The sequence below is a fragment of the Cryobacterium sp. TMN-39-2 genome, assembly GCF_004402745.1.
Taxonomy (GTDB): Bacteria; Actinomycetota; Actinomycetes; order Actinomycetales; family Microbacteriaceae; genus Cryobacterium; species Cryobacterium zongtaii.
This window is the reverse complement of record NZ_SOFX01000036.1, coordinates 1-57207: the sequence shown is the minus strand read 5'-3', so window position 1 is coordinate 57207 and position 57207 is coordinate 1. Positions and strand designations below refer to the sequence as shown.

At 66.9% G+C, this 57207-nt stretch carries 50 protein-coding genes (1 of these 50 only partly in view); 13 read left to right on the top strand and 37 right to left on the bottom strand.

The window, feature by feature from the left end:
- The 8 genes from E3O57_RS13650 to chvE (E3O57_RS13615) all read right to left on the bottom strand — a co-directional run.
- Positions 1 to 985: the 5' portion of a beta-galactosidase gene (locus E3O57_RS13650; RefSeq protein ID WP_241990418.1), read on the bottom strand. It extends 1046 nt beyond the left edge of the window; the window shows 985 of its 2031 coding nt (coding positions 1-985); the start codon lies at positions 983 to 985; its stop codon lies off the left edge, out of view.
- Positions 986 to 1085: 100 nt separating this feature from the next.
- Positions 1086 to 2543 carry a GH1 family beta-glucosidase gene (locus tag E3O57_RS13645; RefSeq protein WP_103479839.1) on the bottom strand — a complete coding sequence of 486 codons (1458 nt, stop codon included), beginning with the start codon at positions 2541 to 2543 and terminating at the stop codon, positions 1086 to 1088.
- Positions 2540 to 4879 carry an alpha-xylosidase gene (gene yicI / locus E3O57_RS13640; RefSeq protein ID WP_103479840.1) on the bottom strand — a complete coding sequence of 780 codons (2340 nt, stop codon included), beginning with the start codon at positions 4877 to 4879 and terminating at the stop codon, positions 2540 to 2542. The genes E3O57_RS13645 and yicI overlap by 4 nt, the downstream gene beginning before the upstream one ends.
- Before the next feature lie 131 nt (positions 4880 to 5010).
- Positions 5011 to 6024 (bottom strand): LacI family DNA-binding transcriptional regulator, encoded by a 1014-nt coding sequence (locus E3O57_RS13635; protein ID WP_103459691.1) that lies wholly within the window; start codon positions 6022 to 6024, stop codon positions 5011 to 5013.
- A 167-nt stretch (positions 6025 to 6191) separates the two neighbouring features.
- Complete coding sequence (locus E3O57_RS13630; RefSeq protein ID WP_241990417.1) at positions 6192 to 7409, bottom strand: ROK family protein; 1218 nt, start codon at positions 7407 to 7409, stop codon at positions 6192 to 6194.
- A gap of 60 nt (positions 7410 to 7469) precedes the next feature.
- Positions 7470 to 8687 carry a multiple monosaccharide ABC transporter permease gene (gene mmsB, locus E3O57_RS13625; RefSeq protein ID WP_088455105.1) on the bottom strand — a complete coding sequence of 406 codons (1218 nt, stop codon included), beginning with the start codon at positions 8685 to 8687 and terminating at the stop codon, positions 7470 to 7472.
- 5 nt (positions 8688 to 8692) lie between these two features.
- A complete protein-coding gene (mmsA, locus tag E3O57_RS13620) occupies positions 8693 to 10201 on the bottom strand; it encodes a multiple monosaccharide ABC transporter ATP-binding protein (protein WP_088457834.1) in 1509 nt (502 codons plus the stop codon).
- A 125-nt stretch (positions 10202 to 10326) separates the two neighbouring features.
- Complete coding sequence (gene chvE / locus E3O57_RS13615; protein ID WP_103459690.1) at positions 10327 to 11451, bottom strand: multiple monosaccharide ABC transporter substrate-binding protein; 1125 nt, start codon at positions 11449 to 11451, stop codon at positions 10327 to 10329.
- Between the two features lie 478 nt (positions 11452 to 11929).
- Between chvE (E3O57_RS13615) and xylA the strand changes: the two genes are divergently transcribed.
- Positions 11930 to 13120, top strand: a complete 1191-nt coding sequence (xylA, locus tag E3O57_RS13610; protein ID WP_088455103.1) for a xylose isomerase — start codon at positions 11930 to 11932, stop codon at positions 13118 to 13120.
- 131 nt (positions 13121 to 13251) lie between these two features.
- Here the strand turns inward: xylA and E3O57_RS13605 are convergent, their stop codons facing one another.
- Positions 13252 to 14166, bottom strand: coding sequence for an aldo/keto reductase (locus E3O57_RS13605; RefSeq protein WP_103479841.1), 915 nt, complete (start codon positions 14164 to 14166; stop codon positions 13252 to 13254).
- Between the two features lie 158 nt (positions 14167 to 14324).
- Between E3O57_RS13605 and E3O57_RS13600 the strand changes: the two genes are divergently transcribed.
- Both E3O57_RS13600 and xylB read left to right on the top strand, forming a co-directional pair.
- The gene (locus tag E3O57_RS13600) at positions 14325 to 15455 is read left to right on the top strand and encodes a glycerate kinase (RefSeq protein ID WP_103479842.1); all 1131 of its coding nucleotides are present in this window, start codon (positions 14325 to 14327) and stop codon (positions 15453 to 15455) included.
- Between the two features lie 184 nt (positions 15456 to 15639).
- The gene (gene xylB / locus E3O57_RS13595; RefSeq protein ID WP_103479843.1) at positions 15640 to 17055 is read left to right on the top strand and encodes a xylulokinase; all 1416 of its coding nucleotides are present in this window, start codon (positions 15640 to 15642) and stop codon (positions 17053 to 17055) included.
- Between the two features lie 340 nt (positions 17056 to 17395).
- Here xylB and E3O57_RS13590 read toward each other — a convergent pair whose 3' ends face one another.
- The 5 genes from E3O57_RS13590 to E3O57_RS13570 all read right to left on the bottom strand — a co-directional run bounded on the left by E3O57_RS13590 (position 17396) and on the right by E3O57_RS13570 (position 23775).
- Positions 17396 to 18901 (bottom strand): alpha-N-arabinofuranosidase, encoded by a 1506-nt coding sequence (locus E3O57_RS13590; protein WP_103479844.1) that lies wholly within the window; start codon positions 18899 to 18901, stop codon positions 17396 to 17398.
- A gap of 42 nt (positions 18902 to 18943) precedes the next feature.
- Entirely contained in the window at positions 18944 to 19900 is a 957-nt protein-coding gene (locus E3O57_RS13585; protein ID WP_103479845.1) for a carbohydrate ABC transporter permease, read from the bottom strand.
- Positions 19900 to 20850 (bottom strand): carbohydrate ABC transporter permease, encoded by a 951-nt coding sequence (locus E3O57_RS13580; protein WP_103479846.1) that lies wholly within the window; start codon positions 20848 to 20850, stop codon positions 19900 to 19902. Before E3O57_RS13580 ends, E3O57_RS13585 begins: the two co-directional genes overlap by 1 nt.
- A 151-nt stretch (positions 20851 to 21001) precedes the next feature.
- Entirely contained in the window at positions 21002 to 22348 is a 1347-nt protein-coding gene (locus E3O57_RS13575; protein ID WP_103479847.1) for an ABC transporter substrate-binding protein, read from the bottom strand.
- 392 nt (positions 22349 to 22740) lie between these two features.
- Complete coding sequence (locus tag E3O57_RS13570; RefSeq protein WP_103479848.1) at positions 22741 to 23775, bottom strand: LacI family DNA-binding transcriptional regulator; 1035 nt, start codon at positions 23773 to 23775, stop codon at positions 22741 to 22743.
- Positions 23776 to 24206: 431 nt separating this feature from the next.
- Between E3O57_RS13570 and E3O57_RS13565 the strand changes: the two genes are divergently transcribed.
- The 3 genes from E3O57_RS13565 (at position 24207) to E3O57_RS13555 (ending at position 27144) form a co-directional block, all read left to right on the top strand.
- Positions 24207 to 25529 (top strand): GNAT family N-acetyltransferase, encoded by a 1323-nt coding sequence (locus E3O57_RS13565; protein ID WP_103479849.1) that lies wholly within the window; start codon positions 24207 to 24209, stop codon positions 25527 to 25529.
- 161 nt (positions 25530 to 25690) lie between these two features.
- Positions 25691 to 26608 (top strand): thioredoxin domain-containing protein, encoded by a 918-nt coding sequence (locus tag E3O57_RS13560; RefSeq protein ID WP_103479850.1) that lies wholly within the window; start codon positions 25691 to 25693, stop codon positions 26606 to 26608.
- Positions 26609 to 26778: 170 nt separating this feature from the next.
- Positions 26779 to 27144 carry a CHY zinc finger protein gene (locus E3O57_RS13555; RefSeq protein ID WP_103459680.1) on the top strand — a complete coding sequence of 122 codons (366 nt, stop codon included), beginning with the start codon at positions 26779 to 26781 and terminating at the stop codon, positions 27142 to 27144.
- 44 nt (positions 27145 to 27188) lie between these two features.
- Here the strand turns inward: E3O57_RS13555 and E3O57_RS13550 are convergent, their stop codons facing one another.
- From E3O57_RS13550 to E3O57_RS13540, 3 genes are all read right to left on the bottom strand, one after another.
- Positions 27189 to 27974, bottom strand: coding sequence for a M23 family metallopeptidase (locus E3O57_RS13550; protein ID WP_103479851.1), 786 nt, complete (start codon positions 27972 to 27974; stop codon positions 27189 to 27191).
- A 316-nt stretch (positions 27975 to 28290) separates the two neighbouring features.
- On the bottom strand, positions 28291 to 28476 hold the full coding sequence (locus E3O57_RS13545; RefSeq protein ID WP_103459678.1) for a hypothetical protein: 186 nt from the start codon (positions 28474 to 28476) through the stop codon (positions 28291 to 28293).
- Between the two features lie 49 nt (positions 28477 to 28525).
- A complete protein-coding gene (locus E3O57_RS13540; protein WP_103459677.1) occupies positions 28526 to 28876 on the bottom strand; it encodes a metalloregulator ArsR/SmtB family transcription factor in 351 nt (116 codons plus the stop codon).
- A 96-nt stretch (positions 28877 to 28972) separates the two neighbouring features.
- Between E3O57_RS13540 and arsB the strand changes: the two genes are divergently transcribed.
- Positions 28973 to 30103, top strand: coding sequence for an ACR3 family arsenite efflux transporter (gene arsB / locus E3O57_RS13535; RefSeq protein WP_103479852.1), 1131 nt, complete (start codon positions 28973 to 28975; stop codon positions 30101 to 30103).
- 24 nt (positions 30104 to 30127) lie between these two features.
- Here arsB and E3O57_RS13530 read toward each other — a convergent pair whose 3' ends face one another.
- The 3 genes from E3O57_RS13530 to E3O57_RS13520 form a co-directional block, all read right to left on the bottom strand.
- Positions 30128 to 30541, bottom strand: a complete 414-nt coding sequence (locus E3O57_RS13530) for an Hsp20/alpha crystallin family protein (RefSeq protein ID WP_088455084.1) — start codon at positions 30539 to 30541, stop codon at positions 30128 to 30130.
- Between the two features lie 82 nt (positions 30542 to 30623).
- Positions 30624 to 30992, bottom strand: a complete 369-nt coding sequence (locus E3O57_RS13525) for a GNAT family N-acetyltransferase (protein WP_088455083.1) — start codon at positions 30990 to 30992, stop codon at positions 30624 to 30626.
- A 58-nt stretch (positions 30993 to 31050) separates the two neighbouring features.
- Positions 31051 to 31605: a MarR family winged helix-turn-helix transcriptional regulator gene (locus E3O57_RS13520; RefSeq protein WP_088455082.1), complete on the bottom strand. Its 555-nt coding sequence runs from the start codon at positions 31603 to 31605 to the stop codon at positions 31051 to 31053.
- Between the two features lie 128 nt (positions 31606 to 31733).
- On the opposite strand from E3O57_RS13520, the gene E3O57_RS13515 reads away from it, so the two are divergent.
- Positions 31734 to 32165, top strand: coding sequence for an organic hydroperoxide resistance protein (locus E3O57_RS13515; protein ID WP_174776277.1), 432 nt, complete (start codon positions 31734 to 31736; stop codon positions 32163 to 32165).
- A 95-nt stretch (positions 32166 to 32260) separates the two neighbouring features.
- Here the strand turns inward: E3O57_RS13515 and E3O57_RS13510 are convergent, their stop codons facing one another.
- A complete protein-coding gene (locus tag E3O57_RS13510) occupies positions 32261 to 32902 on the bottom strand; it encodes a ScbR family autoregulator-binding transcription factor (RefSeq protein ID WP_103479853.1) in 642 nt (213 codons plus the stop codon).
- 215 nt (positions 32903 to 33117) lie between these two features.
- On the opposite strand from E3O57_RS13510, the gene E3O57_RS13505 reads away from it, so the two are divergent.
- Positions 33118 to 33411 carry a PLDc N-terminal domain-containing protein gene (locus E3O57_RS13505; RefSeq protein ID WP_103459675.1) on the top strand — a complete coding sequence of 98 codons (294 nt, stop codon included), beginning with the start codon at positions 33118 to 33120 and terminating at the stop codon, positions 33409 to 33411.
- Positions 33412 to 33485: 74 nt separating this feature from the next.
- Here E3O57_RS13505 and E3O57_RS13495 read toward each other — a convergent pair whose 3' ends face one another.
- On the bottom strand, positions 33486 to 34025 hold the full coding sequence (locus tag E3O57_RS13495; RefSeq protein WP_198416838.1) for a universal stress protein: 540 nt from the start codon (positions 34023 to 34025) through the stop codon (positions 33486 to 33488).
- A 199-nt stretch (positions 34026 to 34224) separates the two neighbouring features.
- Between E3O57_RS13495 and E3O57_RS13490 the strand changes: the two genes are divergently transcribed.
- Together E3O57_RS13490 and budA are read left to right on the top strand one after the other, a co-directional pair.
- Positions 34225 to 35145, top strand: coding sequence for a hypothetical protein (locus E3O57_RS13490; protein WP_103459673.1), 921 nt, complete (start codon positions 34225 to 34227; stop codon positions 35143 to 35145).
- A gap of 28 nt (positions 35146 to 35173) precedes the next feature.
- Entirely contained in the window at positions 35174 to 35902 is a 729-nt protein-coding gene (gene budA, locus E3O57_RS13485; RefSeq protein WP_241980252.1) for an acetolactate decarboxylase, read from the top strand.
- Between the two features lie 19 nt (positions 35903 to 35921).
- Here budA and E3O57_RS13480 read toward each other — a convergent pair whose 3' ends face one another.
- From E3O57_RS13480 to E3O57_RS13430, 11 genes are all read right to left on the bottom strand, one after another.
- Positions 35922 to 36203, bottom strand: coding sequence for a hypothetical protein (locus E3O57_RS13480; protein WP_103459672.1), 282 nt, complete (start codon positions 36201 to 36203; stop codon positions 35922 to 35924).
- Positions 36204 to 36253: 50 nt separating this feature from the next.
- Positions 36254 to 37600 (bottom strand): class I SAM-dependent methyltransferase, encoded by a 1347-nt coding sequence (locus E3O57_RS13475; protein WP_103479855.1) that lies wholly within the window; start codon positions 37598 to 37600, stop codon positions 36254 to 36256.
- On the bottom strand, positions 37597 to 38973 hold the full coding sequence (locus E3O57_RS13470; RefSeq protein ID WP_198416837.1) for an FAD-binding oxidoreductase: 1377 nt from the start codon (positions 38971 to 38973) through the stop codon (positions 37597 to 37599). The genes E3O57_RS13475 and E3O57_RS13470 overlap by 4 nt, the downstream gene beginning before the upstream one ends.
- 104 nt (positions 38974 to 39077) lie before the next feature.
- A complete protein-coding gene (gene nrdF, locus E3O57_RS13465; RefSeq protein ID WP_088455068.1) occupies positions 39078 to 40052 on the bottom strand; it encodes a class 1b ribonucleoside-diphosphate reductase subunit beta in 975 nt (324 codons plus the stop codon).
- 98 nt (positions 40053 to 40150) lie between these two features.
- Positions 40151 to 42256 (bottom strand): class 1b ribonucleoside-diphosphate reductase subunit alpha, encoded by a 2106-nt coding sequence (nrdE, locus tag E3O57_RS13460; RefSeq protein ID WP_103479866.1) that lies wholly within the window; start codon positions 42254 to 42256, stop codon positions 40151 to 40153.
- 35 nt (positions 42257 to 42291) lie between these two features.
- The gene (gene nrdI / locus E3O57_RS13455; protein ID WP_088455067.1) at positions 42292 to 42777 is read right to left on the bottom strand and encodes a class Ib ribonucleoside-diphosphate reductase assembly flavoprotein NrdI; all 486 of its coding nucleotides are present in this window, start codon (positions 42775 to 42777) and stop codon (positions 42292 to 42294) included.
- A 55-nt stretch (positions 42778 to 42832) separates the two neighbouring features.
- Positions 42833 to 43066 carry a glutaredoxin-like protein NrdH gene (gene nrdH, locus E3O57_RS13450; RefSeq protein WP_066592430.1) on the bottom strand — a complete coding sequence of 78 codons (234 nt, stop codon included), beginning with the start codon at positions 43064 to 43066 and terminating at the stop codon, positions 42833 to 42835.
- Between the two features lie 384 nt (positions 43067 to 43450).
- On the bottom strand, positions 43451 to 44476 hold the full coding sequence (locus E3O57_RS13445) for a sugar ABC transporter permease (RefSeq protein ID WP_103459669.1): 1026 nt from the start codon (positions 44474 to 44476) through the stop codon (positions 43451 to 43453).
- Positions 44473 to 45549, bottom strand: coding sequence for an ABC transporter permease (locus E3O57_RS13440; RefSeq protein WP_088455065.1), 1077 nt, complete (start codon positions 45547 to 45549; stop codon positions 44473 to 44475). Before E3O57_RS13440 ends, E3O57_RS13445 begins: the two co-directional genes overlap by 4 nt.
- Positions 45546 to 47087, bottom strand: coding sequence for a sugar ABC transporter ATP-binding protein (locus E3O57_RS13435; protein WP_103459668.1), 1542 nt, complete (start codon positions 47085 to 47087; stop codon positions 45546 to 45548). Before E3O57_RS13435 ends, E3O57_RS13440 begins: the two co-directional genes overlap by 4 nt.
- A gap of 130 nt (positions 47088 to 47217) precedes the next feature.
- Positions 47218 to 48216, bottom strand: coding sequence for an ABC transporter substrate-binding protein (locus tag E3O57_RS13430; protein ID WP_088455063.1), 999 nt, complete (start codon positions 48214 to 48216; stop codon positions 47218 to 47220).
- A 338-nt stretch (positions 48217 to 48554) separates the two neighbouring features.
- Here E3O57_RS13430 and E3O57_RS13425 point away from each other — a divergent pair, with 338 nt between their 5' ends.
- Positions 48555 to 50090, top strand: coding sequence for a sugar ABC transporter ATP-binding protein (locus tag E3O57_RS13425; RefSeq protein ID WP_103459725.1), 1536 nt, complete (start codon positions 48555 to 48557; stop codon positions 50088 to 50090).
- 151 nt (positions 50091 to 50241) lie between these two features.
- Positions 50242 to 51255 carry a LacI family DNA-binding transcriptional regulator gene (locus tag E3O57_RS13420; protein WP_198416836.1) on the top strand — a complete coding sequence of 338 codons (1014 nt, stop codon included), beginning with the start codon at positions 50242 to 50244 and terminating at the stop codon, positions 51253 to 51255.
- A gap of 165 nt (positions 51256 to 51420) precedes the next feature.
- Here the strand turns inward: E3O57_RS13420 and E3O57_RS13415 are convergent, their stop codons facing one another.
- The 4 genes from E3O57_RS13415 to chvE (E3O57_RS13400) all read right to left on the bottom strand — a co-directional run bounded on the left by E3O57_RS13415 (position 51421) and on the right by chvE (E3O57_RS13400) (position 57039).
- Positions 51421 to 52029: a hypothetical protein gene (locus E3O57_RS13415; RefSeq protein ID WP_133159829.1), complete on the bottom strand. Its 609-nt coding sequence runs from the start codon at positions 52027 to 52029 to the stop codon at positions 51421 to 51423.
- A 1006-nt stretch (positions 52030 to 53035) separates the two neighbouring features.
- Complete coding sequence (gene mmsB / locus E3O57_RS13410) at positions 53036 to 54277, bottom strand: multiple monosaccharide ABC transporter permease (RefSeq protein WP_088455060.1); 1242 nt, start codon at positions 54275 to 54277, stop codon at positions 53036 to 53038.
- A gap of 33 nt (positions 54278 to 54310) precedes the next feature.
- Entirely contained in the window at positions 54311 to 55840 is a 1530-nt protein-coding gene (gene mmsA, locus E3O57_RS13405; protein ID WP_088455059.1) for a multiple monosaccharide ABC transporter ATP-binding protein, read from the bottom strand.
- 86 nt (positions 55841 to 55926) lie between these two features.
- Positions 55927 to 57039 (bottom strand): multiple monosaccharide ABC transporter substrate-binding protein, encoded by a 1113-nt coding sequence (chvE, locus tag E3O57_RS13400; protein WP_279327055.1) that lies wholly within the window; start codon positions 57037 to 57039, stop codon positions 55927 to 55929.
- Positions 57040 to 57207 lie beyond the last annotated feature (168 nt).

Sequence of the window (57207 nt, the reverse complement as noted above, 5' to 3'; positions counted from 1 at the left end):
TGCGCTCGAGCCGGCCGGGGTCCTTGGCGAACAGGCGCGCGGCGGCGTAGTCGTAGATCAGGCTGGTGGCCTGCTCCATCAGTACCCAGGGTCGGCCCTGGTTGAACGAGCGGGCCACGTCGGCGCCGAACGCCACGTGGGTCTCCCCCTCGATGTCGCGGGCGCTGGGATAGTGGTCGATCGACACCTCGTCGATCTCGGCGGCGAAATCCCACTGGTCGTAGTGGTTCCAGCTGGGCAGCATGAAGTTGGTCGTCACCGGCACGCCGGGGCTCAGCTCGCGGATGACCGCGACCTGCTCGCGCAGCGCGTCGCGGAGAGTGTCGGCGGAGAACCGTTTGAAGTCGAGCAGGTGCGCCGGGTTCGGCAGGTACTGGGTGGCCTGCGGCGCCAGGATGTGCTCGAAGGTGGCGTAGCTCTGCGACCAGAACGCACTGTTCCAGGTGCTGTTCAGCGCGGCCACGGTGCCGTAGCGCTCGGCCAGCCACAGCCTGAACGCCCGGTCCGTCTCGGGGCCGTACGAGACCGTGCCGTACTCGTTGTGCACGTGCCACATTCGCAGCGCCGGATGCCGGCCGTACCGTTCGGCGAGCGCGCCGGCGATCCGTCGCGCGGCATCCCGGTACGCCGGGGCGGCCGGGTTGTAGGTGTCCCGGCTGCCGTGCACCAGGCGCACGCCGTCCGCGGTGACCGGCAGGGCCTCCGGGTGGGCGAAGGTGAACCACGGCGGAGGCGACGCGGTGGGGGTGGCGAGCACTACCCCGATCCCGTTGGTGTGCATCAGGTCCATCACCCTGTCGAGCCAGCCGAAGTCGTACCGGCCTTCTTCGGGCTCGAGCGACGACCAGGAGAACACCCCGACGGTGACCCGGTTGACGTTCGCCTCACGCATCAGGCGCACGTCCTCCGCCCACACCGATTCGGGCCACTGCTCGGGGTTGTAGTCGCCGCCGTAGACAAAGCTGTGCTGGTGCTGCTGCTGCAAGGTGTTCCTGTTCCTCTTGCGAAATGACCGTAAGTTGCCCAGGTCCGGACGAGCTGCCCCGGGGCAACTCGTCCGCGCGAGGGCAACTCGGGAGAGAGCCTTAGACGGCCGGGAGGGTGCGGGTGGCGACCAGGGCCGCGTACCAGCGGGCGCTGTCCTTGGGGGTGCGCACCAGCGTGTCGTAGTCCACGTGCACGATGCCGAACCGCTTGGAGTAGCCGTAGCCCCATTCGAAGTTGTCCATCAGTGACCACACCTGGTAGCCGCGCAGGTCGACGCCGCGGGCCAGTGCCCGGTGCGCGGCGGTGAAGTGCCGGCGCAGGTAGTCGGTGCGGTCCACGTCGTGCACGCGGGCTCCGTCCTCCGTCTGCACGACCGTGTCGGCGAACGCCGCACCGTTCTCGGTGACCATCAGCGGCTGCGCCGGGAACTCCTCGTGCAGCGCCACGAGCAACTCCTCGAGGCCGGCCGGTTCGATGTTCCAGCCCATCTCGGTGTACGGGCCGGGCTGGGCGAGGAACTCGACCCTGTCGGCGCCGGGCCACGGCGAGGCACCGACATCCTTGTGCCCGTCGGCGTTCTGGCGCGGTGCCGCCCCGTCCCACAGCCGAACCAGGGTGGTGGAGTAGTAGTTGACGCCGAGCACGTCCAGCGGCTGGTGGATGATCTCGGTATCGCCGGGCAGGATGAACGCCCAGTCGGTGACGTCCTTGGTGTCTTCGAAGACATCCGCCGGGTAGGCGCCGGTCAGCAGCGGGCCCAGGAACACCCGGTTGGCGAGGGCGTCGATCTGCCGCACGGCCTCCGGCCCGGTCTCGCCCTCGCCGCGCAGCACGTGCAGGTTGAGGGTGATCGAGAAGTCGGGGTCGTTGGTCACCAGCGGCTTGAGCGCCAGGATCGCCAGGCCGTGCGCCAGGTTGAGGTGGTGCACGGCGGTGAGCGCCTCGGCGCCGTCGGTGCGGCCGGGCGCGTGCGAGCCGGAACCGTAGCCCAGGTAAGCGGAGCACCACGGTTCGTTCAGGGTGGTCCAGGTGTCCACCCGGTCGCCGAATGCCGCGCCCAGGATCGCCGCGTAGTCGGCGAACGCGTACGCGGTGGCCCGGTTGGTCCAGCCGCCCTCGTCCTCGAGGGCCTGCGGCAGGTCCCAGTGGTAAAGGGTGACGATCGGGCTGATCCCCCGGGCTATCAGCCCGTCGATGAGCCGGCCGTAGAAGTCCAGGCCCGCCTGGTTGGCCGGGCCCCGGCCGGTGGGCTGGATGCGTGACCAGGCGATGGAGAACCGATACGCCTGCAGGCCCAGCGTCACCATCATGTCGAGGTCCTCCTCGAGCCGGTGGTAGTGGCCGGAGGCGACGTCGCCGGTGTCGCCGTTCCAGATCTTGCCGGGGGTGTGGCTGAAGGTGTCCCAGATCGAGGGGCCCCGGCCGTCCTCGTCGAAGGCGCCCTCGATCTGGTAGCTGGCCGTGGCGGAGCCGAAGATGAACGAGTCCGGGAACGTGAGGCCGGCGTCGCGGTAGTCGGGTGAGGCCTGCGTGGTGCTCTGCTCGATGATGCTCATCGGAGGGTGGCCTTTCGGTCGGTGGAGGAGAGGATGTCGCCGCCGGCGAGGCGGGCCCGGAAGGGGGCATCCGAATCGCTGGTCACGACGGTGTCGTCGCGGGAAACTGTGATGGTGAAGGTGACAAAGCTGCCGTCGAGCGGGTTGGCGACTTCGACGGTGCGGATGCCGGCCGACTCGCCCGGGTAGACCGTGAGCAGGGTCTGGTCGGTGTAGTCGTAGTCGGGCCTGTCGTCGCGGGAACCGGTGGCCAGCACCGCTCCCCCACGCACCCACAGCGGGATGCTGTCGAACGCGTGCGTCTCCCGGCGCCAAACGGGACCGGTGACGACCTCGTCGGTCAGGTAGTTCGTCCAGGTGCCGGCCGGCAGGTAGTACTGCACGTCGCCGGCTTCGCTGAAGACCGGGGCCACGAGCAGGTCGGCGCCGAGCAGGTACTGCCGGTCGAGGTAGTCCACGGCGGGGTCGCCGGGAAACTCGAGTTGCATCGGCCGCATGAACGGGGCACCGAGACGGTGTGCCTCCAGGCCCACCTGGTAGAGGTAGGGCATCAGCGTCAGCTTCAGCTTGGTGAACACCCGGGTGACGTCGACGGCGCTCTGGCCGGGCTCCTCCCGGCCCTCGTCGAAGAGCCACGGCACCCGGTAGCTGGTGGACCCGTGCAGCCTGGAGTGGCTGGACAGCAGGCCGAACGCCAGCCAGCGCTTGAACACGGCCGGGTCGGGCATGCCCTCGAAGCCGCCGATGTCGTGGCTCCAGTAGCCGAAGCCGCTGAAGGCCAGCGAGAGCCCGCCGCGTAGGGTCTCGGCCATGGACTCGTAGCTGGAGGAGTTGTCTCCGCCCCAGTGCACGGGCTGCATCTGGCCGCCGACGGTTGCGGAGCGGGCGAACAGCACCGCATCGCCCTCGCCGCGGTGCTCCTGGAGCACCTCGAAGACGGCCTTGTTGTAGAGCTGGGTGTACAGGTTGTGCATCACCTCGGGCGACGAGCCGTCGTGCCAGACCACATCCGTGGGGATGCGTTCGCCGAAGTCGGTCTTGATGGCGTCGACGCCCTGTGCGAAGAGGCCGCGCAGCTTGTCCTGGAACCAGGTGACCGCGGCGGGGTTGGTGAAGTCCACCAGTGCCATGCCGGCCTGCCAGAGGTCCCACTGCCAGACGTCGCCGTCGGCCTTCCTCACCAGGTAGCCGGCGGCGGCGGCCTCGGCGAAGATGCCGGCCCGCTGGGCGATGTAGGGGTTGATCCAGGCGCTCACGTGCAGGTTCTTCTCGTGCAGCCTGGCGAGCATGCCCTCGGGGTCCGGGAACACCCGCGGGTCCCACTCGAAGTCGGTCCAGTTGAATTCGCGCATCCAGAAGCAGTCGAAGTGGAAGACAGAAAGCGGCAGGTCGCGCTCGGCCATACCGTCGATGAAGCTGTTCACGGTGGCCTCGTCGTACTGGGTGGTGAACGAGGTCGACAGCCATAGGCCGTACGACCAGGCCGGCACCCGCGCGGGGCGGCCGGTGAGGCGGGTGTAACGCTCGAGGATCTGCTTGGGAGTGGGCCCGTAGATCACCAGGTATTCGATGGCCGGACCGGCGACGGAGAACTGCACCCGTTCGACGGCCTCGGTGCCGACCTCGAAGGAGACGTGCTCGGGGTGGTTGACCAGCACGCCGTAGCCGCGGTTGGTGAGGTAGAACGGCACGTTCTTATAGGACTGTTCGCTGGAGGTGCCGCCGTCGGCATTCCAGATGTCGATGGTCTGGCCGTTCTTGATCAGCGGGCCGAAGCGTTCGCCCAGGCCGTAGACCAGTTCGCCCACGCCGAGGGAGAGCTGTGCGTGCGTGTAGCTGGGTGCCGGTGCGAGCCCGGTGGTGGTGACGCCGGAGACGCCGGCCGGTTCGGCGGCGATGGGGGCCCCGGGGGCGAGCTGCATGTGCCCGATCGACTTGTGGCCGCTCTCGGTGAGGGTGCGGCCGTCGGCCTCGAAGCTGAGATTGAACGGAGCGCCCGGGGCGATGCGTGCGGTGAGCGGGCCGGCCGTGAGGGTGCCGCCCGTGGCGTCGATCGCGATGTCGCCGGCATCCGGCTCGGCGCCGACGAGCTCGAAACCCGGGCCGGTTGTGGTCCCGGTGTGCTGTTCCACGCGCACCTTGACGATGCCCTCCAGCGGCGAGGAGAGCGTCACGGTGAGCATGGCGCGGTTGAGCACATCACCGCGACGTTCGATCACCTTCGTCGGGGCGGAGACCCGCAGGGCGGCACCCACCTGTTCGATGTCGTAGGCCTCCTGCGCGTAGAACGCGGTGACGCCGGGACGGGTGTGCCAGAAACCATCGGTGAATTTCATGTCTACTTGACTGCTCCTGCGGTGATGCCCCTGGTGAGGGTGCGTTGGGTGGTGCTGCTGGGTACTACGGTTCTCGATCGCATTTCGAAACGTTTCGACGGCACGAAGGCTCTGAGGGGTTTTCCGAGGTTCTATCGATGCGGGCCGGGGGCGGTCGACCCGAGCTCGACGTAGGTCGGCTCGATGTATTCGACGTGGGGCTCGGCGTCTCCGGCGAACTGGGCCATCGTGAGCTCGATTGCTCGGGTGCAGGACTGGTCCGCGGGTAGCGGGATCACGTCGAGCGGCGGGTTGAGATGGTCGGTGGAGAAGCTGGAGCAGGCCGAAATGACCGAGAGGTCGTTCGGCACGCTGATGCCGCGCTGGCTGAGCACGTCGAGAACCATGGACTGCACGGGTTCGTTGCAGTGCAACACGAGCCCGGTCATTCCGGGCAGAGCGGCCGTCACGTGCTCGACGGCCGCGCGCACGCCGGCCGACTCCTCGGCGGCCGGGGTGAAGGCCACGGTGACGCCCAGCCGGGCGGCTTCGGCCAGGAAGGCGTCCCGGAAACGCGGCGGGAAGTTCGAGCCACGCTCATAGACGAGCGGCGCCTGGCCGATCAGGCCGATCTCGCGGTGGCCGAGGTCGACCAGCCGGCGAACGGCCAGCACCGCGGCCTGTTCGAAGTCGAGGTCGACACAGGTGAGGCCGGCGGTGTCATTGGGGATGCCGATCACCGTGGCCGGCAGGCCGAGCTCGCGTACCAGATCGGTGCGGGGATCGGCGGTGGAGACGTCCAACAGCACGATGCCGTCGACCAGGGAGCTGCGCGCCACCCGGCGGAGACCCACGGTTGCTTCGTCTTGGGTGAGCAGAAGCACGTCGTAGTCGTACAGGCGGGCGGCCGTGACCACCGAGAGCACGAAGGCCATGTGGGCCGGGGCGTGGGTGCCGGCATGCAGCGGAGCGCTCAACGCGAGGATCTGGGTGCGCGCGCCCTTGAGCATCCGCGCGCCGGCGTTGGCCCGGTAGTCGAGCTGGAGAACGGCCTGGTCGATGCGCTGTTTGGTAGACGCTGCGATCGAACGCTTCCCGCTGAGGGCGTAGGACACCGTACTGATCGACACTCCGGCGACACGTGCCACGTCGTGAATGTTGGCCACCTGGACTCCATCGTCGGTCGGATAGTGCGGGATCGATTGCGGAAACGCAGCCGAGCAGCGGGCGAAGTGTCTAAACGTTTCGACCGCCTCGCAAGGGAGCCTACGGCAGACTTCCTCGCTTCCGCAAGTAGTTTGTGGTGATTGACGACAAATGTCAGATCAGCGAACTAGCGACGAGAGGCACGACCGCGCACGAAGCCGGCCGGGTCGTCGAGCAGGTCGGCGAAGGCCAGCTCGGCGGCGCCCACGAGCATCAGGTGCGAGCCCAGGCTGGCCCGCTCGATGGCCACCGTGTGGCCGATGCTGCTCATGGAGCGCACGATCATCGCCGCGGTCAGCTGTTCCCGGCCCACCGAGAGCAGCGAGCCGAGGAACCCGCCGAGCACCACCATCTCGGGGTCGAACAGGTTCACGAAGTTGGAGATCGCCTCGGAGAGCAGCTCGATCTGCCGGCGCACCTCGGCCAGCACGGCCGGATCGCGGGAGACGCCGAGCGCGATGTCGAGGTCGTCCAGGTCGGCGCGCGGCAGCTTCAGCACTGCGAGAAGCCTGGCCATGCTCACCTCGGTCTCCAGGCAGCCGATCCGGCCGCAGTGGCAGCGCACCCCCGCGCTGTTCACCAGGGTGTGGCCCAGCTCCCCCGCGTAGCCGCTGGTGCCGCGGAGCGGTGTGCCGCCGATGATCAGGCCGCCGCCGATTCCGCTGGCGCTGCCGTTGAGGTAGACCAGGTCGTTGATGCCGCGGGCCGCGCCGAACATGCTCTCGGCGATCGCGCCGAGGCTGGCATCGTTGCCGGCGAAGACCGGGTAGTCCAGCACCCGGGCCAGATCGCGGGCCAGGTTGACGTCGCGCCAGCCCAGGTGCGGGGCGATCAGCACCCGGCCGTCCGCGGAGTTCACCAGCGCCGGCACCGCCACGCCGACCCCGGCGATGCTGTAGCTCTGGTCGATCTCACCGCGCATGCCGTCGACGATGGCCTTGACCGCGTTGATGGCCTCGGCCACGGTGGGCACCCGGGTGGTGTCGAAACGGATGCGCCGGATCACCTCACCACCGAGTCCCACCAGTCCCACCGTGATGGCGTCGACATCGGGGTTGACCGCGATCGCGGCCAGCCCCGGGTTCGGCACCACCTGCGGGCTGGGCCGGCCCACCCGGCCCACCACGCTCTCCGGTTCCACCTCGAACGCCATGCCCAGGTCGACGAGTTCGGCCACCAGGGCCGCGATCGTCGACCGGTTCAGTCCGGTGCGCTTGGTGAGCTCGGCTCGGGAGCAGCCACCGGCGTGGTGCAGCATCGTCATGACCATCGACAGGTTGTACCGCCGGAGCTGGTCGTTGCTGGTGCCGCCCCGAACACCCAGGGTGGGTGACGCTTGGCTCACGGGTGGGTCACGGTCCTTTCGGGTGCGGGCCCGACAGAGGACCGCCGGGTGGCGTCAGTGCTATCGTCCTCCGGCGCGCCGCTTGTTGAAGATATCAAACGCGACGGCCAGCAGCAGCACCAGGCCCTTGATTGTCATCTGCCAGGCGGCATCCACCGAGAGAATCGACAGGCCCATGTTGAGCACGCCCATCACCAGACCACCGACCACGGCACCGACCACGGTGCCCACGCCGCCCTGCACGGCCGCACCACCGATGAAGACGGCGGCGATGGCGTCGAGCTCGTAGTTCTGGCCCGCCGAGGCGACGGCGCCGCCGGCTCGCGCGGTCGAGACCACACCGGCCAGGCCGGCCAGCACGCCCATGTTCACGAAGATGTAGAAGTTGACCCACTTGGTCTTCACCCCGCTCATCACGGCGGCGAAGAGGTTGCCGCCCATGGCGTAGACGTGGCGGCCGAACACCGTGCGGTTGAGCACGAAGTTGTAGATCAGGATCAGGGCGGCGAGCACGATCAGGATGATCGGGGTGCCGCTGTAGTCGCTGAGCAACCAAGCGAACCAGACAATCGCGATGGCGGCGATGCCGTTCTTGGTCCACATCGAGGCGAGCGGTTCGCGCGGCAGGTCCAACCGGGCCAGGGTGGCGCGGGTGCGCAGCTGGAAGACGATCAGGGCCACGGCGGTGAGGATGCCCAGCGCCAGGGTGAGCACGTCGCGCCCGGCCAGTTCGCCCAGGTACGACGGCAGCCAGCCGGCGCCGATCGCGGTGAATTCCGCGGGCAGGCCGCTGATGGTTCCGCCGGTGAGCAGCACCAGGGTGAGGCCGCGGAAGATGAGCATGCCGGCCAGGGTGACGATGAACGCCGGGATGCCGACGAACGCCACCCAGTAGCCCTGCCAGGCACCGACCAGGGCGCCGACCAGCAGCGACACGAGGACCGCGCCCCACCAGGGCAGACCCCAGTTGTTCATGCTGATCGCGGCGACAGCGCCGACCATGGCCACGACAGAGCCGACGGACAGGTCGATGTGGCCGGCGATGATCACGATGACCATGCCGATCGCGAGGATCAGCACGTAGGCGTTCTGCTGGATGAGGTTGTTCACGTTGCCGGGCAGCAACAGGCGCCCGTCGGTGAGGATCTGGAACAGGATGACGATCACGGCCAGGGCGGCGACGATGCCGTACTGGCGAAGGTTGATCGAGAGCTTGGGCATCCGGCGCTTGACGGGTGGTTCTGTGGGCGCCTTGCTCGCTGGCGTGGTGGTGGTCATCGCGCTCAGTCCTTTCCTGCGGTCATGTAGTGCATGAGTGTTTCCTGCGACGCGTCGGCCTTGGCGACCTCGCCGGTGAGTTTTCCTTCTGAGATCGCGTAGATGCGATCACAGATGCCGATCAGCTCGGGCAGTTCGGAGGAGATCACAATGACCGCCTTGCCCTGCGCCGCGAGCTCGTTGATGATTCCGTAGATCTCGTACTTGGCCCCCACGTCGATGCCGCGGGTCGGCTCGTCCAGGATCAACACGTCGGGGCCGGAGAAGATCCACTTCGACAGCACCACCTTCTGCTGGTTACCGCCGGAGAGCTTGCCGGTGATCGAGGTGACCGACGGCGCCTTGATGTTCATCTTCTGCCGGTAGGAGTCGGCGACCTTGTACTCGCGGTGCTTGTCGATCACGCCGTACTTGGCCAGCTTGGCCAGGGCGGCCGCGGACACGTTGACGGTGATGTCGCCGATCAGGTTGAGGCCGTAGCGTTTGCGGTCCTCGGTGGCGTATGCGAAGCCGTGCTCGATGGCCTCCCCCACGGTGCGCATCTGGATTTCGGTGCCGTCTTTGAAGACCTGCCCGGAGATGTTGGTGCCGTAGGAGCGGCCGAAGATGCTCATCGCCAATTCGGTGCGGCCGGCGCCCATCAGCCCGGCGAAGCCGACGATCTCGCCGGCGTTGACGGTGAAGGAGGCACCGTCGACGACCTTGCGGGCCACGTCGACGGGGTGGTGCACTGTCCAGTTCTCCACCCTGAGCACCTCGGCGCCCACGGCGGGCTCCCGCGGCGGGAACAGGTTGTTCAGGTCCCGGCCGACCATGGCGCGGATGATGTGAGCCTCCGTGGCATCCGGCCCGGCCATGTCGATGGTCTCGATGGTCTTGCCGTCCCGGATCACCGTGACGGTGTCGGCGATGCGTTTGATCTCCTTGAGCTTGTGGGAAATGATGATGCAGGTGATGCCCTGCGTGCGCAGGTGGTCTATCAGGCCCAGCAGATGGGTGGAGTCCTCGTCGTTCAGGGCCGCGGTGGGCTCGTCGAGGATGAGTAGTTTGACCCGCTTGGAGAGCGCCTTGGCGATCTCCACGAGCTGCTGCTTGCCCACGCCGAGCTCGAGGATCTTGGTGGCCGGGTTCTCGTCCAGGCCCACCCGGGCCAGCAGCAGGGCGGCCTCACGGTTGGTCTTGTTCCAGTCGATCACCCCGCGGGTGGCGTTCTCGTTGCCGAGGAAGATGTTCTCCGCGATCGACAGGTACGGGCTCAGCGCCAGCTCCTGGTGGATGATGACGATACCGTCGTGCTCGCTGTCGTTGATGGTCTTGTAGGCCACCTCGTGGTCCTCGAACTCGATGCTGCCGTCGAAGCTGCCGGCCGGGTACACCCCGCTGAGGACCTTCATCAGCGTGGACTTGCCGGCGCCGTTCTCCCCGCAGATGCCGTGCACCTGCCCCCTCGTGACCTCGAGGGAAACACCGTCGAGGGCCTTCACCCCATTGAAGTCCTTCACGATGTTGTTCATCCTGAGGATGATCGAATGCTCCACTGCGCTCTCCTGTTTGCTGATGGGCCGGGCACCCGGTTTCCCGGGTGCCCGGCTAGGAGGTCGGCCTGCTCGGAACGAACAGGCCGGCCAGGGTCGGCTCGTTAGAGGCCGACATCCGATGCCTTGATGAAGCCGGAGTCGACGAGCTTGGTCTGCACATCGTCCTTGACGACGACCTCGGGGTCGAGCAGGAACGACGGCACGACCTTCTCGCCGTTGTCGTAGGTCTCGGTGTCGTTGACGGTAACCTCGTCGCCGGCCACGATCTCCTCGATCATGGTGAACACCTGCTCGCCGAGCGTGCGGGTGTCCTTCCAGACCGTCATGGACTGCTCACCGTCGAGGATCGCCTTGACGTTGGCCTTGTCGGCATCCTGTCCGGTGATCAGCGGGTAGTCGGTGCCCGGTGCGTAGCCGGCCGATTTCAGCGAGGCGATGATGCCGATGGCCAGGCTGTCGTTCGGGGAGAGCACCACGTCGACCTTGTCGCCGCCGGTGTAGAACGACGACAGACGGTTGTCCATTTCGGACTGCGCCTTGTCGCTGGCCCAGGCCTGGATGCCGATCGAGGCCCAGTCGTCGTTGGAGGCGGGTGACTGGCCGCTCGGAACGACGAGGACGCCGCTCTCCACGTAGGGCAGCAGAACGTCCCAGGCGCCGGAGAAGAAGAACTTGGCGTTGTTGTCGTCGGGGCTGCCGGCGAACGGTTCGATCGAGATCGGCCCGGTCGCGTTGGCCAGGTCGAGCTGGGTCTCCAGGAACTGGCCCTGCAGCTGGCCGACCTTGTAGTTGTCGAAGGTCGCGTAGTAGTCGACGTCAGGGGTGCCGTTGATCAGGCGGTCGTAGGCGATGACGGTGGCGTCCTGCTTCTTGGCCTCGGCGAGCACCGGTGCGAGCACCTGGCCGTCGACGGCGGCCACAACGAGGATCTTCGATCCGCCGGCGACCTGGTTCTGGATCTGGCTGATCTGCTGGTCGGTCTTGTTGTCGGCGTATTGCAGGTCGACGGTGCAGTCGGCCTCTTCGAGCAGCGCCTTGAGCTGCTCGCCGTCGTTGATCCAGCGTTCCAGGCTGCGGGTCGGCATCGAGATTCCGACGTTGCACTCGGTACCGCCGGCGGCTGCATCGCCGCCTCCGGTGGCTTCACCGTCGCTGGCGCAGGACGCGAGCGACAGGGCGAAGATGCCTGTGGCCGCGAGGGCGAGAATTTTCTTGGTCTTGGACATAGTTGGAGCTTTCCTCTCTGAGAGCTGCCAGTCACCGCAGTCACCGGCATGCCGGTGGACTGCCAGAGGAGGAAATCTTGTCGCCCGCTCCCCCAGCACTGGGCGAACGCGTGTCAGGGTTACCTCCTTGTAACGGGACATCGCTGTGATTGACCCACCGCGCAAATGCGGCCTTTGTTGACGGACAGAACTTATCTCGTACCTTCTCGGTTTGCCTAGGGGCAAAACAGGAAATGCCCCTGTTTGGGGGGTTGGCATGATAATGCGCCCCCTCGAGGGCTCCATTTGCGACGGGAATCGTCGAAACAGTTCGACAGGGTCAGTGGCGGGAGGAGGCGCAAAAACCGACTTCCGGCGAATATGTTGTGGCCGGGGGTTTTCCTGCGGCCCGTACGGGCAACTGTACGGATGGGCCGCGGGTGTGTAATATGTTGGTAATAGCAACAAATCGCCAATGAAGCTGAATCGGAGCACAGTAATGTCACTCACCCCCACCCCCGCCGACAAGTTCTCATTCGGCCTGTGGACCATCGGATACAACGGGTCTGACCCGTTCGGCGGACCCACTCGCCCGCAGCTGGACACCGTCGAAGCCGTCACCCGCCTCGCTCAGCTCGGCGCATACGGCCTCACCTTCCACGACGACGACCTCTTCGCCTTCGGCTCCACGGATGCCGCCCGCCAGAAGGAGATCGACCGTCTCAAGCAGGTCCTCGCCGACACCGGCATGATCGTGCCGATGATCACCACCAACCTGTTCAGCGCCCCGGTCTTCAAGGACGGCGGCTTCACCTCCAACGACCGCGCCGTGCGCCGGTTCGCCCTGCGCAAGGTCATGCGCAACCTCGACCTCGCCGCTGAGCTCGGCGCCAAGACTTTCGTGATGTGGGGCGGCCGTGAGGGCGCAGAGTACGACGCGGCCAAGGACATCCGCGCCGCCCTCGACCGTTACCGCGAGGCCGTCAACCTGCTCGGCGACTACGTCACCGACAAGGGTTACGACATCCGTTTCGCCATCGAGCCCAAGCCCAACGAACCGCGCGGCGATATTCTGCTGCCCACGGTCGGCCACGCCATGGCGTTCATCACCACCCTCGAGCGCCCCGAACTCGTCGGCGTCAACCCCGAGGTCGGTCACGAGCAGATGGCCGGGCTGAACTTCACCGCCGGCATCGCCCAGGCGCTCTACCAGGGCAAGCTGTTCCACATCGACCTCAACGGTCAGCGCGGGATCAAGTACGACCAGGACCTGGTCTTCGGCCACGGCGACCTGCAGAACGCGTTCTCGCTGGTGGACCTGCTCGAAAACGGTGGCCCGAACGGTGGCCCGTCCTACGACGGCCCGCGTCACTTCGACTACAAGCCGAGCCGCACCGAGGACATCAGCGGCGTCTGGGACTCCGCCGCCGCGAACATGCGCACCTACCTGCTGCTCAAGGAGCGTGCCGCGGCATTCCGCGCCGACCCCGAGGTGCAGGAGCAGCTGGCCGCATCGCGCGTGCCGGAACTGTCACAGACCACCCTGTCCGACGGCGAGAGCTACGACGACTTCCTCGCCGACAAGAGCGCCTACGAGGACTTCGCTCCGGAGGAGTACTTCGGCGGCAAGGGCTTCGGCTTCGTTCGCCTGCAGCAGCTGGCCCTCGAGCACCTGCTCGGCGCCCGCTAAACAGCAGGTTCGTTCGACCGCTCCACCCGCACCATCTGCCCCGGCCGGGACCTCCCGGCCGGGGCTTTCCCACACCCCCACCCGCGAACTGTGGGGTGAGCACCTTCGCGCGAGTTGTGGGTGCTTTTCTCTCAGTTCGCGACGATGGTGTCCAGCTCGGCCCAGACCGCATCCGGCACGTCGATCGCGGCGTGGGCGACGGCCTCGTCGAAGCGCTCACTCGTGCGCACGCCCAGCACCGTCGTGTCGACGAGCGGATGCCGCAGGCTGAATTGCAAGGCGAGCGCGGCCAGCGGGATGCCGGCGTCGGCCGCGATGCGGGTGGCGGCGTCCACGGCGGCCTGGGTCTCCGGCCGGATCGGGCCGTAGGCGTAGGTGCCGGCGAACCGGGGGTCGCCGGTGAGGATCCCGGCGCCGAACGGGGCCGCGTTCTCCACGATCATGCCCCGGTCCCTGGCCGCCTGGTACAGGCCCAGCGCCGAGCGGTCCACCAGGGTGAAGCGGTTGTGATTGATCAGGACGTCGAAGAGGCCGGTGTCCACGAAGCGGCGCATCATCGCGACAGGTCCGCCCGAGATGCCGATATACCGGGCCACACCGCGGTCCCGCATGGCGACGAGCGCATCCACGGCACCGCCGGGCTGCATGACGCTCTCGAAGCCGACGTTTTCGGGATCGTGCAGGAAAAGGATGTCGACGGATTCGAGGCCGAGCCGGTCGAGTGACTGCTGCAGAGATCTCTCCATCTGCGCCGCCGAGAAGTCGTTGCGCGCCACGTCGCGGTCGAGCTTGGTCTGCACGACCAGTCCCGGGCCGACAGTGCTGGCCAGCGCCTTGCCGATGACCCCTTCCGAGTGTGAGTCGCCGTAGATGTTGGAGGTGTCGATGACGTTCGTGCTGAGCCGGCCGGCCGCCCAGGACGCGGCCAGGGCGTCCGTGGCGCTGGTCTCGGCGGCACTCCGCGGCGACCAGCCGGACGTGCCGAGGGTGAGAGGAGACAGGAGGAGCGCCTGCGTGCCGGCGGGCCGGGGATCAAGGGAAACCATGAGGCGAGGCTAGTCCGTTTCTGCCGAGGGGCGTGGAGCGACAACCCGCTGACGAACCGGGGATCGGCATGCGGTACCGTGTCGAGAACCGGGCGTTCGGGCGGGAAGAGGGTCGCCCTCGTCCCGGCGTTCGTCGCTTTCCACAGAGGATCGATCCCATGAAATTCGTTCTGGCCCCCGACTCGTTCAAGGAATCGATGACCGCGCCCGAGGCCGTCGCCGCCATGCGACGCGGTGTGCTGTCGGTGTTTCCCGACGCCGACTGCGTGGCCGCGCCGATGGCCGACGGTGGGGAAGGCACCACGGAGGCCCTCACCGATGCCCTCGACGGTGTGCTCCTCAGCGCCCCGGTGCACGACGCCCTCGGACGTTCCGTTCGGGCCCGGTACGGCTACGTCGGCTCCGAGCACCTCGCCATCATCGAAATCGCCGCCGCCGCCGGGATCGACCTGGTCGCCTTCGCCGACCGGGACCCGAAGATCACCAGCTCCTACGGGGTCGGCGAGTTGATCCGCCACGCCCTGGACCGTGGTGCGACGCGGTTCATCGTGGGTCTGGGCGGCTCGGTGACCAACGACGGTGGCGCCGGGATGCTCGAGGCTCTCGGCGCCCGCCTGCTCGATGAGGCCGGTGCGGACCTCCCGCGCGGCGGTGCGGCCCTGGCACGGCTGCACCGGATCGACCTGTCCGCCGTCGACCCGCGATTGGCCGGCAGCACGTTCCAGATCGCCAGTGACGTCACGAATCCGCTGCTCGGAGCCGCCGGCGCCAGCGCCGTCTTCGGCCCGCAGAAGGGCGCCGACCCCGCCACCGTGCACCAGCTCGACGCCGCGCTGGGCGTGTACGCCACCGTGATCGCCGCCCTGACCGGCACGGATGTGTCCGCCCAGCCCGGCGCCGGAGCCGCCGGTGGACTCGGGGCCGCCTTTCTGGCGTTCTTCCCGGCCGAGCTGCGCCGCGGTGTGGATGTCGTGATGGATGCCGTGCACCTGGCCGACCGGATCGCCGGTGCCGATTTCGTGTTCACGGGCGAGGGCAGCCTCGACGCCCAAACCCTGAGCGGGAAGACCCCGCTGGGTGTTGCCGAGGCCGCCGGCGTGCACGGTGTCCCGGTCGTCGCCTTCGCGGGCCGGATCGGCCCCGGCGCCGAGGTGCTCTACGAGCACGGCTTCGCCGCACTGGTGCCCATCGTGCCGGGTGTCGCCGACCTGCCCAGCGCCCTCGCCGATGGCGCGGCAAATTTGGAGCGCGCGGTCGCCACCGTCTGCCGGCTGCTCACCCTGTCCTGAGGGTGCCGCCCGCCCGCTGCGGGCGGCACGGAGCCCCTTGCGTGATGCCGCGGGGGCCCGCAAGCGTTTGAACATCCCCGCTAGACCGAATATGTTTAGACCCAGAACATTTTATGTGTGAGCCCCCGGGCGACGGCGAGGACGCCGCCGACCCACCGCGGATTTTTGAGGTTTGGAGTGCGCCATGGCGCTGGTTGCCGGAGTCGACTCGTCGACGCAGAGTTGCAAGATTGTGGTGCGGGATGCCGAGACGGGCGCGCTGGTGCGCACCGGCAAGGCGAGTCATCCCGTGGGCACCGAGGTCGATCCGGCCGCTTGGTGGGATGCCCTGCTGGCCGCCGTCGAGAAGGCCGGCGGTCTCGACGACGTCGCCGCCGTGTCGGTGGCCGCGCAGCAGCACGGCATGGTCGTGCTCGATGAGGACGGCCGCGTCATCCGCCCGGCCCTGCTCTGGAACGACACCCGCAGCGCGCAGGCCGCCGCCGACCTGATCGATGAGGTCGGCGCCGCCGAATACGCCCGCCGCACCGGCCTCGTGCCGGTGGCCTCGTTCACCGTCACAAAACTGCGCTGGCTGCGGGATGCCGAACCGGCCAACGCCGCCAGGGTCGCCGCCGTCGCCCTCCCGCACGACTGGCTCAGCTGGCGGCTGCGCGGTTACGGCCCGGCCGGTGAGAGCGAGCTCGGCCCCGTGCTGACCGCGCTGACCACCGACCGGTCGGATGCCAGCGGCACCGGCTACTTCTCGGCCGCCCTCGATGACTACGACCGCGAGCTGCTCGTGCGCGGACTCGGCCACGACGCCGTGCTCCCCCGGGTGCTCGGCCCTGGCGAGACCGCAGGCACCACGGTGGCCCTGCCCGGGGTTCCCGCCGGTCTCGTCGTGGGTGTGGGAGCCGGCGACAACGCCGGCGCCGCCCTGGGCCTGGGCGCTGCGGCCGGCGACGTGATCGTGTCGATCGGCACCAGCGGCACGGTCTTCGCCGTCACCGCGGTGCCCAGCGAGGATGCCTCCGGCGCCGTCGCCGGGTTCGCCGACGCCAGCGGGCTGCACCTGCCGCTGATCGCCACGCTCAACGCCGCCCGCATCCTGGACTCGATCGCCGGCCTGCTCGGCGTCAACCACCACGAACTGGGCCGGCTCGCGCTGGAGGCCGAGCCCGGCGCGCAGGGCCTGGTCCTGCAGCCGTACTTCGAGGGCGAACGCACCCCCAACCTGCCCGACGCCACGGCCTCCCTGTTCGGGATGACCCTGACCTCGACCACCCGGCCGAACCTGGCCAGGGCCGCGATCGAGGGGCTGCTGTGCGGCCTCGCCGACGGGCTGGACGCCGTGCGCGCGCAGGGAGTCAGCGTCGAACGCATCCTGCTGATCGGCGGAGCGGCGCAGAACCCGGCCGTGCAGTTCATCGCCGCGCAGGTGTTCGATGCACCGGTGGCCGTGCCCACCCCCGGCGAGTACGTCGCCGACGGCGGTGCCGCCCAGGCGGCCTGGTCGCTCACGGGCACCCGCCCGGCCTGGTCGGTGGCGGTCGAGGCGCACCCCACCCCGGACTTCCGCCCGGTCATCCGCGCCCAGTACGCCGCGCACCGCGCCTAGCTCCGCACCCCCGCTTTCGCGCGTTCGCTGTGTCGCGAAGCAAAGGTCTGTTTCGCGAGAGCGAGGTCTGTGTCGCGAGAGCGGGGAAACGGTCACTTCGCGCGAGCTGAAGCAACCACCTCACCGCTCTCGCGACCTACTTGGCACCTCGTTGGCCCGGTGCGGGGTGCGGTTGTTCGCGAAAGCGGGGAAACGGTCATCTCGCGCGAGCTGAAGCAACCACATCACCGCTTTCGCGAGGTGGGCCGAGTGCGCGTCCCTGGCCGGCCGAAGCACGAGCAGCAACCCGTGGAAAGAAGAACGGGCACGCCCGCGAGCGTGCCCGTCCGACCAGGCAGTCCTAACCGAGCGCGAGCGCCGACCAGGAGACCGGGGGCAGTGTCACCGTGAGCGTGCCGTCGGCCAGGACCGCACCCGCGAGCGCCGCCAGGCCCACCCGGGTCTGTTCGGCGAAGGTGTTCTTCGCGTACGGGTCGGCGTCGTGCAGGGTCACTGCCTCGGTGATACTCGTGGCGCCGAGCTCTGACACGTCGATCGACACCTCGATCGACTCGGTCTGGCTGCGGTTCACCAGGAACACCGCCGAGGTGCCGGTCTCAGCATCCGCGGTGACGACGGAGTCAACGAGCGGCGCCGCACCGTAGAGCGCGGTGTCGTAGGTGCCCACGTCGATCCGCGGCCGCAGCACCTCGCCGCGGGCCAGCCGCGACGTCACCGAGAACGGGAAGAACGTGGTCTGGCGCCAGGATGCGCCACCCGGTTCGGTCATGATCGGCGCGATCACGTTCACCAGCTGCGCGAGCGAGGCCGAGGTCACCCTGTCGTGGTTCTGCAACAGGGTGATCAGCAGGTTGCCCAGCACCACGGCATCCGCCACCGAGTACACGTCTTCGAGCTGGCGGGGCGCGATGCGCCATTCCTCGTTGACCTCTTCCGAGGCCTGGTGTTCGTCCAGGTACCAGATGTTCCACTCGTCGAAGGAAAGCTGAATGGTCTTCAGGCTGCGCAGTTTGTGCTTGACGTGGTCTGCCGTGGCGACGACGGTGTCGATGAAGTACTTCATCTCCATTGACGAGGCCAGGTAGGAGTCGAGGTCGCCCTTGCGCTCCTGGTAATAGGCGTGGCAGGAGATGTAGTCGACGTGGTCGTAGCTCTCCTCGAGTACCACCCGCTCCCACTCGCCGAAGGTGGGCATCGCCGAGCCCGACGAGCCGCAGACGACCAGTTCGAGGTTCTTGTCGGCGGTCTTCATCGCCGACGCTGTGCGGGCGGCGATCTTGCCGTAATCGGCCGAGGTCATGTGGCCGATCTGCCACGGGCCGTCCATCTCGTTGCCCAGGCACCACATGCGGATGTCGTACGGTTCGGTGCGGCCGTTGCTGATGCGCTGGTCGGCCAGCGCTGTGCCGGCCTCGCCGTTGGCGTACTCGAGCAGGTCGAGCGCGGCCTCGATGCCGCGGGTGCCGAGGTTCACGGCCATCATGAGTTCGGAGCCGGTGAGCTCGCACCAGCGGGCGAACTCCTCCAGGCCCACCTGGTTGCTCTCCAACGAGTGCCAAGCCAGGTCGCGGCGCACCGGGCGGTTCTCGCGCGGGCCCACTCCGTCCTCCCACCGGTAGCCGGAGACGAAGTTGCCGCCGGGGTAGCGGATGGTGGTTGAGCCGAGTTCCTTGACCAGCTCGACAACGTCGAGGCGGAAGCCGTCCGCGTTGGCGGTCGGGTGGCCCGGCTCGTAGATGCCGTCATAAACGCAGCGGCCGAGGTGCTCTACGAAGGAGCCGAAGATGCGCCGGTTGAGGGGGGCGACCACGTTGCTGCGGTCGATGCTAATGCGTGCGGTGGTCATTGGTGTCTTTCTTTCTATCGAGCAGGTGGAGAACTGTGACGGTTATTTCAGGGCGCCGAGGGACAACCCGCCCTGCCAGTACTTCTGCAGGGAGAGGAAGGCGATGATCAGCGGGAGGATCGAGACGAAGGCACCGGTGACGATGAGGTTCCAGACCTGCTCACCGCCGGCGCCGGCGTTGGAGAGGGCCTGCCAGTTGTTCAGGCCCACCGTGACGGGGAGCAGGTTCGGGTCGCTCAGCACGGCCAGCGGCAGGAAGAAGTTGTTCCAGGTGCCCACCACCGACAGGAGCAGCACGGTGACGATCGCCGGGCGCAGCAGCGGCAGCGACACCTGGAAGAAGGTGCGCAGTTCGCCCGCGCCGTCGACCCGAGCCGCGTCGAGCAGCTCGTCCGGCACGGCATCCTGCGTGTAAACGCGCATCAGGTAGACCCCGAACGGGCTTAGCAGCGAGGGCAGGATGACCGCCCAGATCGTGTTGACCAGGCCCATGTTGCTTAGCAGCACGAAGGTCGGGATCACCAGGGCCGTCATGGGCACCATGACCGCGCCCAGCAGCACCGAGAAGAAGGCGTTGCGGCCGCGGAAGCGGTACTTGGCGAAGCCGTACCCGGCCAGCACGGCGAGGATGGTCGCGCCGACGCCGCCGGAGATGGCGTAGAAGAACGAGTTGCCCAGCCACCGCCAGTAGATACCGCCCTGGTGCTCGAAGAGCCCTGCGATGTTATTGAATAGGTTGAATTCACTGTCGAACCACAACGGGCCGCCGCTGCCGGTGAACAGGCCGGCGGTGTCCTTCGTCGCGGCGACAGTCAGCCACCATAGCGGGGTGATGAAGTAAATCACCAGGATGATCAGCAGTACGTGCGAGCCGATCTTGCGACCGCCGTCGCGGCCGGTGTTGCCCCGGCGGGCGGAGATGCGGCGGCGCGAGCCGGAGTCGGTGTCGGTGTCGGAGACGTCTGCCGGGGCGGTGGCCCCGGGAGTGAGAATGGCCATTACTTGAGTCCGCTCTGCTTGCGGGTGAGGAAGAGGAACAGGTACGACCCGGCGAAGACCACGATGCCGAGAGCGAACGAGATTGCCGACGCGTAGTTGAACTGGCTGTAGGAGAACGCCAGCGAGTAGGCATACATGTTGGGTGTGTATGAGACGGGTATGGCGCCCTGCGCGACCGCGCGCAGCACCTGGGGTTCGGTGAAGAACTGCAGGGTGCCGATCAGGGCGAAGATCAGCACCATCACCATCGACGAGGAGATCATGGGCACCTTGACCCGCAGAGCGATTTGCCGCCCGTTGGCGCCGTCGAGGCGTGCGGCCTCGTAGATAGCCGGGTCGATACCGCGGAGGGCCGCGTAGATGATGATCATGTAGTAGCCGGCCCACTGCCAGGTGACGATGTTGACCAGGCTCGCGAAGATGGTGCCCTGCGACAGGAAGTCGGGGGCGGTGAGGCCGACGAGGCCGAAGATGTCGGTGGCCGGGCCGAAACGCGGGCTATAGAGGAAGCCCCACATCAGCGCGCCGATGACGACGGGGATGGCGTACGGCACGAAGATCATCAGTCTGGAGAACTTCGACAACGTTGTCGACAGGTTGTCGAGCACCAGAGCCGCTACAAGCGCCACGAGCATCTGCGCCGGGATCATGATGAGCGCGAACGACGCGACCCGGCCGAGCCCTTCGAGGAAGATCGGGTCGGTGAAGGCCTTGCCGTAGTTGGCGAACCAGGTGAACGATGTGCCGGTGGCCAGCGTGCTGGTCTGCATGCTCATCCAGAAGGCGTAGCCGAGGGGAGCGACCAGGAAGGTGGCGAAGACGATGGCGAACGGGGCCACGAACAGCCACCCCCACCGCTGGCGTTTGCGGTCCATCCGGTCAATCTGCGTGCGCGGCCGGCGGGCGGGCCGGGCCAGCGACGGCTTTGGCGCCGCTTCGGTGAGTGCCATAACTGTGTCCTTCATACGGTTCTGCGTGGCTGGCTCTGCCCGAGCAGAACGAGCGGAGTGACGGGGCGCCGTCGGCCGGCCGGTGACCGGCCGACGGCGCTAGCGGATGCCGCCCTGCGGCGACCGCGCTATCTGACGGTGGTGCTGGGCACTACTTGGCGACCGTGAAGCCCTGCTCGGTGGCGTAGGTTTCCAGGCTGGCCTGCAGGTCGTCGAGCGCCTGGCTGCTGTCCTGCTCGCCCTGCACCATGGAGTAGAGCTCTTCGGTCAGCTGGTCGTACGCGTAGTTCTGGAACGGGCTGAAAGTGGCACCTGTGTAGCCGGCAGCCGCGTTGAGGAAGACCTCTTTGTTGATCTGCTGACCACCGAAGAACGGGTACTCCAGGTTGACGAAGTACTCCGAGTCGAGCATCGGCGTGTACGACGGGAAGAGCGCGCCCTTCTCGACGCCGATCTTCCAGGCCTCGTCGGTGCCGAAGATCTCGATGGCGACCTGCGCGGCGAGTTCCTTGTCGGTGGCCTGGCTGGTCACGGCGAACGTCGAACCACCCCAGTTCACCTGCACGGGATTGGCGGCGTCCCACTGCGGCAGCGGTGCGACGGCCCAGACGGCGTTCTCATCGGCATCCGAGAGGCCCTGCAGATAGCCGGGACCCCAGGCGGCCGCGAGGTACACGGCGTAGGTGCCGTCAACGAGGCTGGTGTTGTAGTCGGCGGTGAAGGCATCGTCGGTGGTGACGAGTCCGTCCTGGACCAGACCGTTCCAGTAGTCCAAAACGTCCTTGGCACCCTGGTCGTTCACCTCGATGCCGATGTCGGTCGGGCTGGTCGAGTCGTAGACGAAGGGCACCGATCCGGCCTGGGCGAAGAGCGCCTGGTTGAAGGCACGGCCGTTGGTGGGGAAGTTGACCAGCACGCCGTCGGAGCCGGACGCCTTCAGCGCGGCGGCGGCGGTTTCGAACTCGGCCCAGGTGGTCGGTACGGCGATGCCGGCCGCGTCAAACAGGTCCTGGCGGTAGAGCATGCCCATCGGGCCGCCGTCCACCGGGATGGCGTAGACGGCGTCGCCGCTGGAGGCGTCCTTCCAGGAGCCCTCGGTGTACTTGTCCTTCACGTCGTTCGCACCGAATTCGGTGAGGTCCACAAGCGCATCTCGGATGGTGAAGCTGGAGAGCACCTCGGATTCGAGCTGGATGACATCGGGGGCGCCGGACTTGGACTCGATCGAGGTGGAGAACTTGGTGTATTCGTCGTTGCCCTGGCCGGCGTTGGTCCAGCAGACCTGCACGTCGTCGTGGCTGTTATTGAACAGATCGACGACCTCTTCGAACGCGGGGTACCACGCCCACACGCTGACCTGAGGTGCGTCAGCATTGACGATCTTGTTGGTGCAGGATGCCTCGGTGCTGTTGGACGTTTCGGCCGAGGCCGAGCATCCGGTGAGGGCGGCGGCGGCAACGGCGATAACGCCGACCGAGGCCAGGAATTTAGTCTTCATTGAAATGTTCCTCTCGCAGGTGTGTGGACACCGTTGTCATCAATGCACCCCCGGGGCTTTCGCGACCGGGTGGATGCGAGTGCTGTGGGTAGTGCGGTGCGAGAAGGTTCGCGACGTGGCCGACATCCGGGTGCGGACAGGGCCCTCACGAATCCTCCTTGATTCGAATCGTCATCGTTGTCGGGCTCAGCCGGGTGAATTCGCACGAGGCGAGAGCATCCGGAGAGAGCCGATTTCGACATTTACAACGTTATAGGTAAACGTTGTAAATGCATCATGCCGAGGCGCTGGCGTATCTGTCAAGTGGGAGTCCCGAAGTGCTGCATAACAATTCTCATCATCGAACCCGGCTTGCCGGGCGGGTCGATCCAGCCGGCCAGATCGTCGTGCGGTCAGGGGCCAGTGTTCCGGGCCGGAATGAGGTCGGTCGATTCCCGCTGGACCAGCCGAAACCCCGCCTCAACTTCCTGAGGCTCCAGGTCGGCAGCCTCGCCGGATATGCGCTCGAGGAGGATGCGCACCGCGGTGTCCGCAATCTCGTCGCGGCCGGGATCGATCGTGGTGAGTGCGGGTAGGCAGTAACTGGATTCGTCAAGATCGTCGAAGCCCACCACCGCGACGTCCAACGGGATGCGCCGGCCGGACTCCTGCAGCACCCGCATGGCTCCAAGGGCCAGGGTGTCGTTGAGGGCGAAAACAGCGTCAAATTCCACTCCGGTCGCCAGCAACTGCCGCATGGCCGTGGCGCCGTTCGCTCGATGCCAGAGTGTCGTGTGCCCGATCAGCGCCGGATCGACCTCGATTCCCGCCTCGGCGAGCGCCTCCCGGTAGCCGCGCAGGCGCAGCCCGGCGGAGCCGATCACCTCGTCTTCGTGCGCCCCGATCACGGCAATCCGGCGGCGGCCGGTTGCCAGCAGGTGCCGAGTCGCGGCGGCGGCGGCGGCCACGTTGTGCATAGTGACGTGGTCGGTGGGCCCGGCGAAGATGCGTTCACCGAGCAGCACGAGCGGGTAATCGACGTTCAGGTAGCTCGCGTCGTCATTGCCCATGCCCAGCGGACTGAAGATCAGCCCGTCGGTGAACTGGCGGTGCGGGCTGGACAACAACTGGATCTCGCGGTCACGGTCGCCGCCGGTCTGCTCGATGAGCACCGAGGTGCCACGGCGCTCGGCGGCCTGGATGATCGCATCCGCCAGCTCGGCGAAGTAGCTGAGGCTGAGCTCGGGCAGGGCCAGGCCGATCACACCGGTGCGGCCTGACCGCAGGCTGCGTGCTGAGATGTTGGGCTTGTAGCCGAGCTCGTCGATGGCCGCGCGCACCCTCTCCCGGGTTGCGGGCCGGATGTGCTGAAAGTCGTGGACCACATTGGAGACGGTCTTGATCGACACCCCGGCGAGCGCCGCCACATCGCGCAGTGTTGCTGCCAATTTCGCTCCCTGTCGGTCAGTGCCGCGAACAGTCCGTGCGCGCGGTCGCGACTCCGGGCGGCCACACGCCGTCCTCGGCGCGTCGGTCTGCTCACGTCCGAACTTACCGCCTTCATTACAACGTTGCAGCCGCCTGGCGGCTCTGGCGCGGTCCATTCCCGGCGGGGCCTCGCCCCGCTTCCGGCGCCGCGGGCCTCGCGGCACTCACAAGTCCCGGCGGCACACGTCAGTCCCGGCGGCACACGCTAGAACCCGTGCCGCCGCGAAGGACACCTGCCTGCGGGAAGAAAGTGGTCCACGAGACGTGGAGGGCACTCGCCTGCGCCAGGAACACCATCCCGGTACCGTCGCCGCCGACGACGCCCGCATCGGTGACAAGCGGGCCGTCACCCACCCGGACCGCCCCGGATCCGCGTGGGTAGGCTGGATGGGTGAATGCCTACGCCTCCGCACCCGTCGACCCCGAATCCACCGCAAACCTCGCCGAACGCGGCCTGAGACTGGCGGTGCTCGACGCCGACGACGAGGCGGGCCTGAAGCGTTGGCTGCTGGCGGATGCCCGCGGCTTCCACGAGGTCACGCCCACCGAGGGCACCCTCGAGGTGCAGGTCGAGTACATCGCCACCGACAGGGTCACCGGCGTCTGGGACGCCTCGCAGGCCGACCCGGAGACCCCGGTCGCCACGATACGGTCCTGGGAGATGGGCCTGACCGTGCCCGGCGGCACCGCCCTGGGCACCTGGGCGATCAGCTCGGTCACCGTCTCCCCCACCCACCGCCGCCAGGGCATTGCCAGGGCCATGCTCACCTCGGAGCTCCGCACCGCCCAGCGGCTCGGCCTGCCGATCGCCATGCTCACGGTCTCCGAAGCCACCATCTACGGCCGGTACGGTTTCGGACCGTCGGCTCGGCAGTCCTCGTACGTCGTCGACACCCAGCGGGCCCGCTGGACCGGCCCCACCCCGGCCGGCCGCGTTCAGTTCGTCAGCCCGGAATCGCTGCTCGCCGACGGCCCCGCCGTCTTCGAACGCACCCGCGATCGCTCCCCCGGCGAGGTCGACCGTCGCGAGATCTGGTGGAAGCGCACCCTTGGCCTGCTGCCGAACGAACCCGACGCGCACAAGCGCGGCATCCGCGCGGTGCGCTACGACGATGCCGACGGCGCCATCGCCGGATTCGCGCTCTACGAGATCGCGCTGCAGAACGTCAGCCACCCCGGCCAGCTCAAGCTTGTCGACCTCGTCGCGGCCACCGACGTCGCCTATGCCGCGCTCTGGCGGTTCGTGATCGAGATGGACATGGTGAACGAGATCAACGCGGGCCTCCGCAGCGTCTCCGAGCCGGTGGCGTGGCAGGTCTCCGACCACCGCGCCGTGCGCAAGACCAGCGAACGCGACCACCTCTGGCTGCGTATCCTCGACGTTCCGGTGGCGCTCGGCGCCCGCAGCTACGCGGCGCCGGGCGACTACCTGCTCGACGTCACCGACGACCTCGGCTTCGCCCAGGGCCGGTTTCTGCTCACCGTGGCCGCCGACGGGTCGGGGCAGGCGCATCCGCTCACCGGTACGGCCCCGGCCGGCGCCGTCGAGGTGGCCCTCTCGGCAGCGGACCTGGCATCGCTGTACCTCGGCGGCACGAGCGCGGTCGATCTCGCCCGCGCCGGCCGGATCACCGAGAAGTCTCCGGATGCCGCCGTCCGGCTGGACACGGCGCTGCACTCCGCCTACGCCCCGCACCTGAGCACCTGGTTCTAGCCGCTCGCTCCCGGTGCACCCCGATCTGGTCTTAGGCTGATCTGGGTGCCCGGCTCGGGCTGCCCTCCCAGCTAGCTCACAGCACCCGGCAACCGGCCTCATAGGCCGGGTCGATATCGTCGGGGTGAGAACCAGTCCCGACGAAACGGCACAGATAGCCCATGAACTCAAAAACCCCCGGCCAGGCGCTCCCCCCGAAGAAGGATCGCCGTGAGGTCGCGCGCGAGACCGCCCGCATCCAGCGGGAGGAGCAGAAGAAGCGCGAGACGCGCAATCGCTGGTTCCTCCGCGGCGGCATCGGCCTGGCCCTGGTGGCCGTGGCCGTCATCGTCGCCGTCCTGATCGTGGGCAGCGTCAAGCCGCCCTCGCCCGGGCCGCTCAACATGGCCAGCGACGGCATCCTGATGCAGGGTGACGGCACCACCATCAGCGCCGTGACGACCGCGGCGACCGCGGCCGACGCCGAGCCAGTGCCCACCGATGTGAGCGAGCTCACCAGCACCGTGAACATCGCGGTGTACCTGGACTACCTGTGCCCATACTGCGGCCAGTTCGAGACCACGAACGGCGCCCAGCTCACCAGTTGGCTCACCGCGGGCAACATCACCCTCGAGACGCACCCGATCTCGATCCTCGACCAGTCCTCGAGCGGCAGCAAGTACTCCACCAGGTCGGCCAATGCCGCCGCCTGCGTGGCCAACTACCAGCCGGACAGCTTCCTCGACGTGAACAGCGCCCTGTTCGCGAACCAGCCCACCGAGGGCACGACCGGCCTCAGCAATGCTGAGCTCGTCAGCCTGGTGGAGGAGGCCGGCGTCACCGACGAATCCGTGGCCACCTGCATCACCGACCAGGAGTTCGCCGACTGGGTGGGCGACGCCACCGACCGCGCTCTGGACAACCCGCTGCCCAACACCGACATCGGCGCGCTCGCCGGCACCCCGACGGTCCTCGTGCAGGGCGTCAAGTATGAGGGCGACCTCGGCGACGCGGCAGCCTTCGAGGCGTTCGTGTTGGAGCAGGCCACCGCGACGACCGACACCAGCGGCACCGACTCGGGCACCGACACCGGCGAGTAGCCACTGCCCGCGCGGACTCCCGCGACGGCATCCAGCTCGGCTACTGTGGCCGGTGCGGACGAGTGCACCCAGCACACCGGGCGCAGAAGTCCGCACCGGCCACAGTTGTTGTCCGCGCACGAGAGCGGATGCGAGCGGGTGACCGCGCTGTTGGACCCGAAGGAGACGGCATGTTGCACGAAGTCCCGGCCGACCGGCACCCGGCCAGGCCGCGCGTCTACGGCGCCACCGTCGATGCGAACACCCGGTGCGTGCACTATGCCGGGCCCACCGACATCGTCGCGATCAGGTTCCGCTGCTGCGACAGGTTCTACCCGTGCTTCCAGTGTCACGCCGACGCCGAATCGCACCCGGCAGCGCAGTGGGCGCCGGCAGAGTGGGCCGAGCGGGCGATTCTCTGCGGCGCGTGCGGGCAGACCCTCACGATCGAGGTCTACAGGTCCGTGTCCGCCTGCCCGGCGTGCGGGTCGCCCTTCAATGACGGATGCCGTCTGCACGCCCACCTGTACTTCCAGGTGGCGCCGCCGACGCCCTGACTCCCGGCCCGGGCGACCGGCGCCGCATGGAGCCCCGGGGTGGGTTACATCGGCCCCGCGTGCTCGGTCAGCCAGGAGTACGGGTCGATGGCGGTGACGCCGTTGAGGTGCAGCTCCAGGTGCAGGTGCGGTCCGGTGCTCTGGCCCGTGCTGCCGACGTTGCCGATCACCTGACCGGCCGTGACGGACTGGCCCACACTCACGGCGGCGGAGCCGGCGAGCATGTGCCCGTAGGTGCTGGTGACGTTCTGACCGTTCACGACGTGATCGATCATGACGTGCACGCCCAGGCCGCCGTTGTCGTACGCGGTCACCGAGCTCACGACGCCGTCGGCGACGGAACCGATCGGGGTTCCCTGGCCGGGGTTCATGTCGAGGCCGTCGTGGAAGGTCGAGCATCCCGCGCAGGGCGCCGAGCGGGGGCCGTAGCCGTCGGAGATGCGGATGGAACCGGGGAACGGCCAGCGCACGCTCGCCCCGGCGGGGGCGGCGGCAACGGCGGTGGGCGCGGCCGCGGCCGCGGGGGCGACGACCACGGGTGGTGGTGGCGGCGCGACCTCCTTGGCCGTGTAGGTGTCCACCTGCACGGCGACGGGCGCTGCGGCGGTCACGCTGATGCTCTGTGCCGGTGCGGCCTCGGCCTCGGCCTGGGCCACCCTGGCGGCGGACGCCTGAGCCGCGCTGGCCGGAGCACCGTCGGCATCCACGTAAGCGGCCTGCGCGGGCAGCGCACCGGCCGTGGTGAGCAGCGCCACAAAGGTCATGGCGGTGACGGCGGTGACCTGTCGGCGGCGGGAGGGCGGCTTGATGAATCCGCTGCGCCTACGCATGAAACTCCCCGGCCGAAACGTGAGCAAGGATGTGCACGGTGCAAATGGACATGGCAAAAGCTTTCTGGTCGATGCGGGATCAGGATGCGGATCCACCAGGCCTCGAAAGGGTCACTCACCGGCAGCGGCCCGCGTCAGGTGACAGGGCAGGCCGGATAGGGCGTGGAGCGGGCGGGAACCGTGAAGGTGGCACCGCCGAATGGGAATCCAGCACACGGCGACGACGTCGGCCCCGCGCGCAGATAAATGACTTTACGTCACGTTTCTGGGTAAACCGTGTGTGTGCATGCGTACGCACACATCGGCGGGGGTGTCGCTAGGGTCGTCTGGCGCGGAGGGCCAGGCCGCCGATTGGCAGGATGACCAGGCCGGCCGCGCACAGCATGGCGATCCATTCACCGGTGGCCAGGCTCACCCAGAGGCCGAGGCCGAGAACCGCGACGCTCCACAGCCAGCCGAACAGCGCGCTGCGGCGCACGGCGTGGTCGGGTGCGATTGTCATGCCTTCACTCTACAAAGCGCGGCTGGGTGGTTCCAGTGGACCCGACGGCTCAGACGGTGACGACCGACTGGGCCAGGGCGTCGAGCGCGCCGGGCACCAGTCGGTAGTACGCCCAGGTGCCGCGCTTGTCCCGGGAGAGAATACCGGCATCCACCAGCACTTTGAGATGGTGGGACACCGTGGGCTGGCTGAGGCCGAGGGGTTCGGTGAGGTCGCAGACGCAGGCTTCGGCGTCGTCGTGGGCGGCGACCATCGAGATCAGCCGAAGCCGGGCCGGATCGGCGATGGCCTTGAGGGTCTTCGCGAGCTTTTCCGCGCCGTCCGCGGCGAGCGCTTGGCGGGCGGGCGGCGCGCAGCACTCGACCGCCGCGGGGGCCTGCAGAAGTTCGACGTTCACCATTCCCCCATTCTGACACGCGAATTGACATCCATCGATGCTGTCGCCACACTCAATATCGACGTTCATCTATTTCCCAGCCGTGACCGATGGAGCACCATGACATCCGCCGACCAGCCCGCCCCTGCCGCCGCGCAGCTCGGCACCACCGATCGGCTGCTGCCGGTCTGGATTCTCCTCGCGATGGGGCTCGGGCTACTGCTCGCCGTCTTCGCGCCCGGCGTCGGCGACCTGCTGCACGCGTTCTCGATCGGCTCGGTGAGCGTGCCGATCGCGGTGGGCCTGCTGGTGATGATGTATCCGGTGCTCGCCAAGGTGCGGTACTCGGATGCCCGCGCCGTCGCCGGCGACCGGCGCCTGCTGGTGTCCTCGCTGGTGCTGAACTGGCTCGTGGGCCCGGCGCTGATGTTCGCGCTCGCCTGGGTCTTCCTGCCCGACCTGCCCGAATACCGCACCGGGCTGATCATCGTGGGTCTGGCCAGGTGCATCGCCATGGTGCTCATCTGGAACGACCTGGCCTGCGGCGACCGGGAGGCCGCGGCGTTCCTCGTGGCGATCAACTCGGTGTTCCAGGTCATCGCGTTCGCCGCCCTCGGCTGGTTCTACCTGCAGGTGCTGCCGGCCTGGCTCGGCCTGGCCACGACCAGCGCCGAGTTCTCCATCTGGGCGATCACCGCGAGCGTGTTGGTGTTCCTCGGAATTCCGCTACTGGCCGGCTACCTCTCCCGCCGCATCGGCGAGGCCACCCGTGGCCGCGCCTGGTACGAGAGCCGGTTCCTGCCGCGGGTGGGCCCGTTCGCGCTCTACGGACTGCTCTTCACGATCGTGTTGCTCTTCGCCCTGCAGGGTCAGCAGGTCATCGACCGGCCGCTGGACGTGGTGCGCATCGCCCTGCCGCTGCTGGTCTACTTCGCGGTGATGTTCGGGGCGGGCTTTCTGGCCGGCCGGCTGGTCGGGCTGTCGTACGCCCGCACGGCCACGCTGGCCTTCACGGCGGCGGGAAACAACTTCGAGCTGGCCATCGCGGTGGCCATCGGCACATTCGGCGCCACGAGCGGTCAGGCCCTGGCCGGCATCGTGGGCCCGCTGATCGAGGTGCCGGCTCTGATCGCCCTGGTCTACGTGTCGCTGTGGCTGCGCCCGAAGCTGTTCGGCCACGAGCCGGCGCCCCGGGCAGCAGCATCCGGCGAACCGGCATCCACCAAGGCGGCGGCGCCGACCGCCGTCTGACCCGTCAGTGCCAGCGGAGCAGGCTCAGCCGCGGGTCACCTGGATCTTCGACGTCGTCTGCTCGCGCTCGGCGACGGGTACCCGCACCTCGAGTACGCCGTCCCGGTAGCTGGCCGAGACGTCGGAGTCCTTGCTGCCGCTGGGCAACGGGATGTCGCGGGCGAAGGAGCCGTAGCGGAATTCGGTGCGGTAGCCGCCCTTCTCCTTGTGTTCGCTGGTCTCCTGGCGTTCGGCCTGGATGTGCAGGACCCCGTCGGACACCGAGATGTCCACGTCCTTGTCGGGGTCGATGCCGGGCATCTCGGCTTTCACCACGAGGGTGTCACCCTCCTGGTATTCCTCCACCCGCAGGGCTGCGGACTCCCAGTCGCCCTCAAAAAAGCGTCGCACCGAGTCGGGCAATTCGAATCGGTCGCGGCGCGCTACTCCACCAGCCATGATGCATCTCCTTGGGGTTCGGCCTGTTTTCGCTGCACAGAGTACCCCCGCGCCGTGGCCCGCGCAGGCCGTGCGGCGGGCGCTAGATCAGCTGCGCCGCGCGCAGATCGGCCTTCAGCCGCGGGGTCAGCGGGTCGAGAATATCGTCGTACTCGCGATGCCCGCGCAGGTAGGCGGCCGTGAACGGGCACAACGCCACAACCCGCAGCCCGCGCGCCCGCACATCGGCGAGCGCGGCCGCCACCAGCGTCGACGCCAGGCCCTTGCCGGACTGGTCCATGCTGATCTCGGTGTGCACGAACACCCGCTGCTCGCCGTGATCGGCGTAGACGGTGTGGCCCACCTGCACCCCGTCGAGCAGCAGCACGTACCGGCGCTCATCCTCGACGAGTTCGACGGTGCGCTGCTCGCCGGCACCGGGCTGACTATCGCCATGTGTGGGGATGCTCATCCCCCCAGTCTGCCCAGCGCGCCGACGGATGCAACCCCTCGCGGCTGCCCATCCGGCGCTACTCGGTGGTCGGCACCGCGCCGGCCGCCGCCGCGGCATCCGCACCCGCCTGAGCGACGCTGCGCCGCGCCCGCCGGTAGGTTGACCGCTTCGGCTGCTCCTTGAGCTGGCGGCGCACATCGTCGAGGATCTCGGTGACGGTCATCAGGTCGGCATGGCTGAGCCTGTCGAAGAGCATCTCCCGCACCAGGTCGACGTAACCGGGGATGCCCGTCCGCAGCAGGTCGAGGCCCGCCGGAGTGATGTGGGCGATGACCGACCTGTCGTCGTCGGGGGCCGGCTGCCGAAGCACCAGCTCCTTCCGCTCCAACTGGCCGACCTGGTAGGTGAGCCCACTGCGGGAGACCGTGAGTGAATCGGCGATGTCGGTCATGCGCCGCCCAACGGTGCCGGCTTCGCCGATGCGCAGGAGAATCTCGAACTGCGCGAGGGTGAGGCCCACGGAGTCGCGCAGATTGCGGTCGGCCGCGTACTGCACGATGTTCGACGTCTCGAACAGGGCCGCCCAGGCACGCATCTCATCGGCCGAGATGGATGGTTCGGGAATTCCCATGGTCGGTCCTCCGTTAGGGTGAGAAAGAAGTTGTTTCGAATACGAAGCACTTGTCGGCTCGGTGTCGAACACTCTGCGTGTTGACGACTGAGTCCAGTGTGCTCCGCTCTACCCGAAAGAAGACAATCATGACCAACGCCATTTACACCGCATCCGCCACCTCCTGGGGTGGACGCACCGGCAAGGTCGTCACCAGCGACAACAAGCTCGACCTCGACCTGTCCATCCCGAAGGACATGGGCGGCGACGACGGACCCGGCACCAACCCCGAGCAGCTCTTCGCCAGCGGCTGGGCGGCCTGCTTCCACAACGCCCTCAAGGCCACCGCCCGCCAGAACAAGGTCGACGTGTCGGAATCCGCCGTCACCCTCACCGTCAACCTCGTCGGCAGCATGGCCACCGGCCTCGACTTCGAGGTCACCATCGAGGCCCAGATCCCCGGCGCAGACCCGGCCACAGCGCAGGCAGCCATGGAAGCCGCACACGCGGTCTGCCCGTATTCCCGCGCCACCCGCGGCAACATCGCCGTGAAGCTCACCGTCGTCACCGACGAGGACTAGCCACCACCTTCGCGTCTGCGTCCCGTGCGGACAATTGCGTCCGGCACACCGGCACCAATTGTCCGCACGGGCACCAGTTGCGCCACCGGCAGGCTCTACCCCCAGACGTCGGCCATCTCCGCGGGCAGGGTCCGCAGCACGTCCCACCGCTCGGGCACCACCAGGCTCGGCAGCACGAACGACCACATCTCCACGAGCCGCTGCATCAGGTCCGCCCGGCCGGTGAGCACGCCGGAGACCACCTGCACACCCGTGAACGCCGGGCTGATGAACCGGGCGGCGGCAGCGACATCCACGTCGGCGCGCACGTCGCCGTCGAGGATCGCGCGCCGCAGCAGCAGCTCGCAGGCCGCGATCCAGTCCTCGTATGGCGTCACGACGGGCACCGAGAGGTTGCTCGATTCCATCGTCAGGCGGATGCCTGCCCGCGACACCGGATCGTCGCGCACCTGCTTGCCCAGCTCGAACGCCATCCGCAACAGCACGTGCAGGCCGGGCTGTTCGCTCTGCAGCAGCTCGTCGCCGAGCCCGAGCGCCCGCTCATGCTGGGCGTCGATGACCGCCAGCGCCAGCGCCTCCTTCGATGCGAAGTGGAAGTACAGCGCCCCCTTGGTGAGCCCGGCCGCGACACAGATATCCGCCATCGAGGCACCGCCGTAGCCCACAGCGCCGAAGACATCGGCGGCGGCGCGGATGATCGCCGCCCGGGTTTCCACGGCGCGAGCCTGTTGGGTCATGACGCTCCTCGACTGGAAACGGGCACCCGGCACGGCACCGAGACCAATTCCGACTTCGTCTCACCAGAAAGCATACCGTTTGGTATGCTTCCGTTAGGCCGGGCGAGCATTCCGGGGGGAACCTGTTTTCCCGGCCGACGACTACCGCACGACCGCACCACCCGCCCAGCGCCGCCGCCGGGCACCATCTGCCGGGATCGAGGGGAATCCGACGAATGAACAGCACAGGAATACTCAGCACCGCCTGGCAAGGAACGCTCGGGCGCACAGATGTCCTGGACGGCGGCGCTATCGACGGCGCCACGCTGGGCGCTCTGATCGGCGTGACGCTCATCGTCCTGGCCGGCCTGGGCGCCCTCGTCCTCATCGTGGCCGCCCTCGCGCAGGTGGTCCGCGCCGTGCACCTGAGCGAACCGGCCCGCACACGGTGGGTGTTGACCGTGGTCTTCGCACCGGTGTTCGGCGCGCTCGCCTGGTTCGCGGTGGGCAACCGCCTCCAGGCCGGCTGACCCGCACCCGGCTGACCCGCACCCGGCTGACCCGCACCCGGCTGACCCGCACCCGGCAGTCCCGCTTCCGCGGTTCAGGACCGGGGCCGCACCACGAGCACCGGGCAGTCCGCATGCCGCACGCACTGCTCACTGACCGAGCCGAGCAGCATCCCGGCCAGTCCGCCGCGCCCGCGGGAGCCGACCACCAGCATCCGGGACCCCCGCGAGACCTCGATCAGAGTCTTGGCCGGCCCGCCCAGCGCCACCCGGTACTCCGCCGTGAGCCCCGGATGCTCGGCGACGACGTCCCGGGTGTCGTCCACGAGGCGTTCCCGCACCGCGCCCGCGTAGTCCGAGTACGACGACACATAGCCGAACTCCCAGTTCGCCGGGCGCGGAGCCGTGTCGATGGTCCAGGCACGCACGATCGTCACCGGCACCTTGAGGTCGGCGGCCAGGTCGAGAGCCACGGTCAGGGCGTGATCAGCGTCGGCCGATCCATCATGCCCGACGACGATGCCCGCGCGCGGGCCGGGCTGCTGTGCCGGTTGCGCGGCCGCTTCGGCGTGCACCGCCGCCGCGTCGCCCGCATCGGGCCGAGGGTCCTTGCCTGTGCCGGTGTCAGCGTCCATGGTGGCCTCCTGCCGCGGAAGGCGGAGCGTCCGACTCCTGCGGTTCCCTCCCATTCAACCGTCCCGAACCTGCCGCCGGAAGAGCGCGGGCCATCTCGGGCGAGGAATTCCGGCCGCCCTCCGCCGCTGAGCCGCGCCGGCGCAGCCTCTCGCAGCCGCCTCCCACCCGACGTCCGAACGCCTTCGATAGTCTCTGGGGATGAGCTACTTCGAGCGCCACCGTTTGTCCGCGCTCGCGACGGCTGCCGTTCTCGTCGTCGTCCTGGCCGGCGCAGCCCTCGTCAGTGCCGCCCTGCGCGCCGAACCCGCCACGGCGGCTCCCACCGCGCCCATCGCCACGAACACGATCGACCTGGCCGGCTTCGAGCCCGGCCGCATCGTCAGCGACTACACCTTCTTCAACGCCGACGCCATGACCGAGCAGCAGGTGCAGTCGTTCCTGCTGTCGCGCAGCTGCATCCGCACCGACAGCTCACCCTGCCTCTGGGAGTACCGCGAGAGCACCGTCGACCAGCCCGCCGCGGGTGCCGGCCACTGTGCCGCCTACCCGGGCGCCGAGAACGAACACGCGAGCACCATCATCAGCAAGGTCGCCGAGGCCTGCGGCATCAGCCCCCGCATTCTGCTGGTGCTGTTGCAGAAAGAGCAGTCCCTGCTCAGCCGGCCCACCGAGTCCGGCTACCTGCGCGCCACCGGCTACGGCTGCCCCGACACGGCCGACTGCGAGACCGAGTACTTCGGTTTCTTCAACCAGGTCTACAACGCGGCCTGGCAGTTCCGTCAGTACACCCAGGAGCCCGAGCGCACCTACAAGATCGGCGACACCGAGGTGGGCTACAACCCCGACGCCGCGTGCGGCGCGAGCACCGTCGACATCCAAAACCAGGCCACCGCCAACCTGTACAACTACACCCCGTACCAGCCCAACGAGGCGGCCCTCGCCGACCCCGACAGCGATGGCGACGGATGCTCCACCCACGGCAACCTCAACTTCTGGCTGTTCTACACGGCCTGGTTCGGCTCCGGCAACCCGGACCCGTACCCGGATGCCCTGGGCTCCTGCCTCAACTACGCCCACGGCCAGCCCTGCCGGGTGCCCGAGCTGATCCCGTCGCTTTAACCCCACCGCACGCTTAGGAGGAACCATCGTGGACGTCCCCGCCGGCCGCCATCTCGTCTACCAGACCAGCCTGATGAGCGCCCTGCTCGACGGCATCTACGACGGTGACACCACCGTGGCCACCCTGCTCGAGCACGGCGACTTCGGCCTGGGCACCTTCAACGCGCTCGACGGCGAGATGCTGATCCTCGACGGTGTCTGCTACCGGATGCGGGTCGACGGCACGGTGGCACCCGCCGCGCCCGGCGACCTGACCCCGTTCGCCGTGGTCACCGAGTTCGTCCCCACGGTCACCATCCCCGTCACCGGGCCTGCCACCCGCGATCAGGCGGTGGCGCTGATCAACGAGACCCTGCAGAGCGCGAATTACCTCTACGCGGTGCGACTGACCGGCGAGTTCGAGTGGGTGCGGGTGCGGGCCGTGCAGCGGCAGGAGAAGCCGTATCTGCCCATGTCCGAGGCCATCCGGGGCGAGAAGACCCTGGAGTTCGGCCGTTCCACCGGCGTCGTCGCGGGGTTCCGCACCCCGCTTTACGGGCAGGGCATCGGCGTGCCCGGCGGGCACGTGCACTTCGTCGACGCCGACCGGCAGCACGGCGGCCACGTGCTCGACTTCGCGTTACTCTCGGGCACCATCGAGATCTGCATCGGCACCGACCTGCACCTGGAACTGCCGCTCACACCCGAGTTCAAGAACGCGGACCTCAGCCCGGATAATCTCGCCGACCAGATCGAGCAGACCGAAAACCACCGCTGAGCAAACCAAAACGACCCGGTCAGGTCCTCGTCACGTGCCCCGGCCAGAGCGCCGCATCCAGCCCACGTTCGAGCTTGGCGATGGTCTCCATGTCCGGCCAGGCCCGCCCGTCCAGGATGCCGATCAGGGTGGCGTGGTTCACGCCGCAGGACTCGGCGGCATTGCGGATGCTCCGCGAACCGATGGCACGGCGCAGGTTGCCCGCGAACGTCCGCGCGACCTCGCCGATGGCGTCGCTGGCCGGGCCATCCGGCCACTCGTGAACCAACTCGTTCGGCTTCAGGCGCGTGGTGCGTGACATTCCCCCAGCGTAGGCCGCTCCGGGAGCCGTGCGGGCCGCACGAACGGCGACTACGGGGTCCACCACGGCCGCAACGGCAGCTCGCCGGCAGAGCCCGGTTTGTCGGGCCGGGCCATCAACACCTGGTGCAACTGGATGCCATTGTCCTCAAACCCGAGCCGCGATCCAGCCATATACAGACCCCAGACTTTCGCGGTGGGGAGCCCGACCTCGGCGACCGCCTCGTCCCAGTGCTCGACGAGATTGGCGCACCAGTCGCGCAGTGTCAGCGCGTAGTGCTGCCGCAGGTTCTCTTCGTGCAGAACCTCCAGACCGGCGTCCTGCGCCTCGCTGATGATCCGGCCAGACCCTGTGAGCTCCCCGTCGGGAAAGACGTAACGATCGATGAATCCGCGCGGCTGGGGTGGTTTGTGGTTCTCCGGCCAGGTGATGGCGTGATTGAGTAGCAGCCCGCCGGGGCGCAGCCGGGACTGCAGAAACCCGAAGTACGACGGATAGTTGCGCACGCCGATGTGCTCGAGCAGCCCGATCGACGACACCGCGTCGTACCCGGTTTCCGTGACATCGCGATAGTCGGCGTAACGGACCTCGGCCAGATGGCCCAGGCCCTCGTCTGCGATGGCCCGCTGCGCCCAGCCGGCCTGCTCGGTCGAGAGCGTCACACCGGTCGCTCGCACGCCACGGCGGGCGGCGTAGCGCACCATGCCGCCCCAGCCGCAGCCCACGTCGAGCAACCGGTCGCCCGGTTTCAGTCGCAGCTTTTCGAGGACGAGTCGGTACTTGTTGTCCTGCGCCTCCTCGAGGGATGCGCTCCCGCGCGGGTAACACGCGCAGGTGTAGGTCATGGACGGCCCGAGAACCCACTCGTAGAAGGTGTTCGAGACGTCGTAGTGGTGGTGGATCGCTTCAGCATCCCTGGTCTTGCTGTGCCGGAGCCCCCCGGTGATCCTGCGCCACCGGGGCTGCGCTTCCTCGGGCGGCGGCGCTATCGGGCGCAGGTGCCGGGCGCCGATGGAGCGGATCATGTCGACCATCATCCGTGCCGGTGGGCGTGCGAAGACGAGGCTGTCGGCGAGGGCCTTGAGCAGCTCATAGGGGTCCCCCGGGTGCACCCCGCGGATGTCGAGGTCGCCGGCGATGTAGGCGCGGGCAAAGCCGAGGTCGCCGCGGCCGGTGGCCAGGTAGCTCGTGCCGCGGGGGGTCCTCAGATCCAGCCCGAACGACGCGTCCGTCGGCCCGGTCGAACTCCCGTCATAGGCCGTGAACCGCAGCGGAAGCCGGCCGCCTGCCAAGATCTCCAGCACCTCGGCGAGGGTGTATTTCCCCGCCAATCCGGTTTTCCCTGGTGCATCCGTCAGCGAAGTCGACTTCGTCGAGCGTTCCCGGTACGTGGTCATCGTCGTTGCACCGCCTTGGCATAGAGGTCGAGGAGACGTGAATCAGGGTCATATCTGTTCTTCACTGCCCGGTAGTTTTCTCCGCCGTAGAGTTCGTCGAACTCCGCCCGGGAGTAGTAGGAGTCGGAGTACAACGACTTGTGCCCGTCGAAATCACGGACCGCGCGTTCGATCAGGCGGTTCGTCGCCCCCGCGGTGGACCCGACCGGCACCGTCGACCAGAAGCCGACGTTCACGTAGTTCTCGCGCGGCCCGATCGGGTAGAGCGGCCAGCCGGTGTCGTCCTGCAACCGCAGCGGGCACAGCCAGATCGGTGTGATCGGCACGGTGTCCAGGAACCAGTCCAGAAACTCCGCGCACCGCTCTATCGGCACCTCGATGTCTTGGACGACGCGCTCGCGGGGCGGCCGGCCGGCCAGCCTCTCGATGCGATCGCCGATGTGGAATCGTTGTTCGTATTTCATCAGCTTCCCGTAGACGCTGCTGCGCCGGTAGCGTCGCGGCCACAGCCGGCGGACCCGCGGATTCTGCGCTCCGAACGCCTCCGAACACCAGAACCAGTCGGTGTCCCAGCGCCAGAGGTAGTCGTGGATGGTGAGGCGGTCGTCCGTCACCCCGCTGTCGTGCTGGATGGAGCGGTAGTAGATCTGTTGGCCGGTGTAGTCACTGGCGGGGCCGGGCGCACTTGTCTTCCTACCGAGGCAGAGATAGCTTTCCGCCGCGTTGAACACCACGCCGTCGAGGTAGTCGACCACGTCACCGTCGAACATCGCGGTCTCGATGATGCCGTGCATGGCCCGGATCAGGTCGACGAGCGAGTGGAACCGCAGATGGCTGAGCGCGACGAACGGTTTCACGGGTTCGAGCTCGATGCGCAAGCGCACCGCGTACCCCAGCGTCCCGTAGGAGTTGGGGAAGGCCCGGTACAGATCCGCGTGCTCGGTGGGCGACACGGTGAGCACCTCCCCCGTGCCGGTGAGGATGTCCATCTCCAGCACCGACTCGTGCGGCAGGCCGTTGCGGAACGACGTCGACTCGATGCCGAGGCCGGTGACTGCGCCGCCGAGCGTGATGGTCTTCAACTGCGGCACAACCAGCGGCGCCAGCCCGTGGGGCAGCGCCTGGGCGACGAGGTCGTCGTAGGTGCACATGCCGGCCACGTCGGCCGTCCGCGCCTCTTCGTCTATCGCGATGACGCCGGTCAGCCCGGAGGTGTCCAGGCCCGTCCCGGTGTTCTTGGCGCGTGCCCGGAACAGGTTCGACGTTGGTTTGGCCAACCGAATCGCGGCCCCGTCGGGGACGGCCCGATAGCTCTCGAGTAGGCGCTGCACGCCGGCGGCGTGAGCGCGCTTCGCGTCGACAAGTGCGGGCACGCCCACACGATAGCCCGCGGTCGCCCCGGACGCGACGGGGATCTGCACAATCACGCAGAAAGGGCGGGTGCCGAAGCACCCGCCCTTTCAGTAGTCCTCGAGACCTAGAAGTCCCAGTCGTCGTCTTCGGTGTTGACGGCCTTGCCGATGACGTACGAGGAGCCCGACCCGGAGAAGAAGTCGTGGTTCTCGTCGGCGTTGGGCGACAGCGCCGACAGGATCGCCGGGTTCACGTCGGTGACGCTCTTGGGGAACATGGCCTCGTAGCCGAGGTTCATCAGCGCCTTGTTGGCGTTGTAGTGCAGGAACTTCTTCACGTCTTCGGTCAGGCCGACCTGGTCGTACAGGTCCTGCGTGTACTGCACCTCGTTCTCGTACAGCTCGTACATGAGGTTGAAGGTGTAGTCCTTGATCTCATCCTTGCGCTCCTGCGTGGCGCCTTCGAGACCCTTCTGGAACTTGTAGCCGATGTAATAGCCGTGCACGGCTTCATCCCGAATGATCAGACGGATGAGGTCGGCTGTGTTGGTGAGGCGGGCGCGGCTGGAGAAGTACATCGGCAGGTAGAAGCCGGAGTAGAACAGGAACGACTCGAGCAGCACCGAGGCGACCTTGCGCTTCAGCGGGTCGTCACCCTGGTAGTAGTCCATCACGATGGACGCCTTCTTCTGCAGGTTGACGTTCTCGGTCGACCAGCGGAACGCCTCGTCGATCTCCTTCGTCGACGCGAGGGTCGAGAAGATCGAGGAGTAGCTCTTCGCGTGTACCGACTCCATGAACGCGATGTTCGTGTAGACGGCTTCCTCGTGCGGGGTGATCGCGTCGGGGATCAGCGAGACGGCACCGACGGTGCCCTGGATGGTGTCGAGCAGGGTGAGTCCGGTGAACACGCGCATGGTGAGCTGCTGCTCCACCGGGGTGAGCTGGTTCCAGGACTGCACGTCGTTGGAGAGCGGGATCTTCTCGGGCAGCCAGAAGTTGTTGACGAGGCGGTTCCAGACCTCGACGTCTTTTTCGTCTTCGATCTTGTTCCAGTTGATCGCGTCAACGTGGGAGACGAGCTTGAGCTTGTCAATCATGATTTATTCCTCTTGGTGGTACGTCGTTGATCGAGCCTGTCGAGATCTGCTTACGTGGTCTCGACAGGCTCGACCACCGCTGAGATCAGTGAATTACATCACAAAGCGCAGGAAACACAGCCCTCAACCTCGGTCCCCTCGAGGGCCATCTGGCGCAGACGGATGTAGTAGATCGTCTTGATGCCCTTTTTCCACGCGTAGATCTGCGCGCGGTTGATGTCGCGGGTGGTGGCGGTGTCCTTGAAGAACAGCGTCAGCGACAGGCCTTGGTCCACGTGCTGGGTGGCCGCGGCGTAGGTGTCGATGACCTTCTCGTAGCCGATTTCGTAGGCATCCTGGTAGAACTCGGTGTTGTCGTTCGTCATGAACGGCGCCGGGTAGTACACGCGGCCGAGCTTGCCTTCCTTGCGGATCTCGATCTTCGAGGCGATCGGGTGGATCGACGCGGTCGAGTTGTTGATGTACGAGATCGACCCTGTCGGCGGAACGGCCTGCAGGTTCTGGTTGTAGATGCCGTGCGCCATGACGGATGCCTTGAGCTCGGCCCAGTCGGCCTGCGTGGGGATCTCGACGTTGGAGTTCGCGAACAGCTCGGCGCCGCGGGCGGTGACGGGCTCCCACACCTGGTCGGTGTACTTGTCGAAGAACACACCGGACGCGTAGGTCGAGTCGGCGAAGCCGTCGAAGGTGATGCCACGCTCGATGGCGATCTTGTTCGAGGCGCGCAGGGCGTGGAACAGCACCGTGTAGAAGTAGATGTTGGTGAAGTCGATGCCTTCTGGGCTGCCGTAGTACACCCGCTCACGGGCGAGGTAGCCGTGCAGGTTCATCTGGCCCAGGCCGATGGCGTGGGACTTGTCGTTGCCGCTCTCGATCGAACGCACCGACGCGATGTGGCTCTGGTCGGAGACCGCGCTGAGCCCGCGGATGGCGGTGTCGACGACCCGACCGAAATCGGGCGCATCCATCGCCAGCGCGATGTTCATCGAGCCGAGGTTGCAGGAGATGTCCTTGCCGATGGTGTCGTAGGAGAGGTCCTCGTTGTACGTCGTCGGGGTGTTGACCTGGAGGATCTCCGAGCACAGGTTCGACATGTTGATGCGGCCCTTGATCGGGTTCGCCTCGTTCACGGTGTCTTCGAACATGATGTACGGGTAGCCGGACTCGAACTGGATCTCGGCGAGGGTCTGGAAGAAGTCGCGGGCCTTCATCTTGGACTTCTTGATGCGCGAGTCGTCGACCATCTCGTGGTACTTCTCGGACACCGAGATGTCGGCGAACGGTACGCCGTAGACGCGCTCGACGTCGTACGGGGAGAACAGGTACATGTCCTCGTTGTTCTTGGCCAGCTCGAAGGTGATGTCGGGGATGACCACACCGAGGGAGAGGGTCTTGATGCGGATCTTCTCGTCGGCGTTCTCGCGCTTGGTGTCGAGGAAGCGCATGATGTCGGGGTGGTGCGCGTGCAGGTACACCGCTCCGGCACCCTGGCGGGCACCGAGCTGGTTGGCGTAGCTGAAGGAGTCTTCGAGCAGCTTCATCACGGGGATGATGCCGCTGGACTGGTTCTCGATCTGCTTGATCGGCGCGCCGGACTCCCGGATGTTGGAGAGCAGCAGGGCCACGCCGCCGCCGCGCTTGGACAGCTGCAGCGAGGAGTTGATACCGCGGGAGATGGACTCCATGTTGTCTTCGATACGCAGCAGGAAGCAGGAGACGAGCTCGCCGCGCTGGGCCTTGCCGGAGTTCAGGAAGGTGGGCGTCGCGGGCTGGAAACGACCGGCGATGATCTCCTCGACGAGGGCGACCGCGAGCTGTTCGTCGCCCTGGGCCAGGCCGAGGGCGGTCATCACGACGCGGTCCTCGAAGCGCTCGAGGTAACGCTTGCCGTCGAAGGTCTTCAGCGTGTAGGACGTGTAGTACTTGAACGCGCCGAGGAAGGTCTGGAAGCGGAACTTCTTCGAGTACGCCAGGTTGTTGAGGCTGGTGATGAACTCGAAGCTGTACATGTCGAGCACGGCCTGCTCGTAGTACTCCTTCTCGACCAGGTAGTCGAGACGTTCACGCAACGAGTGGAAGAACACCGTGTTCTGGTTCACGTGCTGCAGGAAGAACTCCCGGGCAGCCTCGCGGTCCTTGTCGAACTGGATCTCCCCGTTCGGTCCGTACAGGTTGAGCATGGCGTTCAGGGAGTGATAATCCATGTCCAGGCCCGACGGCGGGCTGATCGGGGTGACCTTCACGGCTGTTGCTTCCAAAATTCTTCCAATCCTTCGTGAACGGCGGCTACGTCGTCCGGTGTGCCGAATACTTCAAAGCGATACAGGTGGGGCACACCGCACTTCTGCGCGATGATGTCCCCGGCGAGGCAGAAGGCCTCACCGAAATTTGTGTTCCCAGCGCCGATGACGCCGCGGATGAGCGAGCGGTTGCGTGTGTCGTTCAGAAAGCGGATGACCTGGCGTGGCACTGCCGGCCCCAGATCGCCGCCGCCGTAGGTGGGTACAACGAGCACAAACGGATGCCGGGCGACAAGGGGCGCATCCTTGGCGTACAGCGGGATGCGGGCGGCGGGCCGGCCGAGCTTCTCGACGAACCTCTGAGTGTTTCCGGAGACGCTCGAGAAGTAGACGATGTCCACGTCTCCGGCATCCACTTCCGCGCCGGCACCCTGTCCTGCCGCGCCGGCGGTGGACTCGCGAGTGGAATCAGCCTGAAGCAGCATGGGTTCCCCTTTTCGTGCGAGTTGAACGGTCGGCGCCCCCCAGGCGCAGCGCTGGTTACGCCAGGCGCGCGGCGAGCTCGTTGATCTTGTCGGGGCGGAAGCCCGACCAGTGGTCCTCATCGGTGATGACGACGGGCGCCTGCAGGTAGCCGAGCGCCTTGACGGCCTCGAGTGCGTTCTCGTCGGCTGACAGGTCGAGGATGTTGTACTCGATACCCTTGTTGTCCAGGGCACGGTAGGTCGCGGTGCACTGCACGCAGGACGGCTTGGTGTAGACGGTGATTGCCATCGAAGAGGCCTCTCGTATCGTTCTCGTCGTTTCGGACCATAGGCAAAGCTGTGCGAAATCCGTGGTGAAGACGTAGTGGAAATGTGGTGGAAATGCACCCGTAAAGTGCGAAGTTCTTTTTAAGCGTTGTGCGATTGCTTGGACTTCAATACTACATCTAGTGATTGCCAATGGGAACAGCCACTACATGCGGGAATTACAATTATGTACTTATCCACCGACATTCCACCGGTTGTCAACAGGGCGCCACCACAGAAGACCGCAGGAATACGCGGTCGGACCCGAAGTTATCCACAGGTCGAGCGGGGACATGATTTTGCCCTGTGGAATCCGCCTCCGGGCGCGTCGATCGCCCGGTCGGCGGATCCGTCCCCCTTCCGGGGCTCAGGATTTGCGCTTGCGCGAGACGACGAATCGCTGCAGCAGCACGAAGGCGAGGAGAATGCCGCCGGTGATGATCGTGGTGGCCTCCGGCGGGATGCCGCCGTCGCGGGTGATGAGCACGTTCATCAGCCCGAGAACCAGCGCGCCGATCACGGAACCGAGCACAAAGCCGGCACCGCCGGTGAGCAGCGTCCCACCGATGATGACAGCGGCGATGGCGTCCAGCTCCCAACCCACCCCGGTGATGTTCTGCGCGATGCCGAGCTTCGAGGTGTACACCACGGCGGCCAGTCCCGCGAGGGTGCCGCTGATCACGTAGATCAACAGTTTCGTGCGCACCACCGGCAGTCCCATCAGCAACGCCGACTGTTCCGAACCGCCGATCGCGTAGACCGTGCGACCGAATCGGGTGCGGTGCAGCATGAAGAACGCCACGATGACGACGAGGGCGGCGATGAGCACGTTGGGGGTTGTCACGAGGTCGTCGATCTTGGGTCCGTCGTAGACCTTCCACTGCGTGGACAGGCTGCGGATCACCGAGTCGTCGTCCAGCCGCTGCGGGGTGGTGCTGAGGATGGACGCGAGGCCGCGGGCGAGGAACATCATCGCGAGGGTCGCGATGAAGGGTTGCACGTTGAAGTACTGGATCAGCACCCCGGAGGCGACGCCGAAGACCGAGCCGATCAGGATCATCAGCACGATCACGATGAGCGGATTCCAACCGGCGTTGGCCAGCATCACCCCGACCAGGCTGCTGATGGCGATCACCGCTCCGACCGACAGGTCGATCCCGCCGGTGAGGATGACGAAGGTCAGTCCCACCGCCAGGATGATCAGATACGCGTTGTTGATCAGCAGGTTCGAGATCGTGCTGAACTGCACAATCCGCCCGTAGGCGACCTCGCCGTAGATCAGCATGGCGATGAAGATCGCCACGGCGGCCAGGGTCGGAAGGGTTTCCAGGTTCGGCTTCATTCGCGACAGCAGCGAGGGTGCGGCCGGCCGATCGAGCTCGGTGATGCTCATACCGGCACCGTTTCCTTATCCGTGATGATGACGCGGGTTCTGCGCCGGTTGAACATAGAGCGCACCCTGGGGGACTGCAGGAGGCAGATGATCACGATGACGACGGCCTTGAAGGCCGGCGTCGCCGACGAGGGGATGGACATGTAGACGATGGTCTTGTCGAGTGTCGCGATCAGCAGCGCCCCGATGATGCTGCCGGTGAGCGAGAATTTGCCTCCGGCCAGCGAGGTCCCGCCGATGACCACGGCGAGGATCGCATCCATTTCGGCGGTCATACCCGTTTTCGCCACCTCCACCGTCATGACGCTGGCAGTGCTGAAGATCCCGGCCACGCCGGCGAGCACAGCGCTCACTATGTAGACGGAGATGAGGATGCCGACGGGGCGGATCCCGGCCATCCGGGCGGCCTTGGGGTTGATGCCGATGGATTCGATCATCAGGCCGAGCGCGGTGCGGCGCACCAGGGCGGCCAGGACCGCCACGATCAGCACCGCGATGACAAACACGACGGGAAAGCCGAGGAAGGTGCCGTTGGCAATCCAACGGAAGGTCTCGTTCGTCGCCGAGGTGTTCTGGCCCGAGGTGATCACCTTGGCCAGGCCGCGGCCGGCGAGCATCATCACCAGGGTCGTGATGAAGGGTTGCAGGCCCACGATCGAGACCAGGATGCCGTTGAGGGTGCCGAGCAGCGCGCTGATTCCCAGCGCCAGGAGCACGGCCACCACCGCGGTGCCGAACGATCCGGTGCCGGTGTTACGCATGAATTCCATTGAGACGGCACCGGCCACAGCCATCACCGACCCGACCGACAGGTCGATGCCGCGGGTGGCGATGACCAGGGTCATGCCGACCGCGATCATCATGATCGGCGCGCTCGCGCGCAGGATGTCGATGACGTTGCCCGAGAGGTTGCCGGTGGCGGCGTTGACCGACACCCCGAGGTAGGCGGGGTTCTTAGTGAGATTGACCACGAGCAACAGAAGCAGGGCCACGATCGCCCAGACGTACGGTTGGTGGAACAGCCCGGTGATGACGCGGATGGCTGCGGACGGACGTGCGACGGGGGTGCTCATGCGCCGCTCCCTTCTGAAGCGATGAGATCGACGATGGCTTCGGCGGTCACGTCGGGTCCGTTGACGATCTCGCCGATCTTGCGCCGGTCTTTCAGCACGATGATGCGCTCACTGAGGCGCACGACTTCCTCCAATTCAGACGAAATGAAGATCACCGACATGCCGTCATCGGCGAGCGCCACAATTGTCTCCTGAATCTCCGCCTTGGCCCCCACATCGATTCCGCGGGTCGGTTCGTCGAGGATCAGCAGCTCCGGCTGGGTGGCCAACCAGCGGCCGAGCAGGACTTTCTGCTGGTTGCCGCCGGACAGATCCCGCACGGCCCGCTCCGGGTCGGCGGGTCGCACGTTCAGCTCCACCAGGTACTTGTCGCAGATCGCGGCCTGTTCCCGGCGGGACAGCGGCCGGGCCCAGCCGCGGCGGGCCTGCACGGCCAGCACCAGGTTCTCCCGCACCGTGAGGTCGCCGACGATTCCCTCGTCGCGCCGGTTTTCGGTGGAGAAGGCGATCTTGCGCGCCAGGGCGCCGACCGGGCTGGTGACCTCGGTGGTTTTCCCGTCGATGGTCACGATGCCGGCATCGGGTTTGTCGGCACCGTAGATGAGCCGGCCGAGCTCGGTGCGGCCGGAACCGAGCAATCCGGCCAGGCCCACCACTTCGCCGGCGTGCACCTCGATGTCCACGGGTTCGATGGAGCCCTTGCGGGTCAGGTCTTTCGCGCTGTAATAGGGCGCGCCGCCCGAGTGCACGGCCCGGGATCGCTGGGAACCCAGGGAGTTGAGGGTGTCCACGTCCTTGCCGATCATCTCGGAGATGAGCTGGTTGCGCGGCAGCGCAGCTGTCTGGTGTTCGCCGACCACGACGCCGTTCCGCAGCACGGTGAGCCGGTCGCTGATCGCGTACACCTGGTCGAGGAAGTGCGAGACGAAGAGGATGGCAACACCCTCGTCGCGCAGGCGGCGGATGACCGTGAACAGGCCCTCAACCTCGTTCGCGTCCAGGCTGGAGGTCGGTTCGTCCAGGATCAGGACCGTGGAGTCGGTGACCATCGCGCGGCTGATCGCGACCAGCTGCTGCAGGGCGAGCGAGATGCTGGAGAGCGGTTGTCTGGGGTCGAGGTCGCCCAGGCCCAACCGGATGAGGGCCTCGTGGGCCGCCTCGTGGGTCTTGCGCCAGTTGATGCCGATCGGCCCGCGTACCTCGTGGCCGAGCATCACGTTCTCCCCCACCGTCAGGTTGTCGCAGAGGTTGACCTCCTGGTAGACGGTGGAGATGCCGGCGCTCTGCGCATCCGCGGTGCCCGCGAACCGCCGCGAAAGGCCGCCGACGGTGATGGTGCCGGAGTCGATCTTGTACACACCGGTGAGCGCCTTGATGAGGGTGGATTTGCCCGCCCCGTTCTCGCCCATCAGGGTGTGCACTTCGCCAGGGAAGAGTCGGAAGTTCACGTTCTGGAGAGCCTTGACCCCCGGGAACTCGATCGAGATGTTCTCCATCTCGACGATCGGCTCTGTCACTGCCGGCGCTGTCGCTGCCATGTCTCTGCCTGGTCCTGCCGGTGTGTCGGCCTCGAAAGTTGAGTGGCGTGGCGAACCTGCCACGAAGGGGGTGTTCGTTCCTGCGGCCGGATGGGCCGCAGGAACGAACACGTTCGGGTCGTGCTGCCGGTCAGTACTGGCGGTCGGGCAGGGCCGCGGTGGCCGCCTCGGGCGAATCGAACGTCGTGCTCGGCACGACGATGCTGGACTCGACGTCCTCGCCGGCCAGGGCCGCGTTGACGACCTCGATGGCGTCCTCTCCGAAGAGCGGGTTGTATTCGGCCACGAAGCTGAGCCGGCCGGCCGCAAGGGCTTCGAGGGCGGCCTGCGTGCCGTCGATGGTGATGATCTTCACGTCGGTGCCGGGGGTGAGTCCGGCCTCCTCCACCGCGAGAGCGGCGCCCAGGCCCATTTCGTCGTTCTGGGCGAAGACGAGCTGGATGTCGTTGCCATTGGCCTTGAGCATGGTCTCGAAGACGCTCTTGGCCTCTTCGGTGGACCAGTTCGCCGACTGGCTCTCGAGCTTGGTCAGGTTGTCGGCGACGGCCTCGTCCCATCCCTTGTTGCGGTCGTTCACCACCGAGAGTCCGGGCGGGCCTTCGAGGACGACGTAGTTGGCGCCATCCGGGAACTGCTCGTTGGCCCATTCGGCGGCCGAGGCGCTGATGCCCACGTTGTCCGGAGCGATCCGGCTCGTGTAGAGGCTTTCATCGTTCGGCTCGATGCCGCGGTCAAGCAGCACCACCGGAATCTCGGCCTCCTGTGCCCGCTCGAGCACGTCTTCCCAGCCCGTTGCCTCGGTGGCGGAGAGCAGGATCGCGTCTACGCCCTCGTCGATGAACGAGGTGAACGCGGTGATCTGGGAGTTCTGGTCGCCGTTGCTGGACGGGGCATACTTCAGGTCGAACCCGTTCTCGGTGGAGAACGCATCCTGAATGTTCTGCTCGTTCGCGGTGCGCCAGCCTCCCTCAGGTCCGACGGCGACAAATCCGACGGTGGTGAGCTCGCCGCTGTCGTCACCGGATGCGGCCGGTTCGTCCGACCCCGACGAGCAGGCGACCAGACTGAGAGCCAGTGTTCCGGCCAGGGCCAAACCCGTGAACGCTCGGAACCGTGATGTGGGTGCCATGTGATCTCCTCCTTGAGATCTGCGGGCACGAGCGTCGTGCCAGCAGTATGAATGTGTTCAATGAACGACTGCGGTGCCTTGGACGATGTGTGATCGCTAACAATTCGCTACTAGCCAGCTGCTTGATAGTTTCTGACTTCGTCGTCGGGATCAATTGTTAGCCTTCACAATCGCTCTTTTCGGAGGCTATCCGCGTTTTGCCGGTGTTGTCAAGGGCTTTTCACTGGGATGCAGCCCTGCGGGGCGCCTGTTGCGCCGAACGAGTTGTGAACCCTAACATTCAGGGGGACGAGGAGGTTCGCGAGGTGCACAGAATCGAAGCCGAACCGATCGTGGTGATGACCGGCGTCACCGTCACGTTCCCGGGCGTCACGGCGTTGGATTCCGTGGACTTCAGGCTGTTCCCCGGGGAGGTCCACTCGCTACTGGGCGAGAACGGCGCGGGCAAGAGCACCCTGATCAAGGCGCTGACGGGTGTGTACCGCATCGACGGCGGGCGGATCGAGGTCGATGGGGTCAGCGTGGCCTTCACCAGCCCGGCCGACGCGCAACGGTCCGGCGTGAGCACCGTGTACCAGGAGATCAACCTCCTGCCCAACCTCAGCGTTGCCGAGAACATCCTGCTCGGGCACGAGTCCCGCCGTCCGTGGGGCGGCATCGACTGGCCGGCAACACGACGGCACGCCGGCGAGCTCCTCCGGGGAATGAACCTCGACATCGACCCGGCGTCCATCCTCGCGGACCACTCACTCGCCGTGCAACAGCTCATCGCCATCACCAGGGCCGTTGCCGTGCAACCCAAGGTGTTGATTCTCGACGAACCCACCTCGAGCCTGGATACCGACGAGGTGACGGAGCTGTTCAGGGTGATCGCCCACCTCAAGGAGTCCGGGGTCGCCATCCTGTTCATCTCGCACTTCCTCGAGCAGGTCTACGAGATCTCCGACCGGCTCACCGTGCTGCGCGACGGCCAACTCGTCGGCGAATACCTCACGGACGAGCTGCTGAGGATCGACCTCGTGCAGAAGATGGTCGGCGCCGGGATGTCGGTTCTCTCCGAGATGCAGCATCGCACGAGTGAGCGGGAGGTCGAGGAAGCCCTCGGCGGTGAACGGCCACTGGTGAGCGCCATCGGCCTGGGCCGCGACGGCGCTCTGGCACCTATCGACCTGGCCGTCTACGAGGGCGAAATCGTCGGCATGGCCGGTCTGCTCGGCTCCGGCCGCACCGAGCTGGCGCGACTGCTGGCGGGCATCGACCGGCCGGACAGCGGCGGCGTGTCGGTCGACGGTGTCGTGCACAAGTTCCGGGGCCCCCGCGATGCGCTGAAACACCGTATCGCCTACGCCTCGGAGGACCGCCGCGCCGAGGGCATCATCGGGGACCTGACCGTTCGCGACAACATCGCGCTGGCCCTGCAGGCCGACCTGGGCTGGTTCCGTCGGATCTCCCGAAAACGACAGGACGAGCTCGCCGCCAGCTACATCCAGGCTCTGAACATTCGCCCGCCGAACCCGGATGCGCTCGTGCGGCACCTCTCCGGGGGCAACCAGCAGAAGCTGCTTCTCGCCCGCTGGTTGGCCATAGCGCCCCGCCTGCTGATTCTGGACGAGCCCACCAGGGGCATCGACATCGGCGCCAAGGCCGAGATCCAGAATCTGGTCACCGATCTGGCCGAGAACGGTCTCGCCGTGGTTTTCATTTCGGCCGAACTCGAAGAGGTGCTGCGCATCAGCAACCGGGTGGCGATCCTGCGCGACCGGAAGAAGGTCGCCGACATCCGCAACCACGACCTGACCGTCGAGCGGCTGCTCACCGTCATCGCCGACGGTGCCGACGATGACGACGACCAGCGTCGGGGGGCCGAGCGGTGACCGGGGCCCTCGGGCTCCTGGCACTGGCCGGTCAGGGCACTCGTCTAGAATCGGTGACACAACCCTGCACTATGTGGGCTGGCCGGATGCTCCGTGTGACGATCGACCGCGGAGAGTTGGGGCCCCGTCACCCGCAGGGAAAGGTATCGCCGTGAGAGAGGAAACTCCCCGCCAGGCGACGATCTTCGACGTCGCGCGTCTCGCCGGGGTATCGCACCAGACGGTCTCCCGGGTGCTTAACGACCTGCCCAATGTGCGGCCGTCCACCCGGGTTCGGGTCGAGGAGGCCATCAAGAAGCTGCGCTACGTGCCCTCCCCCGCCGCTCGGGCGCTCGTGACCCGGCGGTCGCGCACCATCGGGCTGATTGCCACGGGCACACCCGAGTTCGGACCGGCGTCCACCCAGCTCTACTTCAACGCTGCCGCGCGGAAGGCATCCTGGTCGGTCTTCACGGCCAGCCTGATCGACACCGAGCCGTCGGCGATCCGGGCCGTCGTCGAAGCGTTCCTCCGGCAGAACGTCGAAGGTATCGCCGTGATCACGAGCCGCCAGGGCGTCGTCGACGTCGTCGCCGGCATGGAGCTGGCCATCCCCGTGGTGGCGCTTGAGGCAACGGCCCGCACCGGTATCACCACGGTCGGGGCCAACCAGTACAGCGGCGCCCGCACCGCGGTGGCCTATCTGGCCGGGCTCGGTCACCGCAACATCGCCCACCTGGCCGGGCCGAGCGACTCGATCGACGCCAAGGAGCGGGAGCGCGGGTGGCGCGACGAGCTGGCCTCCCGCGGCCTGCAGGCGCGCCGCATCGGCATCGGCGACTGGTCGCCGTCCGCGGGCTACACCTTCGGCATGGCCTGCGACCTCGAGGGGCTCACGGCGATCTTCGCGTCGAACGACCAGATGGCGGTGGGGCTGATGCACGCCCTGTCCGATCGGGGACGGTCGGTTCCCCGCGACGTCAGCATCGTCGGGTTCGACGACGTGCCCGAGGCGGAGCACCTGTCGCCCCCGCTCACCACCGTGCGCCAGGATTTCGAGCACATCGGACGGGACATGCTCAGCGTGTTGCTCGGCCGCATCAACGGTGACGGTTCCCCGCTTCCGGCGTCCGTTCCCGCCCTCATCGAACGCGCCTCCACGCGCCGCCTCGACGCCGAGGGCTGAGCCTCCCCGGCGGCCCGCCCTTCCCCCGGGCGGCGCGACATCGCCCCTGCGGCCCGTCTCCGCCCCGGCGGCCCGTCTCCGCCCCGGCGGCCCGGGATACACCGCGTGCCACCGCGCCTAGCCCGCGCCGCGAGACGAATGCGCCCCGTTCGGCGTGCCATTCACTCAGGCGCGGGGCACTCCCCGCTCGGTGAGGAAGGCGTGGAACCGGGTGGGTGAGAGAGCAAGATCCCAGCCCCACCGGTCGAAACTGTTCACCTGGGCGCGTAACGCATCCTCTCGCTGTTTCTCCTGCCACACCACCGAACTCGGGTCGCGATTGCCGAGCACGGGCCCGGTGCCGTACTTGAGGAACCCGTCGAATTCGCCGATCTTGCGCACCCGGCGCCAGAAGAAGTCCACCCAAGCGTTGCCGCCGAGGATGTCGGGAAAGCAGACCTGCAGCTCCGGCGCCTCAAAGCCGAGCTGAAAGATCCGCACCCTGCTCAGGGTCTCCCCCGGGTTTGCCGCCAGCGGGTTCGCGAAAGCGATCACCCGCTCGGCGCGGCGCCGACCGGTTCGCGGGTTCACCAGCGCGAGCTCGCGGTAGAGGTCATCCCTCGTCAGCGCCGGTCGGATCGGCACCTCTCCGCGCCGCTCCCGTTCGGCGCGTTCCTGCTCAACCCGCAGCGCATGATCCACCATCGTGACACCCACCAGAAAGGGTGACGAGGCGGCCACATCCACCAGGGTGCGCGCAATAGAAGTGACCTGGCATCCGTCGATCTCTTGCACTGAGTCCGGAGCCGGCCCACGGTGACTGGTTATGAACCGTGTGCTGCTGCCTCCGACAGCGTCAGGGGTGCTGATGTGCACCGTCGCGGGCCAGCTCCCGATGGTGGGAAAGCCGTGCAGGATGCCCGCGGATTGATGCGACAAAACGGGCCGGCGCCCCGATGCCAGAACGGTCGCCCGCACCATCAGGCGGTACCGTTCATCGACATCAGCGGCGCGCCAGCGCTCGCCCGTCACGTACACACCGCGACGGACACTCTGGAGCGCACCCCTCACGCACAGCGTCTGGAGTGCGCGCGTTGACACTCCGACCTCTCGCAGGGCACCAGACGGGAGCAGCCCGCCGTACCGAGTGCTCACGACTTCGGCGAGGCGGAGGGTTTGGCGGTGGCGCGCGGCGTCGGCTGTGCGTTCGGCGGACGAAGGGTTGGATAACGGGGACTGGAGATTGGCCATACGGCAGCGTCCCTCTTCGACCCGCTGGCGCACGATACTGACCCGGTCCGGTTGAGCAATCGCCCGAGCCGTACCCTGTGGAGGAGCAGCGCACCCGCGCCCGCGTCGGACCGAAAGGCTCCCGGCCGCACGCCTTAGCCCCGGCGGCACTAGTCCTAACGTGGGCCGCCGCGCGTAATGTGTTCCGCGGCGCACAAGGCGGGCCGCGGGGCACAAGGTGTGCCGCGCCCTGGAGACATGCGCGGGCGGCGGGCAACAAAGGCCGCCGGCCGCGCATCTGTGCCAGGCCGAGAGGCTCCCGGCGGCACGCCTTGGCCCCCGCGGCACGTGTTAGCCCCGGCGGCATTGGTTCTAGCGCCTGCCGCCGCGCAGGAAGCGTGCCGCAGCGCACAACGTGTGCCGCGGGGCACACGTCGGACCGCGACGTGGACCGCGACGTGGACCGCGACGTGGGCCGCGGGTATAACGCGAGCCACGAGCGGGCACACAAAGACCGCCGGCCCCGCATCCGTGGTGGAGGCGGGGCCGGCGGCCGGATGGAGCGTGGTGCCTAGCGGCCGCCGGAGCGACGCTTGTTGTAGACGTCGAAGGCGACGGCGAGGAGGAGCACGAGGCCCTTCACGGCCTGCTGCCACTCGATGCCGATACCCATGATCGACATGCCGTTGTTCAGAACACCGATGATCAGACCACCGATGATGGCGCCACCGATGGTGCCGACACCACCCTGCACGGCCGCGCCACCGATGAAGGCGGCGGAGATGGCTTCGAGCTCGAAACCGTCACCTGCCTTCGGGCCGGCCAGGTTGAGGCGAGCGGTGAAGATCAGGCCGGCGAGGGCAGCGAGCACGCCCATGTTCACGAACAGCCAGAACGTCACGTTGCGGGTCTTGACACCCGACAGCTCAGCGGCGTGCAGGTTGCCACCGATCGCGTAGATGTGACGACCGAACACGCTGCGGTTCATGATGATGCCGTAGACCAGGATCAGCACGGCCAGCACGATCAGGGTGACCGGGATGCCCTTGTAGGAGGCGAGGGCGTAGGCGAACATGGCGATGGCGGCGGTGATGAGCACGAGCTTGACGACGAACCAAACCAGCGGCTCGACCTCCTGGCCGTAGGCCGCGCGGCCCTTGCGGGTGCGCACCTGCTGCACGATCAGGGCGATAATCGCCAGTGCGGCGACACCCAGGGTGAGCGGGTCCAGCTCGAACTCGCCGAAGAGATCGGTGAGGAAGCCGTTACCGAGTGCGCGGTATTCGGCCGGGAACGAACCGATGTTCGCGTTGCCGAGCACCACGAGGGCGAGGCCACGGAAGATGAGCATGCCGGCCAAGGTCACGATGAAGGCGGGGATGCCCACGAACGCGATCCAGAAGCCCTGCCAGACGCCCACCAGGGCACCGACCAGGAGCGACAGGATGATCGACAGCCACCAGGGCAGTCCCCAGGTCACGGCGAACACGCCGGACACGGCACCGACGAAGGCGGCGACCGAACCGACCGACAGGTCGATGTGGCCGGCGATGATGACCATCACCATGCCGACCGCGAGAACGAGGATGTATCCGTTCTGCACGATCAGGTTCGAGATGTTCTGCGGCCGCAGCAGGATGCCGTCGGTCAGGAAGCTGAACAGCACAACCACCACGATCAGTGCGACGAAGATGCCGTTCTTGCCGAGGTCGGCGATGACATGGCTGAACCAGGCCGCCGCTTTGGAGTTGCTGGGATTGACTTGTGCACCTTCGGGCGTGTTGCTCGCCGGCTTGGTTTCGAGATCACTCATTTTGACGTTTCTCCTATTCCGATAGCGCCGACGCTAACGGGCCTTTTCCATGGTCATGTGCTTGATGAGGGTCTCCGGGGTGGCCGCATCGATCGGGAATTCTCCCGTGATGCGCCCCTCGGAGAGGGTGTAGATGCGGTCGCAGATGCCGATCAGTTCCGGCAGCTCCGACGAGATCACGATCACGCCCTTGCCCTGTGCAGCGAGGGCGTTGATGATCGCGTAGATCTCGTACTTGGCGCCAACATCGATGCCGCGGGTGGGCTCATCCAGGATCAGCACGTCGGGATTCGAGTAGATCCACTTCGACAGCACGACCTTCTGCTGGTTGCCGCCGGAGAGTTTCCCGGTTTTGGCCAGCACCGTCGGTGCCTTGATGTTCATGCTCGTGCGGTACTCGTTGGCAACCTTGAATTCTTCGTTGTCATCGACCAGTCCGCCCTTGACGAGCTTGCCCAGCGAGGCCATCGAGATGTTGCGCTTGATGTCTTCGATGAGGTTGAGGCCGTAAGTCTTGCGGTCCTCGGTGGCGTAGGCGATGCCGTTGTCGATCGCCTCGGTGACCGTGCGAGTCTTGATCTCCTTGCCGGCCTTGAACACCTTGCCGGTGATGCGGCTGCCGTAGGTGCGGCCGAACAGGCTCATCGCGAACTCGGTGCGTCCGGCTCCCATGAGCCCGGCGATACCCACGATCTCGCCACGCCGCACGTTCAGGTTGACGTTGTCGACCATGACCCTGGTCGGGTCCTGGGGGTGGTGCGCGGTCCAGTCCTCGACCCGCAGGATTTCCTCGCCGATGTTCGGCGTGTGGTCCGGGTAACGGTGCTCGAGATCGCGGCCGACCATGTCCTTGATGATGCGGTCTTCGGTCACGTCGACCTTGTCAATCGTCTCGATGGCCTTGCCATCGCGGATGACCGTGACGGCGTCGGAGACCTTTTTGATCTCGTTGAGCTTGTGACTGATGATGATCGACGTGATGCCCTGACCCTTCAGGTGCAGCATCAAGTTGAGCAGGTGGTCGGAGTCCTCGTCGTTGAGGGCGGCCGTCGGCTCGTCCAGGATGAGCAGCTTCACCCGCTTGGAGAGCGCCTTGGCGATCTCCACGAGCTGCTGCTTGCCGACTCCGATGTCCATGATCTTGGTGGTGGGGTTCTCCCGCAGGCCCACGCGGGCGAGGAGCTTCACGGCCTCGGTGTTGGTCTTGTTCCAGTCGATCAGGCCCAAGGCGCCGCGTTGTTCGTTGTTGAGGAAGATGTTCTCCGCGATGGAGAGGTAGGGACTCAGTGCGAGTTCCTGGTGAATGATGACGATGCCCTTGGCTTCGCTGTCCCTGATGTCCTTGAATTCAACGACTTCGTCTTCGAAGACGATGTCGCCGGTGTAGGTGCCGTGCGGGTAAACGCCGCTGAGCACCTTCATCAGCGTGGACTTGCCCGCGCCGTTCTCACCGCAGATGGCGTGAACTTCGCCGCGAGCGACGTTGAGCGTCACGTCCTGCAGCGCCTTGACGCCGGGGAAGGTCTTGGTAATACCGCGCATCTCGAGGATGTTGGTGGTCACGTGCGTTCCTTTCTTAGGTCGATACCTTGTGCTGACCGGCCGGCGGGGCTGTGAGGCCCCGCCGGCCGGTCACTAACACGTGACTCTTAGCCGTCGATCTCGGCCTGGGTCCAGTAGCCGGTGTCAACCAGCTCTTCGGTGATGTTGTCCTTGATCACGATCGAGGAGTCGAGGAGGTAGGAATCCACAACCTTGACACCGTTGTTGTAATCTTCGGTGTTGTTGATCTCCGGCTCGTCACCGTTGAGCAGGGCGAGGGTCATCGAAACGGCGACCTCGGCCAGCTTGCGGGTGTCCTTGAAGATCGTGCCGTACTGCTCACCGGCGACGATGGCCTTGACCGAGTCGAGCTCAGCGTCCTGACCGGAGATCGCGGGCCATTCCGGGCCCACTGCGTAGCCGGAGCCCTCGAGGGCAGAAATGATGCCTCGCGAGATGCCGTCGTACGGGGAGAGCACGCCGTTGACGACGCTGCCGTCGGAGTACGTCGAAGTCAGGATGTTCTCCATGCGGCTCTGTGCTTCTTCACCGTCCCAACGCAGGGTTGCAACCTGCTCGATGTCGGTCTGGCCGCTCTTGACCACGATGGTCTTGGCGTCGATCAGCGGCTGGAGGACATCCATCGCGCCGTCGTAGAAGAAGAACGCGTTGTTGTCGTCCAGCGAACCGGCAAACAACTCGACGTTGAACGGGCCCGCCGGTGCACCCTCGATGGGCGTTCCGTCCAGCTCGACCAGGCCGAGGCCGTTCAGCAACGACCAGGCCTGCTGCTGGCCGACCTTGAAGTTGTCGAACGAGGCGTAGTAGTTGACGTTCTCGGTGTCGCGGATCAGGCGGTCGTAGGCGATGACGGGGATGTCGGCGTCTGCGGCGTCCTGGAGCACGCTGGTGAGGGTGGTGCCGTCGATCGAGGCGACGATCAGGGCCTTGGCGCCCTTGGTGATCATGTTCTCGATCTGCGAGACCTGCATGGGGATGTCGTCTTCTGCGTACTGCAGGTCGACGGTGAAGCCCTCGGCTTCGAGCTGCTCCTTGACGGCGTTACCGTCGTTGATCCAGCGCTCGGATGACTTGGTGGGCATTGCGACGCCGACGAGGCCGCCGTCGCCGCCGCCAGAGTCTCCGCCGCTGGAGCAGGCTGCCAGGGACATAACCATGGCTCCGGCTGCCAGTGTCGCGAGGAAAGCTTTCTTCTTCACTGTGGTTCCTTTCGTATTTTCAATCGACTTTGATGTCAAATGGGTGAAACAGAGTGGTGCGTGTGTGATTTACAGGCCTTGCGCCAGGCGGTAGTACGCCTGGTTCCATCGGACCTCGCGGGAGAAGTCCCGCAGGGTGGTGGTTTCATCGATCACGAGGAGCTCGGT

Excerpts from the sequence above, each read along its gene's own strand:
- E3O57_RS13645 (WP_103479839.1), bottom strand. The coding sequence starts at position 2,543 with ATGAGCATCATCGAGCAGAGCACCACGCAGGCCTCACCCGACTACCGC.
- yicI (WP_103479840.1), bottom strand. The coding sequence starts at position 4,879 with ATGAAATTCACCGATGGTTTCTGGCACACCCGTCCCGGCGTCACCGCG.
- mmsB (WP_088455105.1), bottom strand. The coding sequence starts at position 8,687 with ATGACCACCACCACGCCAGCGAGCAAGGCGCCCACAGAACCACCCGTC.
- mmsA (WP_088457834.1), bottom strand. The coding sequence starts at position 10,201 with ATGAACAACATCGTGAAGGACTTCAATGGGGTGAAGGCCCTCGACGGT.
- chvE (WP_103459690.1), bottom strand. The coding sequence starts at position 11,451 with ATGTCCAAGACCAAGAAAATTCTCGCCCTCGCGGCCACAGGCATCTTC.
- xylA (WP_088455103.1), top strand. The coding sequence starts at position 11,930 with ATGTCACTCACCCCCACCCCCGCCGACAAGTTCTCATTCGGCCTGTGG.
- E3O57_RS13605 (WP_103479841.1), bottom strand. The coding sequence starts at position 14,166 with ATGGTTTCCCTTGATCCCCGGCCCGCCGGCACGCAGGCGCTCCTCCTG.
- E3O57_RS13600 (WP_103479842.1), top strand. The coding sequence starts at position 14,325 with ATGAAATTCGTTCTGGCCCCCGACTCGTTCAAGGAATCGATGACCGCG.
- xylB (WP_103479843.1), top strand. The coding sequence starts at position 15,640 with ATGGCGCTGGTTGCCGGAGTCGACTCGTCGACGCAGAGTTGCAAGATT.
- E3O57_RS13590 (WP_103479844.1), bottom strand. The coding sequence starts at position 18,901 with ATGACCACCGCACGCATTAGCATCGACCGCAGCAACGTGGTCGCCCCC.
- E3O57_RS13585 (WP_103479845.1), bottom strand. The coding sequence starts at position 19,900 with ATGGCCATTCTCACTCCCGGGGCCACCGCCCCGGCAGACGTCTCCGAC.
- E3O57_RS13580 (WP_103479846.1), bottom strand. The coding sequence starts at position 20,850 with ATGGCACTCACCGAAGCGGCGCCAAAGCCGTCGCTGGCCCGGCCCGCC.
- E3O57_RS13575 (WP_103479847.1), bottom strand. The coding sequence starts at position 22,348 with ATGAAGACTAAATTCCTGGCCTCGGTCGGCGTTATCGCCGTTGCCGCC.
- E3O57_RS13560 (WP_103479850.1), top strand. The coding sequence starts at position 25,691 with ATGAACTCAAAAACCCCCGGCCAGGCGCTCCCCCCGAAGAAGGATCGC.
- E3O57_RS13555 (WP_103459680.1), top strand. The coding sequence starts at position 26,779 with ATGTTGCACGAAGTCCCGGCCGACCGGCACCCGGCCAGGCCGCGCGTC.
- E3O57_RS13550 (WP_103479851.1), bottom strand. The coding sequence starts at position 27,974 with ATGCGTAGGCGCAGCGGATTCATCAAGCCGCCCTCCCGCCGCCGACAG.
- E3O57_RS13545 (WP_103459678.1), bottom strand. The coding sequence starts at position 28,476 with ATGACAATCGCACCCGACCACGCCGTGCGCCGCAGCGCGCTGTTCGGC.
- E3O57_RS13540 (WP_103459677.1), bottom strand. The coding sequence starts at position 28,876 with ATGGTGAACGTCGAACTTCTGCAGGCCCCCGCGGCGGTCGAGTGCTGC.
- arsB (WP_103479852.1), top strand. The coding sequence starts at position 28,973 with ATGACATCCGCCGACCAGCCCGCCCCTGCCGCCGCGCAGCTCGGCACC.
- E3O57_RS13530 (WP_088455084.1), bottom strand. The coding sequence starts at position 30,541 with ATGGCTGGTGGAGTAGCGCGCCGCGACCGATTCGAATTGCCCGACTCG.
- E3O57_RS13525 (WP_088455083.1), bottom strand. The coding sequence starts at position 30,992 with ATGAGCATCCCCACACATGGCGATAGTCAGCCCGGTGCCGGCGAGCAG.
- E3O57_RS13520 (WP_088455082.1), bottom strand. The coding sequence starts at position 31,605 with ATGGGAATTCCCGAACCATCCATCTCGGCCGATGAGATGCGTGCCTGG.
- E3O57_RS13515 (WP_174776277.1), top strand. The coding sequence starts at position 31,734 with ATGACCAACGCCATTTACACCGCATCCGCCACCTCCTGGGGTGGACGC.
- E3O57_RS13510 (WP_103479853.1), bottom strand. The coding sequence starts at position 32,902 with ATGACCCAACAGGCTCGCGCCGTGGAAACCCGGGCGGCGATCATCCGC.
- E3O57_RS13505 (WP_103459675.1), top strand. The coding sequence starts at position 33,118 with ATGAACAGCACAGGAATACTCAGCACCGCCTGGCAAGGAACGCTCGGG.
- E3O57_RS13495 (WP_198416838.1), bottom strand. The coding sequence starts at position 34,025 with ATGGACGCTGACACCGGCACAGGCAAGGACCCTCGGCCCGATGCGGGC.
- E3O57_RS13490 (WP_103459673.1), top strand. The coding sequence starts at position 34,225 with ATGAGCTACTTCGAGCGCCACCGTTTGTCCGCGCTCGCGACGGCTGCC.
- E3O57_RS13480 (WP_103459672.1), bottom strand. The coding sequence starts at position 36,203 with ATGTCACGCACCACGCGCCTGAAGCCGAACGAGTTGGTTCACGAGTGG.
- E3O57_RS13475 (WP_103479855.1), bottom strand. The coding sequence starts at position 37,600 with ATGACCACGTACCGGGAACGCTCGACGAAGTCGACTTCGCTGACGGAT.
- nrdF (WP_088455068.1), bottom strand. The coding sequence starts at position 40,052 with ATGATTGACAAGCTCAAGCTCGTCTCCCACGTTGACGCGATCAACTGG.
- nrdE (WP_103479866.1), bottom strand. The coding sequence starts at position 42,256 with ATGGATTATCACTCCCTGAACGCCATGCTCAACCTGTACGGACCGAAC.
- nrdI (WP_088455067.1), bottom strand. The coding sequence starts at position 42,777 with ATGCTGCTTCAGGCTGATTCCACTCGCGAGTCCACCGCCGGCGCGGCA.
- nrdH (WP_066592430.1), bottom strand. The coding sequence starts at position 43,066 with ATGGCAATCACCGTCTACACCAAGCCGTCCTGCGTGCAGTGCACCGCG.
- E3O57_RS13445 (WP_103459669.1), bottom strand. The coding sequence starts at position 44,476 with ATGAGCATCACCGAGCTCGATCGGCCGGCCGCACCCTCGCTGCTGTCG.
- E3O57_RS13440 (WP_088455065.1), bottom strand. The coding sequence starts at position 45,549 with ATGAGCACCCCCGTCGCACGTCCGTCCGCAGCCATCCGCGTCATCACC.
- E3O57_RS13435 (WP_103459668.1), bottom strand. The coding sequence starts at position 47,087 with ATGGCAGCGACAGCGCCGGCAGTGACAGAGCCGATCGTCGAGATGGAG.
- E3O57_RS13430 (WP_088455063.1), bottom strand. The coding sequence starts at position 48,216 with ATGGCACCCACATCACGGTTCCGAGCGTTCACGGGTTTGGCCCTGGCC.
- E3O57_RS13425 (WP_103459725.1), top strand. The coding sequence starts at position 48,555 with ATGACCGGCGTCACCGTCACGTTCCCGGGCGTCACGGCGTTGGATTCC.
- mmsB (WP_088455060.1), bottom strand. The coding sequence starts at position 54,277 with ATGAGTGATCTCGAAACCAAGCCGGCGAGCAACACGCCCGAAGGTGCA.